52 protein-coding genes (1 of these 52 only partly in view) are annotated in these 54,473 nt (G+C 73.4%); 22 read left to right on the top strand and 30 right to left on the bottom strand.

All coding sequences use genetic code 11. From position 1 onward, the window contains the following. Positions 1-170 precede the first annotated feature (170 nt). Together paaK and OG373_RS35175 are read left to right on the top strand one after the other, a co-directional pair. Positions 171-1,472, top strand: a complete 1,302-nt coding sequence (gene paaK / locus OG373_RS35180) for a phenylacetate--CoA ligase PaaK (RefSeq protein ID WP_405442643.1) — start codon at positions 171-173, stop codon at positions 1,470-1,472. A 90-nt stretch (positions 1,473-1,562) separates the two neighbouring features. Then, the gene (locus OG373_RS35175) at positions 1,563-2,408 is read left to right on the top strand and encodes a YhjD/YihY/BrkB family envelope integrity protein (RefSeq protein ID WP_405442641.1); all 846 of its coding nucleotides are present in this window, start codon (positions 1,563-1,565) and stop codon (positions 2,406-2,408) included. A gap of 111 nt (positions 2,409-2,519) precedes the next feature. Here OG373_RS35175 and OG373_RS35170 read toward each other — a convergent pair whose 3' ends face one another. After that, entirely contained in the window at positions 2,520-4,052 is a 1,533-nt protein-coding gene (locus OG373_RS35170) for a fatty acyl-CoA synthetase (RefSeq protein ID WP_405442640.1), read from the bottom strand. Positions 4,053-4,210: 158 nt separating this feature from the next. Here OG373_RS35170 and OG373_RS35165 point away from each other — a divergent pair, with 158 nt between their 5' ends. Beyond that, positions 4,211-6,685, top strand: coding sequence for a penicillin acylase family protein (locus OG373_RS35165; protein ID WP_405442639.1), 2,475 nt, complete (start codon positions 4,211-4,213; stop codon positions 6,683-6,685). A gap of 42 nt (positions 6,686-6,727) precedes the next feature. Here the strand turns inward: OG373_RS35165 and OG373_RS35160 are convergent, their stop codons facing one another. The 3 genes from OG373_RS35160 to OG373_RS35150 all read right to left on the bottom strand — a co-directional run bounded on the left by OG373_RS35160 (position 6,728) and on the right by OG373_RS35150 (position 10,682). Then, a complete protein-coding gene (locus OG373_RS35160; protein ID WP_405442637.1) occupies positions 6,728-7,831 on the bottom strand; it encodes a calcium:proton antiporter in 1,104 nt (367 codons plus the stop codon). 146 nt (positions 7,832-7,977) lie between these two features. Next, a complete protein-coding gene (locus tag OG373_RS35155) occupies positions 7,978-9,561 on the bottom strand; it encodes an acyl-CoA synthetase (protein ID WP_405442636.1) in 1,584 nt (527 codons plus the stop codon). Positions 9,562-9,566: 5 nt separating this feature from the next. Beyond that, on the bottom strand, positions 9,567-10,682 hold the full coding sequence (locus OG373_RS35150) for a nitronate monooxygenase (protein ID WP_405442635.1): 1,116 nt from the start codon (positions 10,680-10,682) through the stop codon (positions 9,567-9,569). Between the two features lie 263 nt (positions 10,683-10,945). Between OG373_RS35150 and OG373_RS35145 the strand changes: the two genes are divergently transcribed. After that, a complete protein-coding gene (locus OG373_RS35145; protein ID WP_405442634.1) occupies positions 10,946-12,823 on the top strand; it encodes a serine hydrolase in 1,878 nt (625 codons plus the stop codon). A gap of 29 nt (positions 12,824-12,852) precedes the next feature. On the opposite strand, the gene OG373_RS35140 is transcribed toward OG373_RS35145, so the two are convergent. From OG373_RS35140 to OG373_RS35130, 3 genes are all read right to left on the bottom strand, one after another. Further along, a complete protein-coding gene (locus OG373_RS35140) occupies positions 12,853-13,227 on the bottom strand; it encodes a VOC family protein (RefSeq protein ID WP_405442632.1) in 375 nt (124 codons plus the stop codon). A gap of 54 nt (positions 13,228-13,281) precedes the next feature. Then, entirely contained in the window at positions 13,282-14,685 is a 1,404-nt protein-coding gene (locus OG373_RS35135; RefSeq protein ID WP_405442630.1) for an alpha/beta hydrolase family protein, read from the bottom strand. Positions 14,686-15,070: 385 nt separating this feature from the next. Further along, positions 15,071-15,769 (bottom strand): TetR/AcrR family transcriptional regulator, encoded by a 699-nt coding sequence (locus OG373_RS35130; protein ID WP_405442629.1) that lies wholly within the window; start codon positions 15,767-15,769, stop codon positions 15,071-15,073. 98 nt (positions 15,770-15,867) lie between these two features. Between OG373_RS35130 and OG373_RS35125 the strand changes: the two genes are divergently transcribed. Continuing rightward, entirely contained in the window at positions 15,868-17,076 is a 1,209-nt protein-coding gene (locus OG373_RS35125) for an FAD-dependent monooxygenase (protein ID WP_405442628.1), read from the top strand. Positions 17,077-17,120: 44 nt separating this feature from the next. After that, positions 17,121-17,570 (top strand): nitroreductase family deazaflavin-dependent oxidoreductase, encoded by a 450-nt coding sequence (locus OG373_RS35120; RefSeq protein WP_405442626.1) that lies wholly within the window; start codon positions 17,121-17,123, stop codon positions 17,568-17,570. A gap of 73 nt (positions 17,571-17,643) precedes the next feature. Here the strand turns inward: OG373_RS35120 and OG373_RS35115 are convergent, their stop codons facing one another. The 4 genes from OG373_RS35115 to OG373_RS35100 form a co-directional block, all read right to left on the bottom strand. Continuing rightward, a complete protein-coding gene (locus OG373_RS35115; RefSeq protein WP_405442624.1) occupies positions 17,644-18,585 on the bottom strand; it encodes an alpha/beta fold hydrolase in 942 nt (313 codons plus the stop codon). Between the two features lie 74 nt (positions 18,586-18,659). After that, on the bottom strand, positions 18,660-20,231 hold the full coding sequence (locus OG373_RS35110) for a phytoene desaturase family protein (protein ID WP_405442622.1): 1,572 nt from the start codon (positions 20,229-20,231) through the stop codon (positions 18,660-18,662). Next, positions 20,228-22,294 carry a protein kinase domain-containing protein gene (locus OG373_RS35105; protein WP_405442621.1) on the bottom strand — a complete coding sequence of 689 codons (2,067 nt, stop codon included), beginning with the start codon at positions 22,292-22,294 and terminating at the stop codon, positions 20,228-20,230. Before OG373_RS35105 ends, OG373_RS35110 begins: the two co-directional genes overlap by 4 nt. 26 nt (positions 22,295-22,320) lie before the next feature. Next, a complete protein-coding gene (locus OG373_RS35100) occupies positions 22,321-23,298 on the bottom strand; it encodes an oxygenase MpaB family protein (protein ID WP_405442619.1) in 978 nt (325 codons plus the stop codon). A gap of 92 nt (positions 23,299-23,390) precedes the next feature. Between OG373_RS35100 and OG373_RS35095 the strand changes: the two genes are divergently transcribed. From OG373_RS35095 to OG373_RS35080, 4 genes are all read left to right on the top strand, one after another. After that, positions 23,391-23,783 (top strand): molybdopterin-binding protein, encoded by a 393-nt coding sequence (locus tag OG373_RS35095; protein ID WP_397737647.1) that lies wholly within the window; start codon positions 23,391-23,393, stop codon positions 23,781-23,783. A 113-nt stretch (positions 23,784-23,896) separates the two neighbouring features. Further along, entirely contained in the window at positions 23,897-24,457 is a 561-nt protein-coding gene (locus OG373_RS35090) for a MepB family protein (protein WP_405442617.1), read from the top strand. Further along, the gene (locus OG373_RS35085; RefSeq protein ID WP_397737651.1) at positions 24,454-24,867 is read left to right on the top strand and encodes a VOC family protein; all 414 of its coding nucleotides are present in this window, start codon (positions 24,454-24,456) and stop codon (positions 24,865-24,867) included. The genes OG373_RS35090 and OG373_RS35085 overlap by 4 nt, the downstream gene beginning before the upstream one ends. Positions 24,868-24,921: 54 nt before the next feature. Next, a complete protein-coding gene (locus OG373_RS35080) occupies positions 24,922-25,833 on the top strand; it encodes an ADP-ribosylglycohydrolase family protein (protein WP_405442615.1) in 912 nt (303 codons plus the stop codon). Positions 25,834-26,052: 219 nt separating this feature from the next. Here OG373_RS35080 and OG373_RS35075 read toward each other — a convergent pair whose 3' ends face one another. From OG373_RS35075 to OG373_RS35065, 3 genes are all read right to left on the bottom strand, one after another. After that, the gene (locus OG373_RS35075) at positions 26,053-26,433 is read right to left on the bottom strand and encodes a MarR family winged helix-turn-helix transcriptional regulator (RefSeq protein WP_405442613.1); all 381 of its coding nucleotides are present in this window, start codon (positions 26,431-26,433) and stop codon (positions 26,053-26,055) included. A 285-nt stretch (positions 26,434-26,718) separates the two neighbouring features. After that, complete coding sequence (locus OG373_RS35070; protein WP_405442612.1) at positions 26,719-27,678, bottom strand: M56 family metallopeptidase; 960 nt, start codon at positions 27,676-27,678, stop codon at positions 26,719-26,721. Next, positions 27,675-28,055 (bottom strand): BlaI/MecI/CopY family transcriptional regulator, encoded by a 381-nt coding sequence (locus tag OG373_RS35065; RefSeq protein ID WP_405442610.1) that lies wholly within the window; start codon positions 28,053-28,055, stop codon positions 27,675-27,677. The genes OG373_RS35070 and OG373_RS35065 overlap by 4 nt, the downstream gene beginning before the upstream one ends. 239 nt (positions 28,056-28,294) lie before the next feature. Between OG373_RS35065 and OG373_RS35060 the strand changes: the two genes are divergently transcribed. Together OG373_RS35060 and OG373_RS35055 are read left to right on the top strand one after the other, a co-directional pair. Then, positions 28,295-28,663 (top strand): hypothetical protein, encoded by a 369-nt coding sequence (locus tag OG373_RS35060; RefSeq protein WP_405442609.1) that lies wholly within the window; start codon positions 28,295-28,297, stop codon positions 28,661-28,663. Further along, the gene (locus OG373_RS35055; protein ID WP_405442607.1) at positions 28,660-29,232 is read left to right on the top strand and encodes a TetR/AcrR family transcriptional regulator; all 573 of its coding nucleotides are present in this window, start codon (positions 28,660-28,662) and stop codon (positions 29,230-29,232) included. The genes OG373_RS35060 and OG373_RS35055 overlap by 4 nt, the downstream gene beginning before the upstream one ends. Positions 29,233-29,259: 27 nt before the next feature. On the opposite strand, the gene OG373_RS35050 is transcribed toward OG373_RS35055, so the two are convergent. Beyond that, the gene (locus tag OG373_RS35050; RefSeq protein WP_405442606.1) at positions 29,260-30,450 is read right to left on the bottom strand and encodes an acyl-CoA dehydrogenase family protein; all 1,191 of its coding nucleotides are present in this window, start codon (positions 30,448-30,450) and stop codon (positions 29,260-29,262) included. 126 nt (positions 30,451-30,576) lie between these two features. Here OG373_RS35050 and OG373_RS35045 point away from each other — a divergent pair, with 126 nt between their 5' ends. After that, on the top strand, positions 30,577-31,131 hold the full coding sequence (locus tag OG373_RS35045; RefSeq protein WP_405442605.1) for a DinB family protein: 555 nt from the start codon (positions 30,577-30,579) through the stop codon (positions 31,129-31,131). Positions 31,132-31,197: 66 nt separating this feature from the next. Further along, positions 31,198-31,884 carry a hypothetical protein gene (locus OG373_RS35040; RefSeq protein ID WP_405442603.1) on the top strand — a complete coding sequence of 229 codons (687 nt, stop codon included), beginning with the start codon at positions 31,198-31,200 and terminating at the stop codon, positions 31,882-31,884. Between the two features lie 21 nt (positions 31,885-31,905). On the opposite strand, the gene OG373_RS35035 is transcribed toward OG373_RS35040, so the two are convergent. The 3 genes from OG373_RS35035 to OG373_RS35025 are packed head-to-tail and all read right to left on the bottom strand — an operon-like array spanning position 31,906 to position 34,221. Next, positions 31,906-32,463: a hypothetical protein gene (locus tag OG373_RS35035; RefSeq protein WP_405442602.1), complete on the bottom strand. Its 558-nt coding sequence runs from the start codon at positions 32,461-32,463 to the stop codon at positions 31,906-31,908. A 22-nt stretch (positions 32,464-32,485) separates the two neighbouring features. Next, positions 32,486-33,322 carry a class II fructose-bisphosphate aldolase gene (locus OG373_RS35030; RefSeq protein WP_405442601.1) on the bottom strand — a complete coding sequence of 279 codons (837 nt, stop codon included), beginning with the start codon at positions 33,320-33,322 and terminating at the stop codon, positions 32,486-32,488. After that, positions 33,319-34,221, bottom strand: a complete 903-nt coding sequence (locus OG373_RS35025) for an SIS domain-containing protein (protein ID WP_405442600.1) — start codon at positions 34,219-34,221, stop codon at positions 33,319-33,321. Before OG373_RS35025 ends, OG373_RS35030 begins: the two co-directional genes overlap by 4 nt. 210 nt (positions 34,222-34,431) lie before the next feature. Here OG373_RS35025 and OG373_RS35020 point away from each other — a divergent pair, with 210 nt between their 5' ends. Continuing rightward, on the top strand, positions 34,432-35,211 hold the full coding sequence (locus OG373_RS35020) for a DeoR/GlpR family DNA-binding transcription regulator (RefSeq protein WP_405442599.1): 780 nt from the start codon (positions 34,432-34,434) through the stop codon (positions 35,209-35,211). 60 nt (positions 35,212-35,271) lie between these two features. Here the strand turns inward: OG373_RS35020 and OG373_RS35015 are convergent, their stop codons facing one another. From OG373_RS35015 to tdh, 4 genes are all read right to left on the bottom strand, one after another. After that, positions 35,272-35,571, bottom strand: a complete 300-nt coding sequence (locus tag OG373_RS35015; protein ID WP_405442598.1) for a hypothetical protein — start codon at positions 35,569-35,571, stop codon at positions 35,272-35,274. Between the two features lie 113 nt (positions 35,572-35,684). After that, positions 35,685-36,599, bottom strand: coding sequence for a LysR substrate-binding domain-containing protein (locus OG373_RS35010; RefSeq protein WP_405442597.1), 915 nt, complete (start codon positions 36,597-36,599; stop codon positions 35,685-35,687). A 48-nt stretch (positions 36,600-36,647) separates the two neighbouring features. Beyond that, positions 36,648-37,856, bottom strand: coding sequence for a glycine C-acetyltransferase (locus OG373_RS35005; RefSeq protein WP_397737679.1), 1,209 nt, complete (start codon positions 37,854-37,856; stop codon positions 36,648-36,650). Positions 37,857-37,978: 122 nt separating this feature from the next. Continuing rightward, on the bottom strand, positions 37,979-39,007 hold the full coding sequence (gene tdh / locus OG373_RS35000) for an L-threonine 3-dehydrogenase (protein ID WP_405442594.1): 1,029 nt from the start codon (positions 39,005-39,007) through the stop codon (positions 37,979-37,981). Between the two features lie 212 nt (positions 39,008-39,219). Here tdh and OG373_RS34995 point away from each other — a divergent pair, with 212 nt between their 5' ends. Continuing rightward, positions 39,220-40,128, top strand: coding sequence for an alpha/beta hydrolase fold domain-containing protein (locus OG373_RS34995; protein WP_405442593.1), 909 nt, complete (start codon positions 39,220-39,222; stop codon positions 40,126-40,128). 27 nt (positions 40,129-40,155) lie between these two features. Here the strand turns inward: OG373_RS34995 and OG373_RS34990 are convergent, their stop codons facing one another. Then, complete coding sequence (locus tag OG373_RS34990; protein WP_405442592.1) at positions 40,156-40,893, bottom strand: class I SAM-dependent methyltransferase; 738 nt, start codon at positions 40,891-40,893, stop codon at positions 40,156-40,158. 290 nt (positions 40,894-41,183) lie between these two features. On the opposite strand from OG373_RS34990, the gene OG373_RS34985 reads away from it, so the two are divergent. Then, complete coding sequence (locus OG373_RS34985; protein ID WP_405444312.1) at positions 41,184-43,283, top strand: SpoIIE family protein phosphatase; 2,100 nt, start codon at positions 41,184-41,186, stop codon at positions 43,281-43,283. A gap of 49 nt (positions 43,284-43,332) precedes the next feature. Here OG373_RS34985 and OG373_RS34980 read toward each other — a convergent pair whose 3' ends face one another. From OG373_RS34980 to OG373_RS34970, 3 genes are all read right to left on the bottom strand, one after another. Beyond that, positions 43,333-45,144 (bottom strand): glycoside hydrolase family 15 protein, encoded by a 1,812-nt coding sequence (locus OG373_RS34980; RefSeq protein WP_405442590.1) that lies wholly within the window; start codon positions 45,142-45,144, stop codon positions 43,333-43,335. 64 nt (positions 45,145-45,208) lie between these two features. Next, positions 45,209-47,764: a discoidin domain-containing protein gene (locus tag OG373_RS34975; protein ID WP_405442588.1), complete on the bottom strand. Its 2,556-nt coding sequence runs from the start codon at positions 47,762-47,764 to the stop codon at positions 45,209-45,211. Positions 47,765-47,944: 180 nt separating this feature from the next. Continuing rightward, positions 47,945-48,508, bottom strand: coding sequence for a DoxX family protein (locus tag OG373_RS34970; RefSeq protein ID WP_405442587.1), 564 nt, complete (start codon positions 48,506-48,508; stop codon positions 47,945-47,947). 120 nt (positions 48,509-48,628) lie between these two features. Here OG373_RS34970 and OG373_RS34965 point away from each other — a divergent pair, with 120 nt between their 5' ends. Together OG373_RS34965 and OG373_RS34960 are read left to right on the top strand one after the other, a co-directional pair. Beyond that, complete coding sequence (locus OG373_RS34965; RefSeq protein ID WP_405442586.1) at positions 48,629-49,093, top strand: MarR family winged helix-turn-helix transcriptional regulator; 465 nt, start codon at positions 48,629-48,631, stop codon at positions 49,091-49,093. Positions 49,094-49,148: 55 nt separating this feature from the next. Next, positions 49,149-49,445 (top strand): YkvA family protein, encoded by a 297-nt coding sequence (locus OG373_RS34960; protein WP_405442584.1) that lies wholly within the window; start codon positions 49,149-49,151, stop codon positions 49,443-49,445. 13 nt (positions 49,446-49,458) lie between these two features. Here OG373_RS34960 and OG373_RS34955 read toward each other — a convergent pair whose 3' ends face one another. The 3 genes from OG373_RS34955 to OG373_RS34945 form a co-directional block, all read right to left on the bottom strand. Continuing rightward, positions 49,459-49,830, bottom strand: a complete 372-nt coding sequence (locus tag OG373_RS34955) for a VOC family protein (RefSeq protein WP_405442583.1) — start codon at positions 49,828-49,830, stop codon at positions 49,459-49,461. A gap of 113 nt (positions 49,831-49,943) precedes the next feature. Beyond that, positions 49,944-50,579: an alpha-ketoglutarate-dependent dioxygenase AlkB gene (locus OG373_RS34950; RefSeq protein ID WP_405442581.1), complete on the bottom strand. Its 636-nt coding sequence runs from the start codon at positions 50,577-50,579 to the stop codon at positions 49,944-49,946. 39 nt (positions 50,580-50,618) lie between these two features. Further along, complete coding sequence (locus OG373_RS34945; protein ID WP_405442580.1) at positions 50,619-51,908, bottom strand: hypothetical protein; 1,290 nt, start codon at positions 51,906-51,908, stop codon at positions 50,619-50,621. A gap of 366 nt (positions 51,909-52,274) precedes the next feature. Here OG373_RS34945 and OG373_RS34940 point away from each other — a divergent pair, with 366 nt between their 5' ends. The 3 genes from OG373_RS34940 (at position 52,275) to OG373_RS34930 (ending at position 53,852) form a co-directional block, all read left to right on the top strand. Next, positions 52,275-52,502 (top strand): CbtB-domain containing protein, encoded by a 228-nt coding sequence (locus tag OG373_RS34940; RefSeq protein ID WP_189733983.1) that lies wholly within the window; start codon positions 52,275-52,277, stop codon positions 52,500-52,502. A 12-nt stretch (positions 52,503-52,514) separates the two neighbouring features. Then, positions 52,515-53,348: a CbtA family protein gene (locus tag OG373_RS34935; RefSeq protein ID WP_405442578.1), complete on the top strand. Its 834-nt coding sequence runs from the start codon at positions 52,515-52,517 to the stop codon at positions 53,346-53,348. Positions 53,349-53,474: 126 nt separating this feature from the next. Beyond that, complete coding sequence (locus OG373_RS34930; RefSeq protein ID WP_405442576.1) at positions 53,475-53,852, top strand: ArsR/SmtB family transcription factor; 378 nt, start codon at positions 53,475-53,477, stop codon at positions 53,850-53,852. On the opposite strand, the gene OG373_RS34925 is transcribed toward OG373_RS34930, so the two are convergent. Then, positions 53,806-54,473, bottom strand: partial view of an EamA family transporter gene (locus OG373_RS34925; protein WP_405442574.1) — the 3' portion only. It continues 292 nt past the right edge of the window; only the last 668 of its 960 coding nucleotides appear in the window; its start codon lies beyond the right edge, outside the window; it ends in the stop codon at positions 53,806-53,808. The genes OG373_RS34930 and OG373_RS34925 overlap by 47 nt on opposite strands.

Here is a 54,473-nt window from a genome sequence, read left to right as displayed (position 1 = left end):
CAGGCCAGTGTCCCATCCCGCTGATCTTGATGACCCACCGGCCATCGGGAACACCGGTGGGCGTACCGGCCGACACAAAAGGCGATCACTCGTTCGAGTCATTGCCTTCACCTGCCGGCTCCTGGCAATCTACCGAATGATCGGTCGGTTCTCTTGGTGAGGTGACGGCAATGGCGGCGTACACGGATCTCCACGACGAGGGCGAGCGGCTGGGCCGTGACGAGCTGGCAGCCCTCCAGCTCACCCGGCTGCGCGCCACCCTGCACCGTGCCTACGAGAAGGTGCCCTTCTACCGGCAGGCCTTCGACAAGGCGGGAGTGCATCCCGACGACTGCCGGTCGCTCGCCGACCTCTCCCTGTTCCCCCTGACCACCAAGGCCGACCTGCGCGACCAGTACCCCTTCGGGATGTTCGCCGTGCCGCGCTCGCAGGTGCGCCGCATCCACGCCTCCAGCGGCACCACCGGGCGGCCGACCGTCGTCGGGTACACCGACGGGGACCTCGCCATGTGGGCGGATGTCGTCGCCCGGTCGATACGCGCGGCGGGCGGACGTCCCGGCCAGATCATCCACATCGCCTACGGGTACGGGCTGTTCACGGGCGGCCTGGGCGCGCACTACGGCGCCGAGCGCCTGGGATGTACAGTCGTGCCCGCCTCGGGCGGGATGACGGACCGCCAGGTCCGGCTCATCGAGGACTTCCGGCCGGAGGTCATCATGGTGACCCCCTCCTACATGCTGACCCTCCTGGACGAGATGGAGCACCAGGGCATCGACCCGCGCGCCACCTCGCTGCGGACGGGGATCTTCGGCGCGGAGCCGTGGACCGAGGAGATGCGCCGGGAGATCGAGGAACGGCTCGGCATCGACGCGGTGGACATATACGGCCTGTCCGAGGTCATCGGGCCGGGGGTGGCACAGGAGTTCGCCGAGACCAAGGACGGCCTGCACATCTGGGAGGACCACTTCTATCCCGAGGTGGTCGATCCGCTGACCGGCGCGGTGCTCCCGGACGGCGAGCCCGGCGAGCTGGTGTTCACCTCCCTCACCAAGGAGGCCATGCCCGTCATCCGCTACCGCACGCGGGATCTGACGCGGCTGCTGCCCGGTACGGCCCGGCCGGCCTTCCGCCGGATGGAGAAGATCACGGGCCGCAGCGACGACATGATCATCCTGCGTGGGGTGAACATGTACCCGACCCAGATCGAGGAGATCCTGCTGCGGACGCCCGGCCTGGCGCCCCACTTCCAGCTGCGGCTGACCCGGGAGGGGCGGATGGACGCCCTGACGGTACGGGTGGAGGCGCGCCGTGAGGCCGGCGCCGACCGGCGGCAGGCCGCGGCCACCGCCGTGGTCCGGGCCGTCAAGGAGGGGATCGGGGTCTCCGTCCGGGTCGAGGTGGTCGACCCGGAGACGCTGGAGCGCTCGGTCGGGAAGATCAAGAGACTGGTCGACCTCCGCGGCACCGGGTAGGCCCTGTCCGGGCGGCTGAAACCACCCCTTCGGGCCCATTTCGAGGTGGCTGCCGGGAGCGGATCGGCGCGCGCGGGTAGGGCATGACGTGTGATCTCCACCCTCCGGCAGCTCCACGACCGGCTCCAGGGCTCCCAGGTGGGGCTGGCCTGGAGCCGTGGCCGGGAGATGGAGCTCATGCACCGGGCGATGGGCTTCGCGGCCCTCGGGTTCCTCACCCTGGTGCCGCTGCTGGTGGTGGTCGCGGCCGCAGCGCCCGGGAGCGGCTCGGGCTTCGGCCGGTGGCTCGGCCAGGCTCTCGGGGTGACGGAGGCCTCGCGGGTCCGGGTCGAGATGCTCTTCGGCGCGGCGGACCTGGCGCTGGAGCGGACCACCGCCTTCGGTCTGGCCGCCCTCGCGGTGTTCGGCCTGACCTTCGGGTCGGCCGTCCAGACCGGCTACGAGAAGGTCTGGGACCTGCCGACGATGCGCTGGCACACCATGTGGCGGCACGTCGTCTGGCTCGCCCTGCTGGTCTGCTACCTCGGCCTGCTGGTGGGGATCCCCGCACCCTCGAACGGCGTCATAGGCACGGTCCTCGGCGCGCTGGGCGACCTCGTCGGCACGTGCCTGTTCTTCGTCGGCTCGCAGCGGCTGCTGCTCGGCGGCCGGGTCCGCTGGCGTGCCCTGGTACCGGGAGCCGTGGCGACCAGCCTCGGGCTGCTGGGGCTGCGGATCTTCTCGCAGCTGGTGTTCTCCCCGCTCATCGCGTCCAACGCGGTGATCTACGGGCCCTTCGGCACCCTGCTCGTCGTCCAGTCCTGGCTGGTCGGCGTCGGCTTCGTGGTCTACGGCGGCGCGCTCGTCGGCCGGCTCGTGCACGAGCACCTCACCCTGCGGCGGCTCCGGCGCAGCGGGGTCTACCCTCCCGAGGACCCCGCCGCCCACCACCCGTGACCGACCGCCGGGGCTCCCCGGCCGGCGGCTCCCCGGCCGGACGTCGGCGTCGGCCCCCGGCCCCCGGCCCCCGGCGCCCGGCGCCCGGCGCCCGGCGCCCGGCGCCGGACGTCAGCGGCCGGGCGGCGCGAAGCGGTCGCGGAGTTCCCGCTTGAGGATCTTGCCGCTGGCATTGCGCGGGAGGGCGTCCACGAAGAGCACCCGCTTCGGGGCCTTGAAGTGGGCGAGCTTCTCCCGCGCATAGGCCATCAGCTCCGCCTCCGTCACCTCCCCGCGCGGTACCACCACCGCCGTGACCGCCTCGATCCAACGCTCGTCGGGCAGCCCCACCACTGCTGCCTCGGCCACGCCCGGGTGGGTGTACAGCACGTCCTCCACCTGCCGTGAGGCGACCAGCACCCCGCCCGAGTTGATGACGTCCTTCACCCGGTCCACGACCGTGAAGTACCCCTGCGCATCACGCACCGCCAGGTCTCCCGAGCGGAACCAGCCGTCGCGGAAGGCCTTCTCCGTGGCCGCCGGGTCGTTCCAGTACCCCAGGCAGAGCTGCGGCGAGCGGTAGACCACCTCGCCGGCCGTTCCGTCCGGCACGTCCTTGCCGTCCTCGTCGACGACCTTCGCCTCGACGTGGCGCACCGGCCGCCCGCAGGAGTCCATCCGCCCCTCGTGCTCCAGCGGCCCCAGGACCGTGGCGAGCGGGCCGATCTCGCTCTGGCCGAAGCAGTTGTAGAAGCCGAGCCCCGGCAGCCGCCCGCGCAGTCGTTCAAGGACCGGCACCGGCATGATCGAGGCCCCGTAGTACGCCTTCCGCAGCCCGCCCAGCTCACGCACCGCGAACTCCGGGTGGTTGGCCAGGCCGATCCACACCGTCGGCGGGGCGAAGAGGCTGTCGGCCTCCCCGGCCTCGACGAGGTCGAAGATCCGCTCCGCGACCGGCGCGTCCACGATGGTGTTCCGCGCGCCCACCGCCAGGTACGGCAGCAGGAAGACGTGCATCTGCGCCGAGTGGTAGAGCGGCAGCGAGTGCACGGGCCTGTCGTCCCCGTCCAGGTCCAGGGCCTCGATCGCGCTCTCGTACTCGTGCACGAGCGCCCGGTGGGTCATCATCGCGCCCTTGGGCAGGGCGGTGGTCCCCGAGGTGTAGAGGAGCTGTGCCAGCGCGCCCGGATCCCGGACCGCCTCGAAGGGCAGTGGCTCGGCCAGCTCCGCCAGGAAGGAGTCCGGGGCGTCGCGCAGCGCCCGTACGCGGTACCGGTCGGGGATCCGTCCGGCCAGGTCCGGGTCGGCGAGGACCAGGGCGCTCGCGGAGTTGTCCAGGATGTACGCGAGGTCCTCGCCGGTGAGGTTCTGGTTGACCGGGACGTGGGTGAGTCCGGCCCGGGCGCAGGCGAGGTAGGCGATGAGGTAGGCGTCGCAGTTGTGGGCGTAGGTGGCGACCCGGTCCCCGACGGCCAGCCCGTACCTCTCCCGCAGCACGGCGGCGCCGGTGCTGACGGCCGCGTCGAGCTCCGCGTACGTCCAGGTCCGTTCGCGGTAGCGGACGGCGGGGCGGTCGGGCACCCGCCGCGCGCTGTCGTGCACCAGTCCGTCGACCGTGTTGTCCCGCACCGCTCGCACTGCCCGCACCGCCCGGTCTGCCGTCATGGCGCGATCCTCGTCCTCCCGCGCACCCAAGGTCAATAACCGGATACCAAACGGGATGTTGACAGATGATCGGACCGCCTGCATGAGTGTGGGGGGCACGGACGCACCGCCTGTCCAGCGGGTAACCACACCCACCCACAGGCTACTTGGGAGGACTGTTGCACCTCAGTACTCGTCCGATACTCCGCCGCGTCGCCCTCGCCGGCGCCGCTCTGCTCGCCGCGACGGCCGCGATGCCGCAGGCCGCGGCGGCGACCGACGACCGGATACCGGTCGGCCGCGGCGGGCTGTCCGCCGTCATCCGGTACACCGAGAACGGCATCCCGCACATCCTCGCCCGCGACTACGCGCAGCTCGGCTTCGGCACCGGCTGGGCCCAGGCCGCCGACCAGGTCTGCGTCCTCGCGGACGGGTTCGTGACCGTCGCCGGTGAGCGTTCGCGCTGGTTCGGCGCCGACGCGGCGCCCGACTTCTCGCTCTCCTCGGCCACGAAGAACCTCTCCAGCGACCTCTACTTCAAGGGGGTACGGGAGTCCGGCACGGTGGAGAAGCTGCTGGCGACCCCCGACCCGGCCGGGCCCACCGAGGACCTCAAGGAACTGATGCGCGGCTGGGCCGCCGGGTACAACGCCTGGCTGGCCCAGAACAAGGTCACCGATCCGGCGTGCAAGGGCGCCGGCTGGGTCCGCCCGGTCACCACGGCCGATGTGGCCGCCCGCGGCTTCGCGGTCTCCGTCCTCGGCGGCCAGGGCCGCGGCGTCGACGGCATCACGGGCGCGCAGCCCCCGGGCACGGCGAGCACCACGGACGCGGCGGGCGCAACGGGCGCGACGGACGCGCCGAGTGCTGCGGCCGCCCCCGAGGGGACCGATCCGGCGGCCGCCGCCGAGGCCGCGCGCGAGTTCTTCGACACCGGCCGGTACGACATGGGTTCCAACGCGGTGGCCTTCGCCGGCTCCACCACGGCGAGCGGCCGCGGCCTGCTCCTCGGCAACCCGCACTACCCGTGGCAGGGCGGACGCCGGTTCTGGCAGTTCCAGCAGACCATCCCGGGCGAGCTGAACGTATCGGGCGCCTCCCTCCTCGGCACCGCCGTGGTCAACATCGGCTTCAACGAGAAGGTGGCCTGGAGCCACACGGTGGCCACCGGCACCCCGGTCAACCTGCACCAGCTCGTCCTGGACCCGGCCGATCCGACCGCCTACCTGGTCGACGGCAAGCCGGAGCGGATGACCCGGCGGACCGTCACCGTCCCGGTGGCGGGCGGCGACCCGGTCACCCGCACCCAGTGGTGGACCCGCTACGGGCCGGTGCTCTCCGGCCTCGGCGCGGGCCTGCCCCTGACCTGGACCGCGCAGACGGCGTACGCGCTGAACGACCCGAACGCGGCGAACCTGCGCGGCTCGGACACCGCCCTCGCGATGGGCAGGGCGCGTTCGGTGGCCGGGATCCAGGACGCGCTGAAGCGCACGCAGGGCCTGCCCTGGGTGAACACCGTGGCCGCCGACTCCGCCGGCGGCACCCTCTTCACCCAGACCCAGGTGCTCCCCCGCATCACGGACGAGCTGGCGGCCCGCTGCTCCACACCGCTGGGCCGGGCCACCTACCCGGCCTCGGGGCTGGCGGTGCTGGACGGTTCCCGCGGCGACTGCGCGATCGGCTCGGATCCGGACGCGGTGCAGCCGGGCGTCTTCGGCCCGGGGAAGGCGCCGACACTGGAGGGCGCCCCGTACGCCGAGAACTCCAACGACAGCGCCTGGCTGGCCAATGCCGACCGGCCGCTGACCGGCTACGAGCGGATCTGGGGCACGGTCGCCACCCCGCGCTCGCTGCGGACCCGCGGCGCGGTCGAGGACGTGTCCGCGATGGCCGCGAAGGGCCGGCTGACCGTGGCGGACCTGCAGAAGCAGCAGTTCGCGAACCGGGCTCCGGCCGGTGATCTCGCTGCCGCGGACGCGGCGAAGGCCTGCGCCGCCCTGCCCGGCGGAGCGGCGACGGCGAGCAACGGCAGTACGGTGGACGTCTCGGCGGCCTGCGGGGTGCTGGCGGGCTGGGACCGTACGACCGACAGCGCCAGCCGCGGCGCGCTGCTCTTCGACCGGTTCTGGCGCAGGCTGACGGCGTCGACCCCGGCCAGGGACCTGTGGCTGGTGCCGTTCTCGGCGGCCGATCCCGTACGCACCCCCCGGACGCTCAACCCGGCGGCGCCCGGCATCGGGCGGGCGCTCGCGGACGCGGTGGCGGAGTTGAAGGCGGCCGGGATCGCGCTGGACGCCCCGCTGGGTGAGCACCAGTTCGTGGTCCGGGGCGGCCGCAAGCTGCCGGTGGGCGGCGGTACGGAGGCGCTCGGTGTGTGGAACAAGATCGAGGCCCCCTGGAACGCGGCGGCGGGCGGCTACCCGGAGGTCGTACACGGCTCCAGCCACATCCAGGCGGTCGGCTGGGACGGCGGCCGCTGTCCGGTGGCGCGCACCCTGCTGACGTACAGCCAGTCCTCGAACCCGGGCTCGCCGTACTACGCCGATCAGACCCGGCTGTATTCCGAGGAGCGCTGGGTCACGGCACGTTTCTGCGAGCGGGAAATCCTCACCTCGCCGAAACTGAAGGTGGTGCCGGTCCGCGAACGGCGGTGATCACTCGCCCGCGTGCCCCTTCCCGGCCCCGGCCCGGGCCCCTCACGGGCTGACGGCCAGGAAGAGGTACGCGGCCAGCAGCACGATGTGCACGCCGCCCTGGAGGAGCGTGGCCCGCCCGGGGACGATGGTGAGGGCGCTGACCATGATGGTGAGGGTGAGCAGCACCATGTGGATCGGGCCGAGGCCGAGCAGGAGCGGGCCGGAGAGCCAGATCGAGGCGAGGGCGATCGCCGGGATGGTCAGGCCGATGCTGGCGATGGCGGATCCGTAGGCGAGGTTGAGGCTGGTCTGCACGCGGTCGCGGCGGGCTGCACGGACGGCCGCGAGGGTCTCGGGTGCCAGGACGAGCAGGGCGATGATCACACCGACGACCGCCTGGGGCAGACCTGCGGCCGCGACGGCCCGCTCGATGGTCGGGGACACCGCCTTGGCGTCGCCGACCACGGCGACGAGCGCGATCAGCAGCAGGCCGAGGCTGATGAGCGCGGCGCGGGCGGTGGGCGGCTCCGCGTGGTCCTCGCCGCCGCCGGGACCCTGCCCGGTGTCCACGGGCAGGAAGTAGCTGCGGTGACGGACCGTCTGGACGGCGACGAAGAGCCCGTACAGGGCGAGCGAGGCGACGGCGGCGAAGGCGAGCTGCGCGGTGGAGAACTCCGGGCCCGGCTTGCTGGTGGTGAAGGTCGGCAGGACCAGGCTGAGGGTGGCCAGGGTCGCGACGGTGGCGAGGGCCGCACCGGATCCCTCGGGGTTGAACACGGCGATCCGGTTGCGCAGGGCGCCGACGAGCAGGGACAGGCCGACGATGCCGTTGCACGTGATCATGACGGCGGCGAAGACCGTGTCCCGGGCCAGGGAGGCGGTCTTGTCACCGCCGTCGACCATCAGGGTGACGATGAGCGCCACCTCGATCACGGTGACCGCCACGGCGAGGACGAGGGAGCCGAAGGGTTCACCGACCCGGTGGGCGACGACCTCGGCGTGGTGGACGGCGGCGAGGACCGCGCCGGCCAGGCAGAGGGCGACGAGCGCCACCGCGAAGCCGGGTAGGTCCCTCCCCCAGCTGAGGACGAGCGCGACCAGCGCCACCACGGGGACCACCACGGTCCAGTCGGTCAGGGGAGATTTGCGCGTAGTCGTACTCATATCGGCCAAGTTGCCAGAAGTATCCCGCCAGTGCGGCGCAGGCGCGCCTCCAGGGCTCTGACGTGGCTCTTCTCACGACACCGCGCGGCGCGGCGGGCACCGGTTCCACGGACAGGGCGGCCGAACACGACCCGCCGCGGTCGGCGTCACAGCGGCCGGTCGTGGCCCTCCCAGTAGGGGTCGCGCAGCCGGCGCTTGTAGAGCTTGCCGTTCGGGTCGCGCGGCATGGTCTCGATGAAGTCGACCGTCTTGGGGCGCTTGTACCCGGCGAGCTGCCGCTCGCAGTGGTGCAGGATCTCCGCAGCCAGGGCGTCGCCCGCGACGAAGCCCTCGGCCGGTTCGACGACCGCCTTGACCTCCTCGCCCCAGTCGGCGTGCGGAATGCCGAAGGCGGCGGCGTCAGCGACGGCCGGGTGGGTGAGCAGGGCCGACTCGATCTCGGCCGGGTAGATGTTCACCCCGCCCGAGATGATCATGTCGATCTTGCGGTCGCGGAGGAAGAGGTAGCCCTCCTCGTCCATCAGCCCCAGGTCGCCGACGGTGAAGAAGTCGCCGATCCGGTTCTTCTTCGTCTTGCCCTCGTCCTTGTGGTAGCTGAAACCGCCGGTGTTCATCTTCAGGTAGACGGTGCCCAGTTCCCCGGCGGGCAGCCGGTTGCCGTCGTCGTCGAAGATGGCGAGTTCGCTGATCGGCCACGCCCTGCCGACGGTTCCCGGCTTCTTCAGCCAGTCCTCGGCGGTCGCGAAGGCGCCGCCGCCCTCGCTGGCCGCGTAGTACTCCTCCACACAGCGGCCCCACCACTCGATCATGGCCCGTTTGACGTGGTCCGGGCAGGGCGCGGCGCCGTGGATGGCGTGCCGCATCGAGGAGACGTCGTACGCGTCCTTCGTCTCCTGCGGGAGGGCGAGGAGCCGGTGGAACTGGGTCGGCACCATGTGGGTGTGCGTGCAGGCGTGGCCGTCGATCAGGCGCAGCATCTCCTGTGGCGTCCACTTGTCCATCAGGACGAGCGGGTGCCCGATGTGCAGGGCGGCGCCCGCGAATTGGAGGACGGCCGTGTGGTAGAGCGGCGAGCAGACCAGGTGGACGTTGCCGTCGAACGGCCGGATGCCGAAGATGCCGAGGAAGCCGCCCAGGTACGTCTCCTCCGGGAGCTTGCCGGGCAGGGGGCGGCGGATGCCGCGCGGCCGTCCGGTGGTGCCGGAGGTGTAGTTCATGACCCAGCCCAGGGTGCGGCCCTCGGGGGCGGTCGCGGGCTGTCCGTCGAGGAGCGCCGCGTACGGCCGGAAGCCCGCGACCGGTCCGACGGCGTACCGGTGGCTCGCGGGCAGGGCGGCCTCGTCGGCCGCGGCGGTGGCGGCGTCGGCGAAGCGCTCGTGGGCGATGAGGACCTTGGCCCCGGAGTCGGAGACGATCCAGGCGATCTCGGGGCCGACGAGGTGGTGGTTGACGGGGACGAGGTAGAAGCCCGCCTGGGAGGCGGCCAGGTAGGCGGTGAGGAACTCGACGCCGTTGGGGAGGACGACGGCGAAGACGTCGCCCTTCTCCAGTCCGGCGGCGCGCAGGCCGTGGACGAGGCGGTTGACGTCGGCGTGCAGTCGGCCGGCGCTCCATTCCTCGCCCTCGGGGGTCACCAGCACGGTGCACCCGGGGTCGGCGGCGGCCTGTGCCCAGAAGCCGTTGGGCGGCTGCTGATCGGTGGCGGGGGTCGTGGACGTGGTGGCGGTCATGTCGGTCACGCCTCTCGGACTCGGCCGGCGATGCGGTTGATGCGGTCGATCGCCCTCTCGAACCCGCCGGTGAGGTCGTCGAAGACGGCCTGGACGCTGCGTTCCTCGGTCATCCGGCCGACGATCTGGCCGACGGGGGTGCCGAGCAGGGGCTGGATCTCGTACTTCTGGATCCGGGAGACGGCCTCGGCGACCAGCAGGCCCTGGAGCGGCATGGGGAGCGCGCCCGGGCCATCGGGGTCGTCCCAGGCGTCGGTCCACTCGGTGCGCAGCTGGCGGGCGGGCTTGCCGGTGAGGGCCCGCGAGCGGACGGTATCGCCGGATCCCGCGGCGAGCAGTTTCTCGGTGAGGGCGCGCGAGTGCAGGTCGGCCTCGGTGGTGGTGAGCCAGAGCGAGCCGAGCCAGGCGCCCTGGGCGCCGAGGGCGAGGCCGGCGGCGATCTGCTCGCCGCTGCCGATGCCGCCGGCGGCGAGGACCGGGAGGGGGGCGACGGCCTCGACGATCTCGGGGACCAGGACCATGGTGGCGATGTCGCCGGTGTGGCCGCCGGCCTCGTAGCCCTGGGCGACGACGATGTCGATGCCGGCTTCGGCGTGGCGGCGGGCGTGCTTGGCGCTGCCGGCGAGGGCGGCGACGAGCACGTCGTGATCGTGGGCGCGTGCGATGACATCGGCGGGCGGGGAACCGAGGGCGTTCGCCAGGAGTTTGATGGGGTAGTCGAAGGCGACGTCGAGCTGGCGCCGGGCGACCTGCTCCATCCAGCCGGTGATCCGCCAGCCGGAGGCCTCGCCCTCGGCGAGCTCGGGCACGTGGTGCTTGGCGAGGGTGTCGCGGACGAAGTCCCGGTGCCCGGCCGGGATCATCGCCTCGATGTCGGCTTCGCCGATGCCGTCGACGGCCTTCTTGGCGGGCATGACGACGTCGAGGCCGTAGGGCTTGCCGTCGGTGTGCGCCTGCATCCAGTCGAGGTCGCGGGCCAGCTCGTCGGGGGCGGTGTAACGGACCGCACCGAGTACGCCGAAACCGCCGGCGCGGGTGATGGCAGCGGCGACCGCCGGGAAGGGCGTGAAGCCGAAGATGGCGTGCTCGACTCCCAGTTTCTTGCTCAGCTCCGTCTCCATGGGCGGCAGAATGCCGCAGCCCGGCAGTCGAGGGAAGAGATTTTCTGATGCAGTGTCAGATTCTTTACGGGCCGGTCGGTGCGGACGGTGCCCGACGGGCGGGCACATACCCACTAGCGTGCGGATCGCCTGCGGCGCGCACGGCGGATCAGACGGACCCGGGGCCTGTTCGCCCGCGGTGCGCTCGACGGTTCCGGAGCCCGGACGCCGGGCGGCGCCCCGGGCGGTGACACCGCAGGTGGACAGCGGACAGGAGGGCGGACATGACAGTAGGCACGGGGGCTTTCGGCGTGACCGGCACAGAAACGCGGCCCGCACAGGCCGCAACGGGCGGGCCCGGGGCAGCCGGTGGCGGGCTGACGCGGCGGCGGCTCGGGGCGCGGCTGCTCGCGCTCGGCGGGGTCCTCGTCCTGCACGCGGCGCTTCCGGGCTCCGCAGGGGCCGCGGGCGCCGCGGGCAGCCCGGCCGAGCGGCGCGCGCTCCAGGGGCTGCGGCTGCGGTACGGGTCGGCGCGCCAGGCCGGCCTGCTGGAGAGGCACCTGGAGGGGGTGGCGGACGAGGCCCGGCGGTTTCTGGGACCCTCCCCCGAACACCCCTACTACGCGGGGGCGGTGGTCCTCGCCGGCCGGGGCCGCACCATCGCCCTGCACCGCGCCATGGGCCACGCCGTCCGGTACGCGGACTACGACGGGCGGACCGACCGGGTCCGGGAGTTCCCGGAGGCAGAACGGATCGCGATGGCCGAGGACACCGTCTTCGACCTGGCTTCGCTGACCAAGCTGTTCACCTCCATCCTGGCCGTCCAGCAGATCGAGCGCGGACGCCTGGAACTGGAGGCCCCGGTGTGCCGGTACATGCCCGAGTTCACCGGGGGCGGCAAGGAGGTCATCACGGTCCGTCAGCTGCTCACGCACACCTCGGGATTGCGTTCCTGGGCGCCCTTCTACCAGGAGTCCACACGCGAGGGGCAGCTGAGGCTGCTGTGGTCGGTGCGGCCGCAGGAGACCCCCGGGACCGTCTACCGGTATTCCGATCTCAACCTCATCTCGCTGCAGCTACTGCTGGAACGGATCACCGCTCGCACTCTGGACACCCTGCTCCGCGACGAGATCACCGCTCCGCTCGGGATGCACCGCACTCGGTACAACCCACCGCTCTCCTGGCGCCGGGTCACCGCCGCCACCGAAGTGCAGCGCCCGCCCTGGTCCGGTCTGGACCGCGGGCTGGTGTGGGGTGAGGTCCACGACGAGAACGCGTACGCGCTCGGCGGTGTCGCGGGCCATGCCGGGGTCTTCGGCACCGCCTGGGACCTGGCCGTCCTCGCCCGCGCCCTCCTCGACGGCGGGGTCTACGCGGGCCGGCGCATCCTGCGCCCCGCCTCCGTCGAGCTGCTCTTCACCGACTACAACACGGCCTTCCCCGGCGACGACCACGGCCTCGGCTTCGAGCTCTACCAGCACTGGTACATGGGGGCCATGGCCACCCCGCACTCCGCCGGGCACACCGGCTTCACCGGCACCTCGCTCGTCCTCGACCCCTCCACCGACTCGTTCCTGATCCTGCTCGGCAACTCCGTCCACCCCGTGCGCACCTGGCGGGCCGGCAGCGCGCCGCGGGTCGCCGTCGGCAACCGTTTCGCCCGCGCCGTCCCGGTCCGCACCCGGCACGGCGGCGCGGCCTGGTTCTCCGGCATCCGGCCGGGCGCCTCGGGCACCCTCACGCTGCCGCCGCTCCGCCCGGCCACGGCGGCAGCCCGGCTGCGCTGCGCCGTGTGGTGGGACACCGTGCCCGGAGAGGGCGCCCTGCACCTGGAGGCCTCCGCCGACGGGGAGCACTGGGAGCCGCTGCCCTTCAGTACGGTGCGGTCCACCGGCGGCGCCCCCGAGCAGTGGCCGCGGGGCTCCGTGAGCGGCTGGTCGGGCCGTGTCTGGCACCGCCTCGAAGCCCCCCTCACGGCCGCGTGGACGGGCCGCGAGGTACGGCTGCGGCTGCGCCACACCGCGACCGGCCGCTACGTGGGCCGCGGGGTCTACGTGGACGTCGTACGCGTGGCCGAACCGGGCCGGCTGCTCTTCGCCGAGGACCGCCCCGCCGATGCCGACCGTATCGAGGCCATCGGCTGGACCCGGTCGGCGGACTGACCGGCCCACCGACCCACCGCGCCGGCGGCTCAGTGCCGGACGAGGCAGAACGGGTGCCCCGCCGGGTCCGCGTAGACCCGCCAGCCGCGCCCGTCCGAGCCGTCGAGCAGCGTCCCGCCGGCCGCCAGTACTTCCTCCTGCGCGCGGTCCAGGTCCGGGACGCCGAGGTCCAGGTGGAACTGCTGCGGGCGGGTGGGGTCGGGCCGGCGCGGAGGCAGGTGGTCCGGCGCGCGTTGGAAGGCGAGGACGAGGCCCGAGGGCGTGTGGAGCGTCGCCCAGCTCTCGTCGACGGCCCAGCGCCGGTCCTGCTGGTTGACGTTCCCGCCCAGCAGGGACCGGTAGAACTCGGCGAGGGACTGCGGCTCGGGGCAGTCCAGGACCACGCATTGCAGTTCAGCGATCATGACCGGATCCTAGGCTGGGTGCTGCCGGGGCCGCGGTGCTCCCGGGACCGTCCGTCAGCGGACCCCGAGCGTCTTCCGGAGCCAGTCGAAGACGACCTCGCAGTGCAGCTGCGGGGCCATCGGGGAACAGTGCAACTGCGCGCCCTGGGCCGCCGTCAGCCTGACGTAGTCCTTGGGCGAGGTGAGGGCGTCGTACATGCGGCGCGGCTGGCCGGGGTAGAACTGCTCGCCCTCGTAGTCCAGCACGAGGGTGGGGGCCTTGATCCGGCCGACGACGTCGGTGATGGACAGCGCCCGGATCCGGGTGGCGGGGGTGTAGAAGTCGGTGAACAGCTTGCCCTGCCGCGCTTCGAGCATGGCCGGGACGGAGAACGGCTCGAAGCGCTTCTTCATCACGTCGGCCGCGTCCGGAGGCAGTTCGGGGACGACCTCCTTGTTCCAGATGTCGTTCGTCTCCTGCTTGTCGGGGGTGAGGATCTGCCGGATCTCGGGCGGGAAGCCCAGCCACGGATCCACGCAGCCCGGCATGGCCACCAGCGCCGCGATGCGGGTCTCGAAGGCCGCCGCCCTCGGGGCGAGGTCCCCCGCCATGCTCAGACCCGTCAGGGCGATCCTGCCGGAGTCCACGTCGGGGCGGGCCGACAGCCAGTCGACGAGGGGTGTGACGACCTTCTCCCAGGTGGGCGTGAACACCACCTGATCCACGAAGAGCAGCTGCCCCTGGCCCGGCCCGTCGTAGACGAGCGCGTTCCAGCCCCGGTCCAGCGCGGCAGGAACCCCGTAGGTCCACATGTCCACGTTCTGGCCGTCGCTCCCGTTCGTCAGGATCACCGTCGGGCGGGGGGTGTCGGAGGTGTCGGGGCGGAAGAACCACACCGGCAGCGGTGTGGTTCCGTAGGGCACGTTCGCCTTCACCGGGGCGGGCTCGCACAGGTCGCAGAAGGCGTCCCAGGCTCCGCGCCCCGCCCTGTAGAGCTGTTCCTCGCTGCCGGGGTCGTCCGAACCGAGGACGAAGAAGAGCGCCTGGCCGTAGTACTGGGCGGCGCGCAGCGCCCGGAACCGCTTGCTCCGGCCGTCGGCCGGCGCACCCGGAGGCGCCTTCAGCAGCTGGTCGCCGAGCGTGCGGAAGGTCTTCGTGTACGTCTGGGCGGTCAGACCGGAGCCGTTGATCGTGTTCACGGCCGTGAGGACCTCGCCGACCTCGGCGGCGCCGGCGCCCGAGGCGCCGAGCGCGAGGAGTCCGTTGAAGTTGTACGCCGGGTCCTTGAACAGCGTCATCACGCCCGGGGTGAGACCGCCGGCGGCCGCGGTGGGTGTGGCGGCGCCGCTGGTCGCTGCTGCCGGAGCGCCGGAGGCGCCGCCGCGCGCGCAACCCGCCGCGAGGACTGAGCCCGCCCCGGCGGTGAGCAGGGCGCGGCGAGTGGGGCCGGAGTGCCGATCACCAGATATGCGGTTCATGCCTCCGGAACGTAGCGCCGACGCGGCGCGCCGGCCTCCCGTCCCGTCCCGCGCGCTCAGCGCCGGGCACGCGCCCCCGCTCCGGCCGTCGCCCGAACCGGCAGGTGGGGGGCCGGTGCCCCGGCCGGGGCGGTGCGGCCTTCCGGCCGCCGCCGGTCTTGCGCCGTCCGGGGGACGCCGGCCCAGGTTTTCGGGCCCCGACCGGCCAGGGGGGGAAAGGCCGATCGGGGCGGGCCCGGGCCGACCGGGGGGGGTGGCCGGCCTGGGCGTCTGCGGGTGAGCACGCGCAACCGAAAGCCGCCCGTACCCACATATAGAACAACAGCGAACGACCCGGGGAAGTTCCCCGTGCGACGCCGGAGGCCGGACAGCCACCGCTGCGGGGTCAGGCCTCGGCGAGGACCGCGTCGATCATCCGCCGGGTGATGGAAGTCAGTTCGGCCAGGTCAGGGGCCGGGCGGGAGCGGGCGAGGGCGCCGGCCAGCCGGTCGTAGAGGAGCCCGTCGGTCCAGGCGACCAGCAGTTCGGCGGCCTCCGCGGGCCGCTCCGCCCCGAGTGCGGCGAGGATGCCCGCGGCGCGGGCCCGGGCTCCCTGGCCCGCGCGGTGGAAGTCCGCCTCCAGGTCGGGGTTGCGGGCCGCTTCGAGGCTGAGTTCGAAGCGGGCCAGCTGGCGCTCGCGCCCCACGGTGAGCCAGCGGTGCAGCAGCCCGGCCAGCGCGGCCGCGGCGGTCTCCCGGTCCACCACCGGGGACGCGGGCGGGCTCGCACCGCCGAGTTCCCCGCCGAGGTCCCCGCCCAGGTCCCCGCCCAGGTCCCCGCCCAGGTCCCCGCCCAGGTCCCCGCCGAGGTCCCCGCCGAGGTCCCCGCCGAGATCGCCGACGTCGCCGAGGTCCAGCTCGGCCAGCCGCGCGTAGCAGGCCCCGATCAGAGCCGTCCTCGTACGGAAGTAGTACGAGGTGCTCCCGGTCGGCAGCCCCGCCGCGCCGTCGACCGCCCGGTGGGTCAGGCCGCGCAGCCCGGCGCCGGCCACGAGGTCGATCGCGGTGTCGGCGATCAGCGTTCTGCGATCCGCGGTGGTGGACATCCACTCACTCTACAACTGTAGAGTGAGTGTCGTCGGACTCTACAGCTGTAGAGGCTCCGGCGATCGACTGTGGAAGAAGCGGCAGAGGAGGACTCGTCATGTCGGCAGTTCAGCGTCACGCGGTCGTGGCGGGCGCGGGGATCGGCGGACTCACGGCGGCCCTGGCCCTGCACCGCCGGGGCTGGCGGGTCACCGTGTGCGAGCGGGCGGCCGGGCCGAGCGCCGTCGGCGCCGGGATCGTGCTCGCCCCCAACGCCCTGCGCGCCTTCGCCGCCATCGGCTTCGACACCACCCGCGCGGCGGGCCGTACCGTCCCCGCCGCGATGGGCCTGCGCCGCCCGGACGGCCGCTGGCTCAACCGCGCCGACGGCGACGCGCTGGCCGCCCGTTACGGCGGTCCGCCGCTCGCCCTGCACCGCTCGGCGCTCGCCGACGCCCTGACCGCCGCCCTCCCCGCCGGATCCGTCCGCTACGGCGCCGCCGTCACCTCGGTGGACGACGCCGACGGCGCCCCGGTGGTCCGCACCGACGCCGGCGACCTCGCGGGCGCCGACCTCGTCGTGGCCGCCGACGGCATCCACAGCCCGCTGCGCCGCCAGTACTTCCCGGACCACCCCGGCCTCCACCACAGCGGGGAGACCGCCTGGCGCACGGTCCTGCCCGCCGACGCGAGCCGCGTCGGCACGGCGACCGCCGAGACCTGGGGCCGCGGCGAGCGCTTCGGCGTCGTCCCGCTCGCCGACGGCCGGATCTACCTCTACGCCACCGCCGTCGCCCCCGCCGGGCACCGCCCCACCGATCTCCGCGGCGAACTCCTGCGCCGCTTCGGCACCTGGCACGACCCGATCCCCGCCCTGCTGGAACGGATCGACCCGGGGGCCGTGCTCCAGCACGACCTCTACGACCTGGCCGCCCCGCTCCCCCGCTTCCACCACGGGCGCCTGGCCTGGCTCGGCGACGCCGCCCACGCCATGACCCCCAACCTCGGGCAGGGCGGCTGCCAGGCCGTCGAGGACGCCGCGGTCCTCGGCCACCTGCTGGCCGGCGCCGGCCCGGCGGACGTCCCGGCCGCGCTCGCCGCCTACAGCGCGGCCCGGTGCGCGCGCACCGATGCCATCCGCGTCCGCGCCCGCCGGGCGGGGCGGATCGCCGCCCTCACCCACCCCCTCGCCGTGGCCGTCCGCGACCTCGCCGTCCGGGCCACCCCGGCCGGCGCCTCGTACCGGGCGATGGATGCGCTGTTCGACGGATTCGCGCTCCCGGACGGAATGCACACCGTGCCCGCGGGCGTTGGGACTCGTTGGTGAGGTTCGTTGACTGTTCAATTCAATGCGAAGGCAGGCAGATCCCCATGACGACCGGCATCGACTGGGACAACCCGACCGACCCCAGGGAGGGCACCTGGCAGTTGGACCACGTGAAGCTGTACGTGGGCTCGGGCGGCTCCGAGGGCCAGTACTGGAACGGCACCCAGACCCTCCTGCTCACCACCCTCGGCCGGGTGTCGGGCAAGCCGGTCAGGACCCCGCTCATCTACGGCGAGGCCGACGGCAGTTACCTGGTGGTCGCGTCCAAGGGCGGTGACCCCACGCACCCGCTCTGGTACCGGAACCTGTCCGAGCACCCCACGGTCCGCATCCAGGTCGGCCCGAAGGTCATGCAGGGCACGGCCCGTACCGCCACTCCCGAGGAGCGCGCCGCGTACTGGCCGGTGATGGTCAAGCACTGGCCCGCGTACGACGAGTACCAGGCCAAGACGGACCGCGAGATCCCGATCGTCGTCATCGAGCCGGTCGCATAGGCCCTGCCGTCCGGGCCGGGTCGCACAACGCCGCACCCGGGCGGGGCCCTTCCCCGCCCGGCGCTCCGTCACCTCAGCGGCACATTCCTGCCACCTGCTCCAGCTCGTTCCCCCATACGGCCACGTCCCTCGGGCCGATGTGCGGCGCGGCCAGGGACCGTACGCGGAAGGGGTTGTGCGGCGTCGTCCCGTCCGCCTCGCGGATCATCAGGTCCTGCAGCGCCGGCGGGATGGAGCGGTCCTCGGTGAAGCGAAGGAACGTACGCGGCACCCGCCCCCACTTCTCCGGCAGCCCCCGGGCGTCGGCGGACCCGATCGCCGCGGACTCGTCGGGCTCCAGGGTGTTGAGCAGCGCCCGCACCTCGGCGTCCGGCAGGTCGCCGCCGAGCGCCTCCTTCGCCGCCACGAAGAAGGCGGGGTCGGCCGAGCGCCAGTTGACCCGGTTGACGCCGAGCTCCGGCGGGGTCTGCACGGCGGTCAGCCGGAACAGCGAGCTGGTGGCCGCCTCGGGGGTCGTCATCAGCTGCGTCACCGAGGCGTGCCGGGTCGGGCAGAAGGCCGACGCGTACACCAGGTGGGGGATGAGCTCGGGCACCTGGTTGGCGACCGCGTTCACCGTCACCCCGCCGAGGCTCTGGCCGGCCAGGATCACGGGGCCGTTGCGGTGCACGGCGCGCACGACGCCGACGACGTGCGCCGCGAAGTCCTCCAGTGTCACGCGGGCGATCGGCGAGGGCTCGGTGCGCAGCCGCTCCGGGTCCTGGGGGACCCGGTAGGAGAGCGGGAAGTACGCACCCGTCCCGTGCCCGGGCAGGTCCACCGCGACGGCCCGGTGCCCGCGCATGCCGAGCTCGCGCAGGACGGGCGACCATCCGTAGGAGTTGCTCCCGGCGCCGTGGACGAGGACGAAGGTGGGCGCGCCACGCCGCTGTCCGTCGGCGCGCGCCCTGTCATTCGCAGCGCCGCCACCAGTTAAGTTAGGCGTGAGTAGGACTCTAGGCCTGGGTCCCCACATCCCCGGCTGATTTCAGCCATCCGTGCCGCCGGACCGCGCAGCGCCGACGGGCGACAAGATCCGGAAGAGACGGCCTAGTGTCCGAGGACGGACATCGCCGCGTTGTGGCCGGGGACGCCGCTGACCCCGCCGCCGCGGACCGCGCCCGCCCCGCACAGCAGTACGTTGCGGTGGGCGGTTTCCACGCCCCAGCGGCCGCTGCCCCCGTCGGCGTACGGCCAGGACAGGTCTCGGTGGAAGATGTGGCCGCCCGGCAGCCGTAGTTCGCGCTCCAGGTCCAGGGGGGTCTTCGCCTCGATGCACGGGCGGCCGTCCGCGTCGAAGGCGAGGCAGTCGGTGAGCGGTTCGGCCAGGTGCGCGTCGAGCTGCGCGAGGGTGGCCGTCAGCAGGACCTCGCGGGCCTGCTGGTTGTCGTGCGCGAACAGCCGGGCCGGGGCGTGCAGGCCGAAGAGCGTGAGCGACTGGTAGCCCTGTTCCACCAGCTCCGGCCCGAGGATCGTCGGGTCGGTCAGCGAGTGGCAGTAGATCTCCGAGGGCGGTACGGAGGGCAGTTCGCCGGAGGCGGCCTCCGCGTGGGCCCGGGCCAGTTCGGCATAGCCCTCGGCGATGTGGAAGGTGCCGCCGAAGGCCTCGCGCGGGTCCACGCCGGTGTCCCGGAGCCGGGGCAGTCGGCGCAGCAGCATGTTGACCTTGAGCTGGGCGCCCTCGGGGGCCGCGCCCGGGCCCTCGGGCCGGCTCTCGCCGAGGAGTTCGGCCAGGGCCTGCGGCGAGGCGTTCACGAGCACGGTCCGCCCGACGACGCGGCCCTCCCCCGTCGCCGTGCGGAACACCACCTCGGCCGGGGCGGTGCCGTCCGTGTCGATCCGCAGCACCTCGTGCCCGGTGGCGATCTGCGCCCCCGCCGCCCGGGCTGCGGCCGCGAGCGCGTCCGTCAGGGCGCCCATCCCGCCGACCGGCACGTCCCAGTCCCCGGTGCCGCCGCCGATGACGTGGTAGAGGAAGCAGCGGTTCTGCGCGAGGGAGGGGTCGTGCGCGTCGGCGAACGTGCCGATGAGCCCGTCCGTGAGGACCACCCCGCGGACCAGGTCGTCGGCGAAGTACCGCTCCACGGCCTGCCCGAGGGGTTCCTCGAAGAGCATCCGCCACGCGGCCTCGTCGTCGATCCGGGCCCGCAGCTCCGCCCGTGTGGGCAGGGGCTCGGTCAGGGTCGGGAAGACCTTCCCCGCGACCCGCCCCGTGGTCCCGTAGAAGTCGCGCCAGCTCTCGTACTCCCGCTCCGAACCGGTCAGCCGCGCGAAGGACTCCCGGGTGCGCTGCTCACCACCGCCGACGAGCAGCCCGCCGGGCCGCCCGCCGCGTTCCGTGGGCGTGTACGAGGAGATCGTGCGCCGGCGTACGGCGAACTTCAGATCGAGGTCGCGCACGATCTTCGCCGGGAGCAGGGAGACGAGGTACGAGTAGCGCGAGAGCCTGGCGTCGACGCCCACGAAGGGGCGGCTGGAGATCGCCGCCCCGCCCGTGGCGGCGAGCCGCTCCAGGACCAGCACCGAGCGGCCCGCCCGGGCCAGGTACGCGGCGGCCACCAGGCCGTTGTGCCCACCGCCCACGATCACGTCGTCGTACACGTCCCGCCCGAAGGTCGTCATGGCTCTTGGTAGCACACCTGGCCGAGCCGCTCCAGACAGTGGGCCTCGTCGGCGTGGGCGAGGACCGTGTCGGGATGGTCGTCGCCGAGGGCCCGTTCGCGAATGCCGGAGAGGTCCCGGTAGAGGGGCAGCGCCTCGTCCCAGCGGCCCAGCCGGCCCAGTCCTCCGGCCAGTTCCCGGCGGCTGACCAGGGTGTCCGGATGTTCGGGGCCGAGCACCTCGGCGCGCAGGGCGCCCACCTGGCGGGCCTCGGCCACCGCTTCCTCCCAGCGCTCCAGCCGGCCCAGGTTGACGCCGAGGACGTGCCGGGCGCGGAGCGTCTCGGGGTCGGTGACCCCGTAGGCGCGGGTGCGGTCGCGGACCAGGGCCCGGAACAGGTCGAGCGCCCGGGCGCTGTTCCCGGTGCGGCCGAGCGCAATGCCGACCTCGTAGCGGGCGGCCAGGGTGTCGGGGTGGTCGCGGCCGAGCACCCGCTCCCGTACGAGGGCGACCTCGTGGAAGGCCGCCAGGGCCTCCTGCCAGCGCTCCAGGCGGCCGAGTGCGTACGCCGCCTCGTACCGGGTCAGCAGGGTGTCCGCGTGCTCGGCGCCCAGGACGGCCGCCCGGTCGGCGGCGACCGCGGCGGCGGTGGCGTGGGCGTCCGCGAACCGGCCCAGCGCGCCCAGCGAGCAGGCCAGGTTGTGCCGGCAGCGCAGGGTGTCGGGGTGGAGCGCGCCCATGGTGCGCTCGCGGGCGACGAGCACCGCGCGGTAGACGTCGTGCGCCTCCTGGTGACGGCCGAGCCGGCCCAGTTCGTACGCCGTCTCCTGGCGCGCGGCGAGGGTGTCGGCGTGGTCCGCGCCGAGTACCCGGGCACGTCCCTCGGCCACGGCCGCGTACCCGGCGAGCGCCTCCTCGGGGCGGCCGGCGCGGCTGAGGGCGTACGCCCGGGCGTGACCGGCGGCGAGCGCGTCGGGGCCGCTGCCGCGGGGGCCGGCGGGGCACGGGAAACCGTACGCCGCGGTCAGCCGGGGGTCCTCGGCGGGCGCGGGGCGCACGATGGTGGCGCCGGGACGGCCCGCGGGGCGCGCGGCCGTCCAGGCGCCGGTGAGCACGGCCCATTCGCCGCTGGCGGGCCGGGCGTCGATCCCGGCCTTGCGTCCGGCGGTCATCCCGCGGGCCCAGGCCGGGAGCGGGGCCTGGGCGCCGGGCAGCCCGCCCGGCCCGACCCGTGCCTCGACGAGCCGGCGGTGCACGTGGCGGGCGTCGCCCGGCCGGTCCTCGGGGCGCTTGGCAAGCAGGTCCAGGACCACCTGATCGAAGTAGCCGGGAAGCTCGGGGCGGTGCTCGCGCAGCGGCACGGGCGTGTTGTCGCGGTGGCCGACCAGCACCGACCAGGAGTCGCCGAGGTCGAAGGGCGGGGCGCCGGTGGCGATCTCGTAGAGCACGCAGCCGAGGGAGTAGAGGTCGCTGCGGTGGTCGACCTCGCCGCCCGCGATCTGCTCGGGCGACATGTAGTGCGGGGTGCCCATGGCCATGCCGCCGCCGGTGAGCTTGGCGGTGAAGCCGATGTCGTGGGCGAGGCGGGCGATGCCGAAGTCGCAGATCTTCACGGTGCCGTCGGTGAGCCGCATGATGTTGGCGGGCTTGAGGTCGCGGTGGACGACGCCCTGGTCGTGGGTGTAGCCGAGGGCGGCGGCCATCTGCTCGGCGATGTCGACGACGACGTCCACGGGGAGCGGCCGGGTGTCGTTGTCCTCCAGGAGCTGGCTGAGGTTGCGGCCTTCGAGGAGTTCCATGACGAGGTAGAGGGGGCCGCCCGCGGCGCTGTCGTCGCCGAAGTCGTGGACGACGGTGACCCCGCGGTGCTGGAGGGACGCGGCCACGCGGGCCTCGCGCCGGAACCGCTCGCGGAGCACCTGCGTGAAGTGGGCGTCCTGCTCGGCGCCGATCGGCTTGAGGCACTTCACGGCGACCTGCCGGCCCAGCGATTCGTCGCGGGCGCGCCACACCTCGCCCATTCCGCCGCGCCCGATCAGATCGAGCGACCGGTACCGGCCCTGGATCAGTCTGGACTCCGCCATGTCTTGAAGCCGCCCCCGTTGTCGTGCTACGCCCTCCCCGGCCGGTCCAGTATGGCCGCTGATGTACGCAGTGTGTACGGCGAGGGGCGACTCCCGGGGCCCATGCGACGCATCGCTTTCAAGATGTGACCTGGAGGCAGCTGCCAGCGTAGACCTGCGGGAATGCTGCGCAGCACGAGGCCGGTGAGGCGCAGGCGCCGGGTGACGCTGCGCGGGTCCGGTGCGGGGCGACCGTACATACGGTGCGCCCAGCCGGGGAGGGAACCGTATGCCAGACCCGCGACGTGCGGCCACAGCAGGTTTCGGCCACATACGAGGAGGGGGTGGACGGGCGGGCCGCGCAGGAAGTCGTCCACGGCGAGGGCGTCGGGGCCGGCGGCGAGTTCGGGGCGGATCCGGTCGAAGTAGGCGGCGAGTCCGGCGGTGTCGGCGGGTACGCCGGCCGGGTCGAGTCCGACCAGGCGGGCGTTCACCCGGTTCTCGTCGACGTAGCGGTCGGCCTGGGCGGGGGTGAGGGGGAGGCCGGATCGGCGCAGGACGTGCAGGAAGCTGTCGATCTGCGCGCAGTGGATCCACAGCAGCAGCGCGGGGTCGTCGACGGGGAAGCGGTCGCCGGTGTCCGGGTCGGTGGCGGACAGTTTGCGGTGGATCGTCCGGACGCGGAGGCCGGCGCGTTCGGCGGCCTCGGTGGTGCCGTAGGTGAGGGTGCCGACGAAGTCGGCGGTGCGCAGCAGGCGCCCCCAGGCGTCGCCGCCGCCGTTGCCGTGCCGGTCGAAAGCGGCCGAATTCTCCATGACCCCGCGGACGGCGTGCGGGTGGAGGGCCTGGAGGTAGAGCGCCCGGATCCCGGCGATCCACATCATCGGGTCGCCGTGGCAATGCCAGGTGACGGAGGACGGGCCGTAGAGGCCGGGGTCGGCCCCGCCGCGTGGACGCGGGCCGGTCGGCTCGGTCGGGCCGGTCGGGCCGGTCGGGCCGGTCGGGCCGGTTGCGGTGTTCCCCATCCGTACCTCCACTGCGTGCCTCCACGTCGCGGGCGCCCGGCGGGCTCCAGCCTACCGATCCGGGGCCGCCGCGGCGGGCATAGAGTTGCGGCGTGCAGCTCTACACGATCGGCGAAGCCGCTCAACTCCTCCGCGTCAGCACCGACACCGCCCGCCGCTGGGCGGACGCGGGCCGCTTCCCGACCCTGCGGGACGGCACCCGGCGGATGGTCGAGGGCGTGCATCTGGCCGCCTTCTGCGTGGCGCTCGCCCAGGAGGCGACCGAGGGTGACGGCGAGTCCGCCACCTCGGTCCGCAACGCCCTGCCCGGGATCGTGACGGCGGTGCGGCTCGGCGAGGTCGCCGCCCAGGTCGAGATCCAGTCCGGCCCGCACCGGGTGGTCTCCCTGCTGACCCGCGAGGCGGTCGAGGAACTCGGGCTCGCGGTGGGCGTCCGGGCCGTCGCCCGCGTGAAGTCCACCAGTGTCCACATCGACCTCGACTGAACGCACGAAGCGGCCCGGCCGCCCGGACCGGCCCGCAGTCCCGCTCCCGGGCCGGGTCATGGTCCGGTCATGGCCGGGTCATGGCCCGGTCCCGGCCATGACAGGGTGAGGGCATGACGACGAAGCACCGCCCGCCGACATCCCCTTCTCACCCCGCACCGTGGACGGACACCGTCACGGTCCACGCGGACCTCGCAGCGGCGAAGGCGCTCGTCTACGACCCCTGCGGGTTCACCTGCTCGCAGCCGGTCCCCGAAGCCGAGAGCGCGGACTACGCCGCCCACACCTTCACCGTGGACGGCCGCTCCGTCCGGTTCCGCGCGGCGCGGACGACGCCCACCAAGGTCGGCCAGTTCGTCACCGTCTGGAAGCGGTCCCCGGGCGGTCCCATCCAGCCCTTCGACGCCGCGGACCCCGTGGACCTCTTCGTCATCGGCACCCGCGACGGTGACCACTTCGGGCAGTTCGTCCTCCCGATGGAGGCGCTGCGCCGGCACGGCGTGGTGTCGACGGACGGTTCCGGCGGGAAGCGCGCCTTCCGCGTCTACCCGCCGTGGGTGACCACCACCAACCGCCAGGCGGGCAGCGCCCAGGCGTGGCAGCTCGACCACTTCCTGCACCTGCCCCAGGACGGTCCGGTGGACCTCGACCGCGCCCGGGAGCTCTACGGATGAGCCGGCCGGTCAGCGGCACACTGCACCACGTCGAACTCTGGGTGCCGGATCTCGACCGCGCGATCGCCTCCCTCGGCTGGCTCCTGGAGGCGCTGGGCCACTCCCCGTTCCAGCACTGGGAGAACGGCCGCAGCTGGCGGCTCGGACCGACGTACCTGGTCGTCGAACAGTCCCCGGCCCTCACCGCGGACCGGCACGACCGCTGCCGGCCGGGCCTGAACCACCTGGCCTTCCACGTCGAGGACCCCGCCGCGGTCGAGCGCCTGTCCGGGGAGGCGACCCGGCACGGCTGGCGCCTGATGTTCCCCGACCGCCACCCGTACGCCGGCGGTCCCCGGCACTGCGCCGCCTACCTCGAGAACGAGGACGGCTTCGAGGTCGAACTCGTCGCGCTGCCGTCCCCCGGCTGACCTCCACACCGAAATGGCAGTGCCGGGGCGCCGGCGCCTTGTGATACTGCTCCGATGATCGATCTGCCTGCCGCCGCACTGGACTCGCTGTCCGGACTCGCCTTCGGTGATGCCTTCGGCGACCGCTGGTTCGGCATCCTGCGCCGCGAGGGCCCGGCAGCCCTGGAGGCGCGGATCCCGCCCCCGGAGCCGCTGTGGCGGTGGAGCGACGACACCGCTCAGGCGCTCGTCCTCGTTCGGGAACTCGCCGAGGGCGGCGGCGCCGTGGACCAGGACCGTCTCGCCCTGCGCCTCGCCGAGGCCTACGCCGAGGACACGCACCGCGGCTACGGCGCCTCGATGCACGACGTGCTCCGCCGGATCGGCGCGGGCGAACCCTGGCGGGAGGTGGTCGCCGGACAGTTCGGCGGCCAGGGCTCCTGGGGCAACGGCGCGGCCATGCGCGTCGCCCCGCTCGGCGCCTGGCACGCCGCCGACCTCGATGCCGTGGCCGAGCAGGCGGCCGGGCAGAGCGCGGTCTCGCACCACCACCCGGAGGCCGTCTCCGGGGCGGTGGCTGTCGCCCTCGCCGCGGCGCTGGCCACCCGCAGCCGGGGCGGGCCCGCCCCGGCACGGCCGGACTTCCTCCGTGCCGTCGCCGAACGACTCCCCGTCGGCGACGTCCGCTCCGGGGTACGGATCGCGGCGCGGATGCCGGACCACACCTCCGTCCGGCACGCCGCGGAGGTCCTGGGCTCCGGCTACCGGATGTCCGGGCCCGACACCGTCCCCTACGCCCTCTGGTGCGCGGCGGGCCACCTCGACGACCTGCACGAGGGCCTGTGGTCCACCGTCGGCGGGCGCGGCGACATCGACACCACGTGCGCCATCGCGGGCGGGGTCATCGCCGCCCGCACGGGCGTCGCCGCACTCCCGCCCGCCTGGCACGCAGCCCGCGAACCGCTGCCCCCGGCGATGTCGCAGTGACGCACCCCGTTCTCGGCCGGCCTGGGCCGTCTCCTTCGGATCTTGTCGGCCGAGCCCGCGGCGTCCGGCGCCATGGGGTTTCCCCAGGCCCGCAGGGCCGAGGGGAAGCATCGCAAGGCGGAGGGTCGTCCTGGTACTGGACGTACCGGGGCGGGCCCGACAACGCGGCGAGGTGCGGTGCCGGGCGCCGCGGGCCCGGCAGGATCCGAAAGAGACGGCCTAGGCCGAACGCACCGCGGTGACCCGGGTGGCCGTCGCGCACACCCGCCGAAGCAGGTAGTGCAGCTGGCTGCGCTCACCCTTCGTGAGGGACGCCAGCAGGACGTCCTGCACCGACTGCATGTCGTCCTGCATCGTCGTCAGTGCCTCCGTACCGGTGGGGGTGAGCGTCACCACCTCGTGGCGCCCGCCGATGTTGACGACGATGTCCTGCACCAAACCCTGCGCCGCGAGATCGCGGATCACCCGCGAGACGTCTGCCGCCGGCACGTCCATCTGCGCGGCGAGATCGCGCCGGGCGTGCGGCCCCCATTCGGCCAGCGTCCTGAGAACCGACCGGTGCAAGGGGCTCAGCCCGCCCGCACTCAGACGCTCGGTCATCAACGCGTCCACAGCCCTGCCCGCCGCCGCCAGGAGATGCACGGTCTGCTCGGAGGGACTCGACGACCCGCTCCCCCTGTCGTACACGTCGCGTCCAATCGCCTGGGAGGGGGATGCCACTTCCGCCCCAGGAGCCACGGACAACGTCGCGCACGGCATGCCGAGAGCCCGGCACGGAGCGCGTCGGCTCCGGAACCACCCGGCACGCCGGGCCTGGAGGGGGCAGGTGAAATAAACCTGGGCTCAGCCTACTTACACCCGGCGGATTGGTCTACATCGACGTCGTCACTTGGCGGCCCGGTCGCCCAGAAGGTCCCGGGCGGCAAGCTCCACGTACTCGTGGAGTCCGTACGACAGCACCGGACCCAGCAGGGCGGAGACCGTCACCGCCATCGCCAGTCCGGCCACGGCCGCCTGCGTCCTGCGCCCCTCAGGCCGGACCGGGACCGGCTGCAGCAGGGCCTCGACCCGCTGCGGGACCGGCCCGGTACTCACCGACAGCAAGGGGCCACGACCCTTGCCCGCCTTCTCGGCGGAGGCAGCGGCCAGCGCCGCGCGCGCGATCGCGGTCGCGGCCAGCCGCCGGTCACCCACCGACGAGGCCGCCGACTCGTCCGCCCACCGCTCCAGATGGAAGTCCAGCGCCGGGCGCAGGGGCCGCAGGGCGGGGTGCACCGCGGCGGCCAGGTAGGCGGTGACCGACCACAGATGGTGGCGGCCCGTCAGGTGGGCCCGCTCGTGGCCGAGCAGCACCTCGCGCTCCGCCGGGCCCAGGGTCTTGAGCATGCCCGTCGTCACCACGACCCGACCGCCGCGCTTGCGCCGTCCCGGCAGCGCGAAGGCCTGCGGCTCGGAATCCGGTACGACCAGCAGATCGCCATCGGGCACCGCGTCGCCGGTGGACGCCCAGGCGCGGGCGAGCAGCGAGCGGCGCTCGTACCAGCGGCGGACCAGCAGCACCGTCTGGAAGGCCAGCGCCGCACCGGCGACCGCGGCCACCGGCACGGTGGCCGGCCATTCGACGGCCGCCTGCGCCGGCGGAATCTGCTCCAGGAAGGCGAGGAACGGCACATGGAACAGGCCGATGAGCGCTGCGACGGTGCCACCGGCCAGCAGAAGAGCGGCTCCGGTGAGCGCAGCGCACGCTTCTCTCGGCGGCAGAAGCGCGGCGAGTCGGCGGGTGGCGGGCACGGCGGCCCAGGGAAGCGCCAGGGTCAGCATGACCACGGCCAGCACCAGGGTCATTCGCCTTCCCCGGACTCCAGCAGCAGGCGCCTCAGTGCTTCCTCGTCGTCTCCGGACAGCGAGGAGACGAACCGCTTCAGTACCAGGTCGCGCTGCGGCTCCCGCTCCAGCTCGCGGCGCATGCGCCCGGCCGCCAGCCCGGCGGCGTCGTCCGCCGCGGCGTAGGCGAAGCCCCGGCCCTCGCGACTGCGCACGACGGTCCCCTTCTCGTAGAGGCGGGTGAGGATCGTCGTCACCGTCGTCCTGGCCAGGTCCCGGCCGAGCGCGGCGTTGATCTGCTGCGGCGTCAACGACCCCTCGGCCGCCCACAGAACCTCCAGCACATCCGCGACGAGTTCCCCGTGCGGGCGCCTCGCCTCCCCGCCGCCCTCCACCATTGCGCTCCCGCCCCGCCGCCGCCCCGGGCCGATGCACCCGGCTCTTGAAAAATAGGTTTGCCTTATCTAACTGTACGGGGGCCTGGCTCGAGATCCGCATGCCTGCACAGCAGCCGAGGGGACCGGACTCCTCCACTCACCTGCGGCCGTCGTCTACAGTCACATAGCCCGACTACACGAATGTAGTCGGGCTATGAGGTCACCGCCCGGTCCGCCCACTTACAGGGGAGCCGCCCACCATGGCCCTCCCGAGCCGCCCGCCGCACCGCCGCGACTGCCGGCGCCTCGTGATGACGACCCTCGCCGCCCGAGCCCCTCACCGTGCGGCGTGGCCGGCCGCCATCCTGTTCGCTCTGCTCACCACGCCGATCGCGGCCCGTCTCGGCACTCCCCACGCCTGGGAGCAGACCGTTCACCGGTGGGCGGTGGACCTCCGCTCGCCGGCCGTCGCGACCGTGTTCCGCGCCATCACCTACGCCCTCACCCGGCTGATGGCAGCCGACGCGCCGATCCGCGCGAGCCGCGTGCAACCCGCGCACCCGCAGACACGCACCTCCACACGCGGGACCGGCGAACACCGGCCCCTGACACCCCTGGACGGGAGATGACCAAGCACCCCACTCACGCGCTGATCGTGGCCGCAGCGCTGCCGCTCGTCGTCAAGCACGGCGCCTCGGTCACCACGTCGATGATCGCCCGAGCCGCAGGGATCACGTCATCGGCGGTGTTCGGGGCGTTCCCCGACAAGGGGTCCCTGCTCGACGCCTGCGCAGCCGAGGCCGTCCGGCCCGACGAGGCGGTCGCTGCCCTCACCCGGATCTCGCTGAGCCAGCCACTCGAAACCCGTCTGGCAGCGGCCGCCGCAGTTCTGCACAGCTACACGGTCCGCGTGCACCTCGTCGCCGACACGCTGCCGCGGGCCCACTCCTGGCCGCCTGACGAGCCGACGAAGAACACCGGCCGCCACGCACGATCCGAAGCCGACCTCGCGTCGCTCCGGGAGGCACTCACGGCCCTGTTCGAACCGGAACGCGACCATCTCCGGCTGCCCCCGGAACACCTCGCCGGGGTCTTCCAGTCGATGGTCCTGGCCGCCGCCCTCGCCGGCCCCGCCCCCATGCCGCCCACCGAGGACCTGGTGTCGCTCCTCCTGTGGGGCGCACTCTCCGGACCCTGACAGATCCGGAATCCGCGTGACGCACCCTCAGCGGCGTACGCGGGGCATGCCCAGGCCGATCCAGGAGATGATCTCGCGCTGGATCTCGTTGTTGCCCCCGCCGAAGGTGAAGATCACGGCGCTGCGGTAGCCGCGTTCGAGTTCGCCGTGGAGGACCGCGCCCGCGGAGCCGTCCTTGAGGGAGCCCGCCGCGCCGACGATCTCCATCAGCCAGGCGTAGGCGTCGCGGCGGGCCTCCGAGCCGTACACCTTGACCGCCGAGGCGTCCTGCGGTGTGAGGGTGCCGGCCTGGACGGCGCCCACCATCTGCCAGTTGAGGAGCTTCATCGCGTCGAGCCGGGCGTGGGTGCGCGCGAGGCGGCCGCGGACCCAGGAGAGGTCGATGACCCGGCGCCCGTCGGCGAGTTTCGTCGCCGCGGCCCAGCGCTGGACGTCGTGGAGGGCCCGGATGGCCATGGTGCCGTGCGCGGCCAGGGTGACCCGTTCGTGGTTGAGCTGGTTGGTGATCAGGCGCCAGCCCTTGTTCTCCTGGCCGACGCGGCGGTTCGCCGGTACGCGGATGTTCTCGTAGTAGCTGGCGGTGGTGTCGTGCGAGGCGAGGGTGTTGATGAGGGTGCAGGAGTAGCCGGGGTCCGAGGTCGGGACGAGGAGCATGGTGATGCCCTTGTGGGCAGGCGCGCCCGGGTCGGTGCGCACGGCGAGCCAGACCCAGTCGGCTGTGTCCCCGTTGGTCGTCCAGATCTTCTGCCCGTTGACGACGTAGGTGCCGGTCTCCTCGTCGCCCTCGCGGACGGCCTTGCACCGGAGCGCGGCGAGGTCGGTACCGGCGTCGGGCTCGCTGTAACCGATGGCGAAGTCGATCTCCCCGGCGAGGATCTTCGGCAGGAAGTACGCCTTCTGCTCGTCGGTGCCGAACTGCATGATGGTCGGCCCGACCGTGTTGAGCGCCATCAGGGGCAGCGGGACGACGGCCTGTGCGGCCTCGTCGAAGAAGATGAACTGGTCCATCGGGGTCATCCCGCGACCGCCGTACTCCTTGGGCCAGCCCACCCCGAGCCAGCCGTCGGCGCCGAGCCTGCGGATGGTGTCGCGGTAGAAACGCTTCTGGGCGGCCGGGTCCTCGTAGCGGGCGTAGACGTCCTGCGGCACGAGCTCGGCGAAGTAGGCGCGCAGCTCGGTGCGCAACTGCTGCTGCTCAGGCGTGTATTCGAGGTGCACGGCCCCTCCGGGAGTCTCGCGGTCCAGCCGGTCGCTGTAGTGGCGGCGGTCAGAGTAGAACCTGTTACAAGAATTCGGAAGGACCCGCGAGCCGGCTGTTCGGGCCCGCCGTTCATACTCTCGACCATGACGAGCCCACGCAGCAGAGCGGAATTCTTCGTCGAACCCGAGCGGGACGGCCGCTTCAGCAGCCCCGCGACCGGGGACGAACGGCGGATGCTGGCCGCCTTCCTGGCGGACCACCGCGTCACCCTTCAGCTCAAGTGCGTCGGACTGGCGGAGGAGTTGGCCCTGCGGTCGGTGGAACCGTCCACGCTCTCCCTGCTCGGACTGGTCCGGCACCTGGCCGACGTGGAGCGCCGCTGGTTCCGGCAGGTCCTGGCGGGCGAGGACGCGCCGCCGCGTTTCTCCTCGCCGGACGACCCCGACGGGGATTTCGACGGAGCCCTGTCCGCCGATCCCGCGGCGGTCGAGGCGGCCTGGGAGGCCTGGCGCGCCGAGGTGGCCTTCGCCGAACGGTTCGTCGCCGAGGCACCCGACCTGGACGTCGAGGCCGTCGACGCCTGGCGCGGGAAGGTGTCGCTGCGCTGGGTGCTGATCCACATGGTCGAGGAGTACGCGCGGCACAACGGGCACGCCGACCTGCTGCGCGAACGCATCGACGGGGCCATCGGCATCTGAGCCCCGCCCGCCTCAACTCCGCTAAACGCCGGTGTGGTTGGGCCGGCTGCCGCACAATGGGCGGATATGGAAATCGACGCATGGCGCCGCGAGGACCCCGAGTTCACGCGGGCGGTGACGCAGATCCACGAGCCGGGCGCGCTGCCCGTCGACGCCGGGGTCCCGGCCCGGCACGCGTACTGGGAGCTGCTTCCGGGGGACGTACGGGCACGGCTGCTGGAGAAGGCCGGTCGCTGCCTGACCTGGTGGGCCGGGCCGAATTCCGACGGGCGCCCCTCCGCGGTGGTCGTCGGGGACCGCGGGCTCTGCCGGGTCGGCGAGGTGCAGCAGGGCGAGGTGGCCGAGTTCCGCGGGCAGCGGGCCCGCGTCGAGCCGGGTTCGCTGAGCAGCCGGACCTTCGACGGGCGGCCCGCGCCGGACGGCCGGGCCGCCGCTCCGGGCCTGCCGGGGGCTCCGGTGCTGCGGCTGGACCTGGTACCGGAGGCGCAGGGCGTGCTCGGCCATTTCCCGCTGCCCGTACAGGACTTCCTGCAGCGCCCCTTCCTCGGCGGGGACGCCCGCGTCACCGCGGACTGGTACTACGACGAGACCGTCGAACCCGGGCGGACCACCTGGTTCGTCGTCCTCGTGCTGTCCACCGACCGCGACCTGGCGCTCGCGGAGGGCACCCGGACCCTGGACCGGAGCGCCCGCCCGGACCGGGCCGAGTGGCACGGGATCCAGTGCCACCGGGCCCGACTCACACCACGCTGATCCCCCGGCGACGCCCGACCGTCAGGTGTAGAGGTACATGATGTCGAACTGGACGAGGTCGCGGGCCGTGTCGAAGAGGTACCGGCCCGAGGGACTACCCTCCCGTCCCGTTTCGTTCGCGTAGGCGTCGAAGCCCGGGCTGTGCTGCCAGGCCGCGGCGGGAACGTACTGCTTCAGCGCGTCGGGCAGCTCGGGCAGCGCGGACGGCGCGGCGGGCGCGGCGGGCGCGAAGGCGTGCTCTGGCCGGCCGGTGATCGCGGCCGCGCCGCCGGCCGACAGGTGGGCGACGCCGACCAGGCGGACCCGGGAGTCGGGGCCCGGGATGCTCCGGTCGCCGCCGCCGGACTGGTCGATGTCGTAGCCCAACCAGTGCGCGTCGGTCAGCTCGCCGAGGATCAGTCGGAGCCGCCGGTTCAGCGGCTCCGTGTCGGTACGGACCTCGGCCTCGGACGGCCGGGTCCGCCCCGGCCACAGGAGATACGTCAGGCCCGCGCCCGCCGTCAGCAGCGGGAGGCCGGCGATCAGCAGGAACCGGCGGCGGTCCGTGTGGCCCTGCTGGTGCACCGGCTCCACGCTCATGATCGCCGCCTCCCGTCGTCCGTCAGTTCAGGGCGCCGATCATAGCCGCGGCCGTCACCGTCATCGCCGTACGGGCGGCCGTCAGGTACGGCCGCGGGTCCGCCGGGGTCAGGTGGGTGCGGATGGCTTCGGTCATGGCCACATTGAGCGCGGTGCCGATGTTGACCTTGCGGATGCCGCCCGCGACGGCCGCCGCGAGTTCGGCGTCCGGCAGGCCGGAGGAGCCGTGCAGGACGAGCGGCACGTCCACGGTCTTGGCCAGCCGGGCCAGCAGCACGTGGTCCAGGGCCGCGGTCCGGCTGGTCATCGCGTGGCTGCTGCCGATGGCGACGGCGAGGGCGTCGACCCCGGAGTCGGCGACGAACCGCCGGGCCTCGTCGGGGTCGGTACGGGCGCCGGGCGCGTGCGGATCCAGCGGCGCGGCTCCGTTCTTGCCGCCGACCTCGCCCAGCTCGGCCTCGATCCACAGCCCGTTCGCGTGCGCCCAGTCGGCGGCGGAGCGCGTGGCCTCCAGGTTCTCGGCGTACGGGAGCTGCGCGGCGTCGTACATCACCGAGCTGTACCCCGCGTCACAGGCCCGCCGGAGGAGTTCGGGGCTCTTGACGTGGTCGAGGTGCAGGCCGACCGGGACCGCGGCGGCCTCCGCGCAGGCGACGGCCGCCCGGGAGATGGGCAGCAGCTGACCGCCGCGGAACTTCACGGCGTTCTCGCTGAGTTGGAGGATGACCGGCAGGCCGGCCGCCTCGGCCCCGGCGACCACGGCTTCGGCGTGCTCCAGGGTGATGATGTTGAAGGCGGCGACGGCCCGGCCGGCCGTGGCCGCCTCCAGGACGAGGTCTCCCGCGGCGACGAGGCTCATCGGACCGCCTCCTCGCCGGTGGTGAGGACCACCGAGCGGGTGAGGTTGCGCGGCGCGTCCGGATCCAGCTGCCGGTGGGCGGCGACCGCGAGGGCGAGGCGGTGGACGCGGACCAGTTCGGCGAGCGGGTCGAGTCGCCCGGGCACCCACTGGGCACCGGTGGCGCGCACCTGTTCGGCGAGCCCGTCGGGAGCCTCGTCGAGCGACCAGGTGACGGTGCCGGGTGCGGCGACGCTGATCGGCCCGTGCCGGTACTCCATCGCCGGGTAGGACTCGGCCCAGGACAGCGAGGCCTCGCGCATCTTCAGCGCGGCCTCGTCGGCCAGCCCGACGCTCCAGCCGCGCCCGAGGAAGGTGAACTGCCCGCGGCCGGCGACCGCGTCGGGGAGCGGCTCGACGAGGGCGGTGCGGGCGTCGGCGACCACGGCGGCGGTGTGCAGCCCGACGTGGGCGCGCAGCAGGGTGAGGGCGGTGGTCGCGAACCGGGTCTGCACGACGGACTGTTCGTCGGCGAAGTCGAGGACGACGAGCTCGTCCGCGGCCGTCATCACCGGGGTCGCCGGATCGCCGACGACCGCGGTCGTGGGCACACCCGCGTCCCGCAGCCCGGCCAGCAGGTCCAGTACCTCGGTGGTGGTGCCGGACCGGGTCAGGGCGACGACCCGGTCGTAGCGCCGGTGGCGCGGGAACTCCGAGGCGGGGAAGGCGTCGGTCTCGCCCTGTCCGGCCTCCTCGCGCAGCACGGCGGCCGCCCGGGCCATGTAGTACGAGGTTCCGCACCCGACGATCGCGGTGCGCTCCCCCGACTGCGGGAGGACCGCCCGCCGGGCCGGGGCCAGTTCGGCGGCCCGCTCCCAGCATGCGGGCTGCGTGCCCAACTCGTACGCGACGTGACTCATACAGGCTCCCTCGTGCGACAGACGGGTCTGGATGGTGAATACGTGACTGCGTGACCGTGTGAATGCGTTTTCCTGCAAGGTAGCGGCCTGTTTCACGCAACTTCAAGCATCAACGGGTCGATCGGCTGAGTTAGTGTCGCCGGGTGGGCCGGTGGCGGCCGTCGAAAACGCCGTGGAACGAATGTCGCAGAACACCGAAGGGGGCGGCCGATGACCCGCAAGGAGCGCTGGCAGACGCTGCTGGACCTGCTCGTGGAGCGGGGCGAGCTGGAGGTGGAACCCGCCGCCGAGGCCCTCGGCGTGTCCGCCGCGACCATCCGCCGCGACCTCGACCAGCTCGCCGAACAGCAGCTGCTGGTCCGCACGCGCGGCGGAGCGGTGCTGCACGGGGTCTCGTACGAACTCCCGCTGCGTTATCGCACCTCGCGCCGCGCCGCCGAGAAGCGCCGGATCAGCGAGGCGGTGGCGGCCCTGATCGCGCCGGGCGAGGTGATCGGCCTGACGGGCGGCACGACGACCACCGAAGTGGCGCGGGCCCTGGCGGGACGCCCGGACCTGGCCCAGGGCTCCCCCGCGCTCACCGTGGTGACCAACGCCCTCAACATCGCGGGCGAGCTGGTGATCCGTCCGCAGTTCAAGATCGTCCTGACCGGTGGCGTGGCCCGCCCCCAGTCCTACGAGCTGACGGGCCCGCTCGCCGAACAGGTCCTCGGGCAGCTCGCGGTGGACACGGCGGTGCTGGGCGTGGACGGCTTCGACCCCACGGACGGCGCGGCCACCCGCCACGAGGACGAGGCTTCGGTCAACCGCCTGCTGTGCGAACGCGCCCGCCGGGTCGTCATCGCGGCCGACTCCAGCAAACTGGGCGTCCGGGCCTTCGCCCGTATCTGCGCGACCTCACAGGTGGACATTCTGGTGACGGACACGGGCCTGACTCCGGCGGTGGCCGGGGCGTTCGGGGCGCGAGGAGTGGAAGTGGTACGGGTGTGAGGGCCCACAGGGCCGGCGCGGCGCGGCGGGAGCCTCGGCCGGCCCCCTCTGCCGACCCCCTCAGCCGGTCCCCTTGCCAGCGGCCTGCGCCCGGCGCCGCAGGAGCCCCCTGATCAGCTGCGCGGTCAGGATCGGCCCCTGCACGGCCAGGCCGCAGAGAGCGACGACGATCTGCCCGAAGGCCAGTCCGGTGAGCAGCACCGCCCCGGCAAAGCCGTCGGCCAGATCGAGCCGGGCGTCGGTCCGTTCGGCCCCGCCCTCCCCGCTCCGGGCCTTGGCCCAGGAGGAGCGGAGAGAACCCGCGAGCTGCAACGCGGCGAGGGCCAGCAGGGCGAGGGTGCCCCAGAGAGGTATCTGCACGGGCAGAAGCTATCCCGGCGGGTCGGGCGGCGGCCGGACCGGCCCCCCGCTTCGACCGTCCGTGCTCCCGCCGGCGTGCCCCTCGAGGCCGCGCCACGCGACCCGCCGGCACCTCAGTGCGTAGGCAGGCGTTCCGACTCGCGGACCAGGGCGGCCAGGACCGGGGCGATCAGCGGGTGGGTCTCGGCGCCGCGGCGGGTGGCGGCGAAGACGCGCCGGGTGGCCGCCGGGCCCGTGACCGGGCGGACCTGGACCTCCTTGAGGTCCATGCCCCGCAGGGCCGACCGCGGTACGAGGGCCACTCCGGCCCCCGCGCCCACCAGGGCCGTCACCGCGCGGAAGTCGTCCGAGGAGTGCACGAACCGGGGCGCGAAGCCCGCCAGTTCGCAGGCGAGCAGGGTCACGTCGTGGCACGGGTTGCCGGGGTACTGGCCCACCCAGTCCGCGTCGGAGAGGTTCGCCAGCGCCACGGCGGGCAGGTCGGCCAGCGGATGCCCCGAGGGCAGGACCGCGTCGAAGGGTTCCGCGTACAGCGGGAGCACGGAGAGCCGCGCGTCGTCGGCGCCCGGGCCGCCCCGGTACTCGACCGCCAGCGCGAGGTCCGCCTCGCCGTCCAGCAGCAGCGGCAGGCTCTGGTCTCCCTCCGCGTCACGGACCCGCAGCCGGATGCCCGGCTGTTCGAGGGCGAGCCGGGCGATGGCCGGGGCCAGTACCTCCGCGATGCCCGTCGCGAAGGCGGCGACGGTGACCTCACCCGCCGAACCGCCCGCGTACGCCGCGAGTTCCGCCTCCGCGCGCTCCAGCTGCGCGAGCACCTCGTGGGCGTGGCCGAGCAGGATCTCACCGGCCGCGGTGAGCCGTACGCCGCGCCCGCTGCGCGTGAGCAGCACGTGGCCCGTCTCCTGTTCCAGCGCCGCGAGCTGCTGGGAGACGGCGGACGGGGTGAGGTACAGGGCTGCGGCCGCGGCGGTCACCGTACGGTGGTCCGCCACGGCCCGCAGGATGCGCAGCCGGCGGGGGTCGATCACCCCACCATTGTCTCAGGGCGCACAGGTCCCTCAGACCTCTCGCCCCCCTCAGACCCCGGCGGCCTCGAGGGCGGCGCGGGCGTCGATGAAGGCGGCCACCGCGCGCTCGACGTCGGCCGTCGAGTGGGCCGCGGAGAGCTGGACGCGAATGCGCGCCGCGCCCATCGGGACGACCGGGTAGGAGAAGCCGATCACGTACACGCCGCGCTCCAGGAGCAGCTCCGCCATCCTGGCCGCCTCCGCCGCGTCGCCGATCATGACCGGGGCGATGGCGTGGTCGCCGGGCAGGACCTCGAAGCCGGCCTCGGTCATCTTCGTACGGAAGAGCGCGGTGTTGGCGGCGAGGTGCTCCCGCAGGTCACCGGCCGACTCCAGCAGGTCGAGGACCTTGAGGGAGGCCGCCGCGATGACCGGGGCGAGGGAGTTGGAGAAGAGGTACGGGCGCGAGCGCTGGCGCAGCAGTTCCACGATCTCGGCGCGGGCGGCGACGTAGCCGCCGGAGGCGCCGCCGAGGGCCTTGCCGAGGGTGCCGGTGATGATGTCGACGCGGTCCATGACGCCGTGCAGCTCGGGGGTGCCCCGGCCGCCGGGGCCGACGAAGCCGACGGCGTGCGAGTCGTCGACCATGACCATGGCGTCGTAGCGCTCGGCCAGGTCGCAGATCTCCGCGAGCGGGGCGACGTAGCCGTCCATGGAGAACACGCCGTCGGTGACGATCAGCTTGCGCCGGGCGCCGCCCTCGGTGGCTTCCTTCAGGCGGGCTTCGAGCTCGGCCAGGTCGCGGTTGGCGTAGCGGAAGCGGCGGGCCTTGGAGAGGCGGATGCCGTCGATGATCGAGGCGTGGTTGAGGGCGTCGGAGATGACCGCGTCCTCGGCGCCGAGCAGGGTCTCGAAGACACCGCCGTTGGCGTCGAAGCAGGAGGAGTAGAGGATCGTGTCCTCCTGGCCGAGGAAGGCCGAGAGCCGCGCCTCCAGCTCCTTGTGCACCTCCTGGGTACCGCAGATGAACCGGACGGAGGCCATTCCGTAGCCCCAGCGGTCCAGGGCTTCCTTCGCGGCGGCGACGACCTCGGGGTGGTCGGCCAGGCCCAGGTAGTTGTTCGCGCAGAAGTTGAGCACCTCACCGGCAGCGCCGCCCGAGGTGACGGCGACGGCCGCGTTCTGCGGGGTGCCGATGACGCGCTCGGGCTTGTGCAGGCCGGCGGCGCGGATCTCGTCGAGGGTGGAGCGCAGGTCCTCGCGGACGGTGTCGAACATGTGCGGTTCTCCTTGTGCGGCGGCGGAGGGCGACGAGGGAGGGGGCCGGACCCCGCGGAGGGGGGAGGGTGTGCGGGGCCCGGCCCGGAGGGAGATGGTTCGGTGGGTGGCGGGAGGGGCGGTTACGCCGTCCAGTCCAGGATGATCTTGCCGCTGCGGGCGGTCGACGCCTCGTCGAAGGCGGCCTCGAAGTCACGGTGCGAGTAGCGGCCGGTGATGACCGGGCTGAGGTCGAGCCCGCCCTCCAGCAGCACGGTCATCGCGTACCAGGTCTCGAACATCTCGCGGCCGTAGATGCCCTTGATCGTGATCATCGAGGTGACGACCTTCGCCCAGTCCACCGGGAACTCCTGCGCGGGCAGGCCCAGCATGGCGATCCGACCGCCGTGCGTCATGTTGTCGATCATGTCGCGCATGGCCTCGGCGCGGCCGGACATCTCCAGGCCGACGTCGAAGCCCTCGCGCAGGCCGAGCTTGGTCTGCGCCTCGGCGATCGAGGACTCGGCGACATTGACGGCGAGGGTGGCGCCCGCCTTGCGGGCGATCTCCAGCCGCTCGGGGCTGACGTCGGTGATGACCACGTTGCGCGCGCCGGCGTGCCTGGCCACGGCCGCCGCCATGATCCCGATCGGGCCGGCGCCGGTGATCAGCACGTCCTCGCCGACCATGGGGAAGGACAGGGCCGTGTGCACGGCGTTGCCGAAGGGGTCGAAGATCGCGGCGACATCCAGGTCGACGGCGGTGCGGTGCACCCACACGTTCTGGGCGGGCAGGACCACGTACTCGGCGAAGGCGCCGTCGCGGCCGACCCCGAGGCCGATCGTGCTGCGGCACAGGTGGCGGCGGCCGGCCAGGCAGTTGCGGCACTTGCCGCACACCAGGTGGCCCTCGCCGCTGACCAGCGCGCCGATCTCGATGTCCTGGACGTCCGCGCCCAGCGCCGCGACCTCGCCGACGAACTCGTGGCCGAGGACGAGGGGGGTCTTGACCGCGCCCTGCGCCCAGCCGTCCCAGGCCCGGATGTGCAGGTCGGTCCCGCAGATGCCGGTGCGCAGCACCTTGATCAGCACGTCGCCGGGGCCGTACTCGGGCTCGGGGACGTCCATGAGCCACAGGCCGGGTTCTGCCTTGTGCTTGACGAGTGCCTTCATGGGGTGGCTCCAGGCATGCGGAAGGGGACGCCGCGGGCGGATGGACCCTAACGGCGGCGGTGACGTGCACCAATCTGCCGATCGGCGCGGTGATCAGTCCATCGAGACTTTCTTAAGCGGGTCGACAGCGCAGCTTCACGCCTATGCTCCTCCCGTAATGGGGAAGGGGCTCGCGCCGGCGACGGCGCGGGGAAAAAGGGGAGGTGAGGGGCGTGCCGAGTCTGCGCAGCAGGGCGCTGTCGGCGGCGCTGATCGCGGCGGGACGGCGAAGACGGTTCGCGAGCGCCGAGGCGGTCCGGGCCCGGGTGGCGCAATCCGCCCGCCGGCCGGCCTCCCATCTGCCGCCGCGGTCGCTGGGGCGGGTCGCGGACATCTCGCGGACCTTCGTCGGGGCCTGGCCGGTGTACGACGTCTCCCCGGTCGGGGCGGAGCCCTCGGCCCACGTGCTGTACGTGCACGGCGGCGGCTACATCCACGAGCTGGTGCGCCCGCACTGGGCGCTGATCCGGACCCTGGTCACCCGCGCCCGGGCGCGGGTCGTCGTACCCGCGTACATCCTCGCCCCGCGCGGTACCGCCGACCGGACCGTGCCGGTCGCCGCCGACCTGCTGAGCGGCCTGATCGCGAGCGGTGGCTCCGCCGGGACGGTGCTCATCGGGGACTCGGCGGGGGCCGGGCTGGCGCTGGCGGCCGCGCAGCGGCTGCGTGACCGCACCGGGGACCAGCCGTCCCGGATCGTACTGATCTCGCCCTGGCTGGACGTGACCATGAGCCATCCGGACCAGGCGGCCATCGAGGCGGCCGATCCGCTGCTGGCGCGCCCGGGCCTGCTGGAGGCCGGGCGGCTGTACGCCGGGACCCTGGCCGCCGACGACCCCCGGGTGAGCCCGCTGCACGGGGGCTTCGCCGGGCTGGCGCCGATGACGGTGTTCACCGGGACCCGGGACGTGCTGACCACGGACAGCCGGGAGCTGCTGCGCCGGGCCCGCGCCGACGGGGCCGAGGTGGAGTTCCACGAGGAGGCGGGGCTGCCGCACGGGTACCCGCTGCTGCCCGTGCCCGAGGGCCGGGCGGCGCGCGAGCGGATCGTCGAGCTGATCAGGGCGACGGCGGCGCTGTGAGGGCACGGCGGTAGCTGCCGGGGCCGGCTACGCCGTGCAGGTCATCAGGGAGCTGATCGGCCAGGCACGGTACGCCGTCCAGTACGCCTCGTCCCGTACGGCGTCGGCGGGCGGGGTCCGGTTCGGCTGCCAGCCGACGGTGACGAAGCCCGCGTCGACGGCGGCCTCGGCGAGGTCGGCGTGGGCCCATTCGCGGATCTCGAAGGGCACCGGCGGCTCGGTCAGGAAGTGCGCCTTGAGCAGCGGCGCGTCGCCGTCCGGGACCCGGTCGAGGATCCGCACCCCGTACGGGGACCAGTCCACGCCCGGGTACGCCCCCGCGTTGGGCACGATGGCGAGCAGCCGCCCGCCCGCGCGCAGGTTGGCGCGGACGGACCGGAACATCGCGTGCAGGGACCTGCGGTCGGGCGCGTAGCTGAAGACGTACGCGGCGGTCGCGAGGTCGAAGGGGCCGAGGTGGGGCAGGCCGGTGGCGTCGGCGACGTGGTACTCGACGTCCGGCCGGTCCTTCGTCGCCTCGTGCTCGCGGGCCTGGCGGATCATCTCCTCCGAGACGTCGACGCCGACGGTCCGCCGGGCTCCACCGCGGGCCAGCAGCCGGGTGTTGTATCCGTATCCGCAGGCCAGGTCGAGGGCGTCGAGTCCGCGCACCCCGCCGAGGGCGTCGAGGGCTCCGTGCAGCGTGTAAATGTCGGCCGCGGAGAAGGCCGCCGTGCTGGTGGACTCCGCGTAGCGCTCGCCGATGGTGTCGTACTGGAACCGCATGCTCTGCCTTCCGGGGGCCTGCCGGGGGTGGGACGCCTGCGTATCGTGCCCCGCGGCGCGTCCGGGGGGCGGTCCGCACACCCGTGCGTCCCCCGGACGAGGGAAACGGTCGGCCGATCGGCCGGGGCCGAGCCCCGGATACCGCGGGACCGGCCGGGATGCAGGGGTCGGCGCCGAGGGCGCATCCTGGCTGTGTGATGGCGAGAGCGGACAGCGCCGGCGCCGCGCCCGACACCACGGATGCCCCTGATGCGACGGCCCGGGTGCTCGCACGGGCCGCCGTGAACGCGATGGAGGCCGTCGGTGGGTACGCGGCCGGCGTCTACCTGCGCTCCCCCACCACCGGGCTGCTCCTGATGGCCGTGTTCGCCGGGCTGCCGCTCCGGCTGTTCCGGCCCTGGTGGCGGATGCAGGTGAACCGCCCGTTCCCGGTCGCCGAGGCCTACCGCTCCGGGCAGGCCGTGCTCCTGCACGACGCCGAGTCCACCATGAGCCGCTTCCCGCAGCTGATGGCCGGGCTGCCGTTCCCCTTCGCCTCGCTGTACGAGCCGGTGACCGACGGGACCGAACGGTTCGGCGTCCTGGTGGTGCTGCGCGAGGCGACCCCGGGCATCCCGGTCGGGACCGCGGACCGTGAGCGGCTGCGGCTGGCCGCGGAGCGACTGGCCGCCGACCTCGCCGCGCTCACGGCGGCCGGGGCGCCGGTGGTGTGGCAGGGCGACCCGGTGGACGGGCCGGCGCCGCCGCCCGAGACCGGGGCCGAGGGAGCACGCAGGGCCGCCGACCGCCTCGCGCAGGCGGTCCTCTCCCTGGACCGGCAGGGCCGGATCGGCTACGTGAACACGGCGGCGGAACACCTGCTCGGCATCGGCGGGCCGCAGCTGCAGGGGAAGCTGCTGTGGCAGGCGCTGCCGTGGCTCGGGCATCCGGCCTACGAGGACCACTTCCGGGCCGGCTTCATGTCCGGGGAGCCGGTGCACTTCGCCGCCCGGCGCGGTCGGCACGCCCCCGGGCAGTGGTTCTCGGTGGACCTGTACCCGTCGGTCGACGGCGTGACCCTGACGCTGGGCACCTCCGCGAAACCCGCCTACGCGCCGACGTCCCGGGCCGGCCGGGACGCGGACGCCGACCCGGCCCCGGCCGCGGACGCGGAGGTGGACGCGGACCTCGACGCGTCCGCGGACAAGGCCTCGGCGCTGTACCGGCCGGTGGCCCTCGCCATCGCGCTGACGGAGGCCGTCACGGCCCGGCAGGTGTCGGCGGTGGTCACCGAGGAGCTGCTGCCGGCCTTCGGCGGCCGCCAACTGGCGATCTACCTGCTCGACGAGCGGCATCTGTACCTGGCCTGGGAGACCGGATTTCCGCTGGGCTTCCTCAACCGGTTCGACGGTGTCTCGCTCGACGTCCGGCTGCCGGGGGTCGAGACACTGACCACCGGCCGCCCGATGTTCTTCGAGTCGATGCAGCACCTGGCCGCCGCCTATCCGGGCATTCCGCTGGACGCCGATGTCGGCGCCCGGGCCTTCCTGCCGCTGATCGCCTCCGGCCGGCCGGTCGGCTCGTGCATCCTCGGCTTCGACGCGCCCCGCGGCTTCAGCCCGGAGGAGCGTACGGCGCTCACCGCGCTCGCCGGGCTGATCGCGCAGGCCCTGGCGCGGGCCCGGCGTTACGACAGCGAAGCGGCGCTCGCCCGGGGTCTGCAGTCGGCCCTGCTGCCGCACCGGCTGCCGGTGCGCGAGCACGTGGCCACGGTCGGCCGCTACCTCCCCGGCACCCAGGGCATGGACGTCGGCGGCGACTGGTACGACGTCGTCGAGACGGGCACGGGCCTGCTGGCCCTGGTCATCGGGGACGTCCAGGGCCACGGGGTGGCGGCCGCGGCGACCATGGGTCAGCTGCGCAGCGCGGTACGGGCCTTCGCACTCAGCGGCAGCACGCCGGAGCAGGTGGTCAGCGGCACCAACCAGCTGCTCATCGACCTGGATCCGGGCCAGTTCGCCAGCTGCTGCTACATGCTGCTCGACCCGGCGTCGGGCTCGGTGATGGCCGCCCGGGCCGGGCACCCGCAGCCGCTGCTGCGCCACCCGGACGGCCGGACCGAGGTACTGGACCTGGCCGGCGGGGTGGTGCTCGGCATCGACCCGGAGGCCTCGTACCCGGTCACGGAGCTGCGGCTGACGACGGACTCGGTGCTCGCCCTCTACACGGACGGGCTGGTGGAGAAGCCGGGCATCGACATCGACATCGGCGTGGAGCGGTTGCGGGCGGCACTGGCCGCGGCCCGGCCCGGCCCGCTGACCGAGACCGCCGACCGGCTGATCAGCGAGGCGGGCAACACCGCCGACCGGCCGGACGACATCGCCCTGCTGCTGGCCTCCCGTACGGACTAGGCCGTCTCCTCGGGATCCTGCGGGCCCGGCAGGATCCGGAAGAGGCGGCCTAGCGGCGGCCGGTGTCGGTGTCGGTGTCGGGGCGGGCCAGGGCGATCGCGGTGTTCACCAGGCCGACGTGGCTGAACGCCTGCGGGAAGTTGCCGAGTTGGCGCCCGGCGAGGGGGTCGTACTCCTCGGCGAGCAGGCCCACGTCGTTGCGCACCGCCAGCAGGCGCTCGAACAGGGCGCGGGCCTCCTCCCGCCGGCCCGTCATGTGCAGGGCGTCGGTCAGCCAGAACGAGCAGGCCAGGAAGGCGCCTTCGTCGCCGGGCAGGCCGTCGACGGTGGAGCCCGCGGTACTGTAGCGGCGGACCAGGCCGCTGCTGCCGAGCTCGGCGCGCACCGCGTCGACCGTCCCGATGACCCGCGGGTCGTCGGGCGGCAGGAAGCCGACCCGCGGGATGAGCAGGGTCGCCGCGTCGAGCTCCTCGGAGCCGTAGTACTGGGTGAAGGTGCCCCGCTCGGGGTCGTAGCCCTTGGCGCACACCTCGCGGTGCACCTCGTCGCGCATGGCGCGCCAGCGGTCGACCTCGCCGGGGATGGAGGGGTCGCTCTCCATCGTCCGTACGGCCCGGTCGGCCGCGACCCAGGCCATGACCTTGGAGTGGACGAAGTGGCGGCGGGGGCCGCGGACCTCCCACAGCCCCTCGTCGGGCCGGCGCCAGTTGCGTTCCAGGAAGTCGAGGAGCGCGAGCTGGATCCGCCAGGCGTGGCGCTCGGCGGGCAGCCCGGCGGACCTGGCCAGGTGGAGGGAGTCGATGACCTCCCCGTAGACGTCCAGCTGGAGCTGGTCCACGGCCGCGTTCCCGACGCGGACCGGGGCGGAGGCGGCATAGCCGTGCAGCCACGGCAGTTCGACCTCGGGGATCCGCCGCTCGCCGGCGATCCCGTACATGATCTGGAGGTCGGCGGGGTCGCCCGCGACCGCGCGCAGCAGCCATTCGCGCCAGGCCCGGGCCTCGTCGAGGAAGCCGGTGGACAGGAGCGAGCCGAGGGTGAGGGTGGAGTCCCGCAGCCAGCAGTAGCGGTAGTCCCAGTTGCGGACTCCGCCGAGTTCCTCGGGCAGGGAGGTGGTGGCCGCGGCGACGATGCCGCCGGTCGGGGCGTAGGTGAGCGCCTTGAGGGTGATCAGGGAGCGGGTGACCGCTTCCTCGTACGGGCCCTCGTAGCGGCATTGGGATGTCCACTCCCGCCAGTCGGCGAGGCTCTGCTCCAGCGCGGAGAAGGGGTCGCAGGGCTCGGGGTGCGGGCGGTGCGAGGGGTGCCAGGTCAGGACGAAGGCGACGCGCCGGCCGGCGGTGACCGGGAACTGGGAGAGGGTGCTGTTGTCCTCGCCCCAGGTGCGGACGGGGGGTTCGCTGCGGAACCAGACGGAGTCGGGCCCGGCGATGGCCACCCGGTCGCCGTTGCTGCGGCGCACCCAGGGGACGACGTGGCCGTAGTCGAAGCGCAGGCGCAGGGTGCTGCGCATCCTGACCGTGCCGCTGATGCCCTCGACGACGCGGATGACGTCGGGGGCGGCGCCCTCGCGCTGGGGCATGAAGTCGGTGACCTTGGCGGTGCCGGTTTCGGTCTCCCAGTACGATTCCAGGATCAGTGAGCCGTCGACGTAGGCGCGGCGGGTGCAGGGTTCGCCGGGGGCGGCGTCGAGGGGTGCGATGCGCCAGTGGCCGTTCTCCTCGTCACCGAGGAGCTTGGCGAAGCAGGCGGCCGAGTCGAATCGCGGCAGGCACAGCCAGTCGATGGACCCGTCGCGGCCGACCAGCGCGCTGGTCATCAGGTCGCCGATGAGTGCGTAGTCTTCGATGGGTTGTGTCATTTGTGCGCTATTCCCCTGAATGTCCGGGGCCAATCAGCTCAGGCCCCGGACACCGCTCACAGGGTCAGGAGATGGTGACGAACCGGCCGATGCTCGGCACCCCCTGGGCGTCGAGGGCGAAGAGCAGGTAGGTCCCCGGCAGGACCACGCCGGTGTCGGCCGGTACGGACACCGTGTACGAGCCGCCTCCCGCTGCCGTGGAGACCACGGGTACCCGGCGCTGGTCGTTGTCGGTCGAGTGGGTCGCGGCAGCGGCCCGCATCAGGACGAAGGACGCCACCGGACTGTCGGTGCTCACGGTGAGCGAGGCGCCGGGGGTGGCCCTGGGCGGCACGCCCGCGGTGATGGCGGGACGCGGCTTCGGTGATCCGTCCGCGTTGAGCAGGTACGGCGGGGTGAAGATCGCCCCGTCGGCGTGGTTGGTCGCGCAGTCGCCGCACAGTCCGCCGCCGCCGGAGAAGATCCGCCCGTCGGGCAGCAGGTTGGCCACGCTGTGGTAGTTGCGCGGGACGGCCATGCTGGCGAGTGGGGTGAAGCGGCCGGTCGCGGGGTCCCACAGCTCGGGGGTCAGGACGGAGGTGGCGTCGCTGAACGGCACCGGATAGGCCTGGCCACCGAAGACGGCCACCTTGCCGTCGGGCAGGACCACGCTGTTGCTGAAGGCTCGGGCGTGCTCCATGTCGCCCGTCCGGGCGGCCTGGACCTGGCTGCCGTCGATACCCACCGTGTAGGCGCGCTGGGTGGCGGGGGTCTTCTCGTAGGCGGGCGAGCCGCCGAGGGTGAGCAGCTTGCCGATGTCGTAGGCGACGGCGTTGCCGGTCATCGCGTCCTGGCTGTCGGCCCGGCTACCGGCGGAGGTGATGCTTCCGCGGCCGCTGGTGGTGATCCAGTTCATCTGCTTGCTCGGGCCCAGTTGCAGCACCTTGCCGCCCGAAGTGGCGTGCAGCCACATGTGGTTGTCGGCCCGGTAGGGTCCGGCCGGGTCGGCCGTCAGCGCCGGGGCGGCCAGGACACCGGGCAGGCTGCGCCAGGTGCGGGTGTCCGGCGACCAGACCTCGCCGGCCTTGTCGGTGCCCGCGGTTCCGCTCCAGGATCCGCCCAGGACGAAGGCCTCGCCGGTGGAGAGCAGGGTCATGGCCTGGTAACCGCGGGCGATGTTCATGCTCGTGGTGGCGGACCAGTCGTCGGTGGCGGGGTCGTAGATGCTCGCCTTCTCCGCGTTGCTGCCGCCGGTGACCAGCACCCGGCCGTCGGCGAGCATGGCGATGCCCGGGCAGAACATGTCGTGTCCGGTGTTGTCGATGCGGCGCTGGGTGACCTTGCCCGTCTTCAGGTCCAGGATCGCGGTCTGGGTGTAGCCGCTGCTGCCGCCGAAGCGGTCGACGGCGTACGCGGACCAGGCCAGCAGCTTGTCACCGGGCAGGGCGGCGGTGGCCACCGGCACCAGGGGGAAGCCGGTGACCCGGCCCCAGGAACCGTGCACGGCCGGGCTGGCCGGCCCGCTCAGGCGTATCTCACCGGCCGAGGTCCAGGGGCCGCGGCCGCCGGCCTCGCTCGTCACGGTCAGCCGTATGTAGCGGGCGGTCTCGGTGCGCAGGAAGGTGGCGGTCTTGACGGAGTCGTCGTCCCGCCAGGTACCCGCGGCCACCGGCGCCCCGAAGGTGGATCCGTCGGTGCTGGTGGCGATGGAGTAGGCGCCCGCGCGCCCGTTGGGCCCGTCGGGGCGGGGGTGGTAGACGAGGGCGGAGACCGCCGCCGTGCGGTGCATGTCGATCGTGATGCTGTGCGGCAGCGGGGCAGGGGTGCCCGTCCACTTGCTGTGCCAGATGGTGTTGTCGTTGCCGTCGAGCACGTTGGCGGCACGGCCGTTCTCGCTGCCGGTCTCCTCGTCGCTCGCCGAGGCCGTCCAGCCGGACCGGGACAGGTCGACGGTGGCCGCCGGGGTACCGGGGTCGCCCAGCAGGTCGATCTCGGCGGCGGAGGACCAGGGTCCGCGGCCGCCGGCCTCGGTGAGCGCGGTCAGCCGGACGAACCGGGCCCCCTGCGGAGCGAACCCGAGGGTCTTGGCGCCCGCGTCGTCCGCGAGCGTGCCGGTGGCCACCGGGCTCGCCCAGTTCTGCCCGTCGGCGCTGAGGCTGATGCTGTACTCACCCACGCGCCCGTTGGGGCTGTTGGTGCGGGGCCGGTAGACGAGCGCGGAGACGACCGCCGTGCGGTGCATGTCGATCGTGATGCTGTGCGGCAGCGGGGCAGGGGTGCCCGTCCACTTGCTGTGCCAGATGGTGTTGACGTTGCCGTCGAGCACGTTGGCCGCGCGGCCGTTCTCGCCGGCGGTCTCCTCGTCGCTCGCGGTGGCCGTCCACCCGGCCCGGTCGAGCACCGGAGCCGTCGGCTCCATCGCGTTCGCCGGCGCGATGCCGTGGTGCGGCGACTGGGTCGCCGTCTGCTGCTCGACGGGTACGGGCGCGGGTCGGGGCGCCGGCGCGCGGCCGGCCGCAGCCGTGCTCGTGACCCCGAGCCACGGGATCAGGCCGATCAGCAGCGAACCGAGGCCGAAGGCTATGAGCAGGTGGGAACGGCGTAACGCGCGGTGAAGGGCGAGGAAGCGCCTGGACTGCAATCTGACCTCCCGGGGCGGGCTGATGTGCCCCGTAGAACATAGGTCAGCGTCATGACAACTCGCCTGTAGTCAAAGAGAGTTGGCGCAAATCAATATGGCCGGTACGGCCTCGGCGTGCGACAGCCGGGATTCGCCGAGGGGGCGCGGACCTCGGCCCGCGCCCCCTCCGAAAGAGACGGCCTAGTCGCGGACGAGGAGCAGCGCGGCGGCGAGGATCACGCCGAGGGCGACGGCGAGGGCGCCGTGCGCGAGGCGGTGGCTGCGCACCACGGGCAGGAAGCGGTCGACGGCGTACCGTCCGGGGCCGGTGAGGGCGAGGGCGGCGGCGCCCGCGGTCAGCAGCAGCTCGTACTCGATGCCCTTGGGGGCGAAGAAGGCGCCGGCTCCGTGGACGGCGATCGCGTTGATCAGGGTGCCGACGATCGCGGCGCCGGCGAGCGGGGTGAGCAGCCCGAGGACGAGGCCGAGCCCGCCGAGGGTCTCGGTGAGGCCGGCGAGGACGGCCATGGCATCGCCCGCGGGATATCCGCTGGCGGTGAAGAACTGGCCGGTGCCGCTGACGCCGCCGCCCCCGAACCAGCCGAAGAGCTTCTGCGAGCCGTGCGCGGCCATGGTCAGACCGAGCACGACACGCAGGAGCAGCAGGCCGGTGTCGTGGCCCGGAGTGGAGAGGGCGGCGGGCCGGGGGCCTGCGGCCGGGGCGGCGGCCTGCGGCTTCGTCGCGGTGACGGAGGGGCTGGTCATCGGGGGTCCTTCCGGTCGGGCGGCCCGTGGGGAGGCAGGGAGGAGTTGTTCAAATTCGAACCGCTGAGCCCCGACCCTAACCATTGATTCAAATTGGAACAACCCGTGTAGTCTGGCGCCATGGCTGAACCGAGATGGCTGGACGACCGCGAGATGCGGGCCTGGAGCGGATTCCTCGCCGCGTCGGCCCTGGTGAACCGCCGCCTCGACCAACAGCTCAAGGACGACGCCGGGCTCTCCCACCCCCAGTACGAGATCCTCGTGAGGCTCGCCGCGGCGCCCGGGCGCGAGCTGCGCATGACCGAGCTGGCCAACGGCCTGATCAACTCCAAGAGCGGGCTGACCTACCAGGTCACGCAGATGGAGAAGGCCGGGCTGGTCCGCCGCCGCAGCTGCCCCTCCGACGTCCGCGGCGTCTTCGCCGTCCTCACCGACGCCGGCAGCGCCAAACTGGAGGAGGCCGCGCCCGGGCACGTGGCGACGGTGCGGGAGATCCTCGTCGACGTCCTGACCCCCGGGCAGCTCGACGCGCTCGCCGACGGGCTGGGCGAGGTCGGCCGCCGGCTGCGCGGAGACGGCGCCTGAACGGATCCGGGCACGAACCGGGTATCACGGACCGAAATCGGGGTATAGGGCCGCCATGGACGGAAAGGTCTGGCTCACCCTGGGCGTGATCATCGCGGTAGGCCTCGCGATCGCCGCGGCCGTGCTGCTCGTACGGGTCTTCGCGGCCCGGCGACTGCTGCTCGACTCGGGAATCCCGCTGCGCGACAAGGCGCTGTTCTGGGTCGCCGTCGCCTACACCGTCTCGCCGGTGGACCTGATTCCGGACCCGGTGTACCTGGACGACATCGGCGTCCTGCTGCTGGCGCTGCGGTCGCTGCACGCGGCGGCCGGAGCCGTTCGCCCCACGAAGGAGCCCGGCGCCACCGCCTGAGCGACCGCCCGGGTCAGACGTGCTGGTCGAAGAGGACCGGATTGCCGTCCGGGTCGAGGACGAGGAAGCTGCCCGGGCCCGCGCCCGACTCGTCGACCTCCGTCAGGAACTCCACACCCCGCGTCTTCAGCTGCCGCTGCACGTCACGGATGTCGGTGAAGGAGTCGAGCGCGGTCGCACTGCTGTCCCACCCCGGATTGAAGGTCAGCATGTTCCTCTCGAACATGCCGACGAACAGCCCGATGACGACATCGGCGTTCTTGAGGATCAGCCAGCCCTGCTCGGGGTTCCCGCCGAACACGGCGAACCCGAGCTTCTCGTAGAACGCCCGGGAGGCATCGAGGTCGCGCACGGTGAGGCTCACGGAGAAGGCGCCGAGATCCATGCGCACCAGCCTGGACGCCCCCGGGCGGCGCCGCAACCGCGACCGCGGGACGCGACCGCGGGAGGCGGCCGCCAGCGGCGGAGGACGGAAGGCGCAAGGCGCAAGGCGCCAGGTCAGCGGACGCCGCGGGGCCGGAACTGGATACTGATGCGGGGGCCGACGGCCCGGGTCGACTTGGGCACGGCGTGCTCCATGGTCCGCTGGCAGGAACCGCCCATGACGACGAGGTCGCCGTGCCCCAGGGGCAGCCGCAGCAGGGTGGCGCCGCCGTCGCGGGGGCGGAAGGCGAGATCCCGCGGATCGCCGACGGAGACGATGGCCACCATGGTGTCCTCGGTCGACGAGCGGCCGGTCCGGTCCCCGTGCCAGGCGACGCTGTCCCGGCCGTCGCGGTACAGGCACAGGCCGGCGGTGGTGAAGGGCTCACCGAGTTCGGCGGCGTAGTGACCGGTCAGTGCCTCGCGGGCGCCCATGAGCGCGTCATGGGGCAGCGGCTCGCCCTCGCCGTAGAAGGCGAGCAGCCGGGGCACCTCCACCTCGCGCTCGTACATCTGCCGCCGCTCGGCGCGCCAGGGCACATCGGCGGCCAGCCGCTCGAAGAGCGCGTCGGCGCCGCTCAGCCAGCCGGGCAGTTGGTCGACCCAGGCCCCGGCGCCGAGCCGGGTACGCCGCAGGCCGGCGAGGGGGCCGAGCCGGATCTCGTCGCCCTGGTCGAAGAGGGAACCCTGAAGGCCCTGGACTGCGTGCATGGCCCCAGCGTAACCCCGCTAACCGAACATGTGCACGAATTACGCGGCGGTACGTGGACCGGTTCGCGGGCCCGCCGCACCCGACCCCGGCCCCGTACGGCGGGAGGGCCTGCAGAGCAGGGTGACGGCCACGGACACCCCGGCGGCGACGGCGATCGCGGCGCCCGGGGCGAGGTACTGGGCCAGGCCGCCGACGAGCGCGGCGCCGAGGCCCTGCCAGGTCGTCCGGCCGGCCGACTCGACCCCCTGGACCTGGCCGCGGATCGGGGCGGGGGTCTGTTCGAGGAGCTGCTCCTGGAGGGGCAGGGTGGCCGCGAAGCCGGCACTCGCGAGGAACACCGCGACCGCCAGGACCGGGACGGGCGGGTGGAGCGCGAACAGCAGGAAGGGGGCGGCCAGCAGCAGCCGCAGGGCGAAGGCGTACCGGCGCCGCCGGTCTGCGGTGAGCAGCCGGCCGACGGTCAGGTCCCCGAGAAGCATGCCCGCCGATCCGGCGGCCAGGAAGGTGCCCGCGTGGCCGGGGTCGTAGGAGAGGAAGAGGGCCTCGCAGCCGACGATCAGACCGTTGGGGACCCACAGGTTCAGCAGCAGCATCCGGCGGCCCGGGTGGGAGAACAGCTCGGCGTTCGTGGCCCAGGTCCGGCGCAGCCCGGGGCGGCGGGTGAGCCGGATCGAGTGCTCGCGGACGGTGGCCGCCACCACGGCCACCCCGAGGCCGGTCAGCGCCGCCGCCGTCACGAAGACCCCCTGCGGGCTCAGGTGGCGCAGCAGTACGGCGCCGAGGGCGAAACCGACGATCGCGGTGCCGCCCGAGGTGATGTTCATCAGCGAACGGGCGGGCGCGTAGGCGGAGGTGGGTACGACCTCGGCGAGCAGCCCCAGCCGGGTGCCGGTGCCGAGGGACTGGAAGAAGCCGAGCGTCAGGAGCAGGGCGAACCGGACCGCGAGCGGCAGCGCCGGGATCGCCTGGGCGGCGACACCGGCCAGCGAGGCGAGTTGGAGCAGGACGAGGGTCCGGCGGGGCCGTTTCCCGTCGGCGACCGACATCAGCGTCAGCGCGCCGAGCACCGTCGCGAAGGTGGCGCCGTACATGCTCACGGCCGTGAGGAACGGGGAACGGGTCTGCTGGTTGACCAGTGTGCCGAGTGCGAAGCCGGACAAAGTGCTCGCGGCGACGGTGAGGGTGAAGCTGATGTACAGACCACTGAACTCCCTGTTGCGGAGCAGGTCTCGGTAGCCGGTGGCGGCCGGTGCGGAGGGCGTGACGGGAGCTGTGACGGGAGGCGTGAAGGGAGGAGTGGTGGGGTCGGTGAACCGGTGTGAAGGCATGAAAAAAGCCTCCGGACACATGCACGGGGGCACGCACGCCGAAGGCCAACGCGGTCATTCTAGCAGCGCTGCCGTCCAGTTGGTGGACACTTCGAGTCCACCGGATACCGCCGAATCCGTATTACCGCAGCGTAGGCGTGTGATCAGAGACTCACGGTCTTGGCCGCAGGCCCGGCGCACGGTAGCGTCACGGCGACATTTCCACATAGCGACGACGGCGAGACGGAAGCCCGGTGTGAATCCGGCATGGTCGCGCCACTGTGTGCTGCGGCGGCACCCCCGGGGTGGCGGCGCGGCGAGTCAGACCCGAGGACCGTCGTCCTGCACCACCGTATGGGACGCGTTGTTCCCCGAGGAGGTTCCATCATGGCCGAGGCTCTCGCTTCCGCTGCCGTATCCACCCCCGCCGGCTCCCTGTCGGCTCCGCTGCCCGTGCGCGCGGTGCTGCCCTGGGCGCTCTTCGTCGGCCTTCTGATGCTCGTCGCCCTGTACTTCGTCGGCGCCGAACAGGGCGCCACGGCCGTGTTCGCCGGTGAGGGCGTGCACGAGTGGGTGCACGACGGTCGTCATCTGCTCGGCTTCCCCTGCCACTGAGAGGCCGTGCACATGTATGCCTCTACTGTCAGAGGACTGCTGGTCCGCGGCATGCTCGCGGGCCTGATAGCCGGGCTGTTCGCCTTCGCCGTCGCCTATGTGGTGGGTGAGCCCCCGGTACGGGGTTCCATCGCCGTGGAGGAGGCGCAGGCCGCCAAGGACGCCGCGGGCGCCCCGAGCGCTCACGCCGGGCACGGCGGTGACGCCGCGTCGGGCGAGGCCGCGGAGGAGGAAGAGCTGGTCAGCCGACCGGTTCAGTCGACGGCCGGCCTGGCCACCGGCGTCCTCGTCTACGGGGTCGCGCTGGGCGGCATCGCCTCGCTGGCGTTCTCGTTCGCCCTCGGGCGGGTGGGCGGGTTCAGCCCGCGGGCCACTGCGGCGCTCACCGCGGCGGGCGCCTTCGCCACGGTCTACCTGGTGCCGTTCCTGAAGTACCCGGCCACCCCGCCGGCGGTCGGCAACCCGGACACGATCGGTCAGCGCACCACGCTGTTCTTCCTGATGATCCTGCTCAGCGTGCTGCTCGGCGTCGGCGCGATCATCCTCGGACGACGGCTGGCACCGCGCCTGGGCAACTGGAACGCGACGCTGGCCGCGAGCGGCGGCTTCGTCGTCGCCACCGCCCTGGCGTTCGTGTTCCTGCCGGACAACAGCGACGCGGTCCAGCCCGGTTTCCCCGCCGCCCTGCTGTGGGAGTTCCGGGTCGCCTCGCTGGCCGTCCAGCTGGTGCTGTGGACGGTGTTCGCCATCGTCTTCGGTGTCCTCGCCCAGCGACTCCTCGCCGCGCGCACCGACGGCGCGGAAGCTGCGGCTCCGGCTCAGCAGGAGGCGCCCGCGCTCGGCTGACGCCGACCGCCACGCCGGTGCGAGGGCCCCGCCGACCCCCTGCGGGGAGGCGGGGCCCTCGCATGTGCGCGCACCGGTGTACGGAGGCCGCCCGGCGCGGACTCCGTACCGCCTTACGATGTGGGCATGAGTGCAGGCACGCGTCCGGCAGGTGCGCAGGGTGCGCAGGCGGAACAGCACCGGGCCGACCGGGGTGATCGGGGCGACCGGCTGGAGGTCGCCGCGTCCGTACTCGCCCTGCTCGCCGACCGCACCCGTCTGTCGCTCGTGGAGCGCCTCGGCCGGGGCGAGGCCGACGTCACCACCCTCACCGAGGCCTGCGGAGCCGCCCGCCCCTCCGTCAGCCAGCACCTCGCCAAGCTCCGCCTGGCCGGGCTGGTCACCACCCGCAAGGACGGGCGCCGGGTCGTCTACGCCCTGGGGCACGGGCATTTGAGGCGGCTGGTGGACGAGGCGCTCAACGTCGCCGACCACGAACTCCGTTCCCTCCCGCCGCACGACTGACGGCGGCGGGCGGAGCCGGGCGGACGGCCGGGCGGCCGCGCGCGGGCAGTTGTCCCGCGACGATCGCCGCGAGCGCGAGCCCGAAGCCCACGAGTTGGACCGGGCCGAGTGTCTGGCCGAGCAGGACTGCCCCGAGCAGCGCGGCGACCAGGGGCGAGAGCAGCCCGAGCACCGCGGCGGAGGTCACGGGCAGGGTGGCGACGCCCTGGAACCACAGCACGAAGGTGGCCAGGCCGCAGACCAGGCCGAGCCAGAGGTAGCCGAGGGCCTCGGCCGGGCCGATCGCGGGCGGCGCTCCTTCGGCGAGGAACGTGACGGGGACGAGGAACAGACCGCCCGCCGTGAGCTGCCAGCCCGCGAACGCGGTGGGTCCGACCCCGGCGGGACGTCCCCAGCGCTTGGTGAGCGCGACCCCGAACGCCAGCGTGGCCGCGGCGGCCAGACCCGCCACGATGCCGACGGCGTCGAACGCCGCGTCCGGGCCGATCACCACCAGGCCGATGCCCGCGACGCCGACCACGCCCCAGGCGAGGCGCCGGGCGGACGGGCGCTCGCGGAGTACGGGCACGGCCAGGAGCGCGACCATGAGGGGCATGGCCGCCGTCAACGTGGCCGCCACAC

Origin of the sequence: Streptomyces avidinii (genome assembly GCF_045161815.1) — a bacterium.
GTDB classification, from domain to species: Bacteria; Actinomycetota; Actinomycetes; order Streptomycetales; family Streptomycetaceae; genus Streptomyces; species Streptomyces avidinii.
This window is presented reverse-complemented; position numbering and strand designations above follow the sequence as displayed.

Excerpts from the sequence above, each read along its gene's own strand:
- paaK (WP_405442643.1), top strand. The coding sequence starts at position 171 with ATGGCGGCGTACACGGATCTCCACGACGAGGGCGAGCGGCTGGGCCGT.
- OG373_RS35170 (WP_405442640.1), bottom strand. The coding sequence starts at position 4,052 with ATGACGGCAGACCGGGCGGTGCGGGCAGTGCGAGCGGTGCGGGACAAC.
- OG373_RS35160 (WP_405442637.1), bottom strand. The coding sequence starts at position 7,831 with ATGAGTACGACTACGCGCAAATCTCCCCTGACCGACTGGACCGTGGTG.
- OG373_RS35155 (WP_405442636.1), bottom strand. The coding sequence starts at position 9,561 with ATGACCGCCACCACGTCCACGACCCCCGCCACCGATCAGCAGCCGCCC.
- OG373_RS35150 (WP_405442635.1), bottom strand. The coding sequence starts at position 10,682 with ATGGAGACGGAGCTGAGCAAGAAACTGGGAGTCGAGCACGCCATCTTC.
- OG373_RS35145 (WP_405442634.1), top strand. The coding sequence starts at position 10,946 with ATGACAGTAGGCACGGGGGCTTTCGGCGTGACCGGCACAGAAACGCGG.
- OG373_RS35140 (WP_405442632.1), bottom strand. The coding sequence starts at position 13,227 with ATGATCGCTGAACTGCAATGCGTGGTCCTGGACTGCCCCGAGCCGCAG.
- OG373_RS35135 (WP_405442630.1), bottom strand. The coding sequence starts at position 14,685 with ATGAACCGCATATCTGGTGATCGGCACTCCGGCCCCACTCGCCGCGCC.
- OG373_RS35130 (WP_405442629.1), bottom strand. The coding sequence starts at position 15,769 with ATGTCCACCACCGCGGATCGCAGAACGCTGATCGCCGACACCGCGATC.
- OG373_RS35125 (WP_405442628.1), top strand. The coding sequence starts at position 15,868 with ATGTCGGCAGTTCAGCGTCACGCGGTCGTGGCGGGCGCGGGGATCGGC.
- OG373_RS35120 (WP_405442626.1), top strand. The coding sequence starts at position 17,121 with ATGACGACCGGCATCGACTGGGACAACCCGACCGACCCCAGGGAGGGC.
- OG373_RS35115 (WP_405442624.1), bottom strand. The coding sequence starts at position 18,585 with ATGTGGGGACCCAGGCCTAGAGTCCTACTCACGCCTAACTTAACTGGT.
- OG373_RS35110 (WP_405442622.1), bottom strand. The coding sequence starts at position 20,231 with ATGACGACCTTCGGGCGGGACGTGTACGACGACGTGATCGTGGGCGGT.
- OG373_RS35105 (WP_405442621.1), bottom strand. The coding sequence starts at position 22,294 with ATGGCGGAGTCCAGACTGATCCAGGGCCGGTACCGGTCGCTCGATCTG.
- OG373_RS35100 (WP_405442619.1), bottom strand. The coding sequence starts at position 23,298 with ATGGGGAACACCGCAACCGGCCCGACCGGCCCGACCGGCCCGACCGGC.
- OG373_RS35090 (WP_405442617.1), top strand. The coding sequence starts at position 23,897 with ATGACGACGAAGCACCGCCCGCCGACATCCCCTTCTCACCCCGCACCG.
- OG373_RS35085 (WP_397737651.1), top strand. The coding sequence starts at position 24,454 with ATGAGCCGGCCGGTCAGCGGCACACTGCACCACGTCGAACTCTGGGTG.
- OG373_RS35080 (WP_405442615.1), top strand. The coding sequence starts at position 24,922 with ATGATCGATCTGCCTGCCGCCGCACTGGACTCGCTGTCCGGACTCGCC.
- OG373_RS35075 (WP_405442613.1), bottom strand. The coding sequence starts at position 26,433 with ATGACCGAGCGTCTGAGTGCGGGCGGGCTGAGCCCCTTGCACCGGTCG.
- OG373_RS35070 (WP_405442612.1), bottom strand. The coding sequence starts at position 27,678 with ATGACCCTGGTGCTGGCCGTGGTCATGCTGACCCTGGCGCTTCCCTGG.
- OG373_RS35065 (WP_405442610.1), bottom strand. The coding sequence starts at position 28,055 with ATGGTGGAGGGCGGCGGGGAGGCGAGGCGCCCGCACGGGGAACTCGTC.
- OG373_RS35060 (WP_405442609.1), top strand. The coding sequence starts at position 28,295 with ATGGCCCTCCCGAGCCGCCCGCCGCACCGCCGCGACTGCCGGCGCCTC.
- OG373_RS35055 (WP_405442607.1), top strand. The coding sequence starts at position 28,660 with ATGACCAAGCACCCCACTCACGCGCTGATCGTGGCCGCAGCGCTGCCG.
- OG373_RS35045 (WP_405442605.1), top strand. The coding sequence starts at position 30,577 with ATGACGAGCCCACGCAGCAGAGCGGAATTCTTCGTCGAACCCGAGCGG.
- OG373_RS35040 (WP_405442603.1), top strand. The coding sequence starts at position 31,198 with ATGGAAATCGACGCATGGCGCCGCGAGGACCCCGAGTTCACGCGGGCG.
- OG373_RS35035 (WP_405442602.1), bottom strand. The coding sequence starts at position 32,463 with ATGAGCGTGGAGCCGGTGCACCAGCAGGGCCACACGGACCGCCGCCGG.
- OG373_RS35030 (WP_405442601.1), bottom strand. The coding sequence starts at position 33,322 with ATGAGCCTCGTCGCCGCGGGAGACCTCGTCCTGGAGGCGGCCACGGCC.
- OG373_RS35025 (WP_405442600.1), bottom strand. The coding sequence starts at position 34,221 with ATGAGTCACGTCGCGTACGAGTTGGGCACGCAGCCCGCATGCTGGGAG.
- OG373_RS35020 (WP_405442599.1), top strand. The coding sequence starts at position 34,432 with ATGACCCGCAAGGAGCGCTGGCAGACGCTGCTGGACCTGCTCGTGGAG.
- OG373_RS35005 (WP_397737679.1), bottom strand. The coding sequence starts at position 37,856 with ATGTTCGACACCGTCCGCGAGGACCTGCGCTCCACCCTCGACGAGATC.
- tdh (WP_405442594.1), bottom strand. The coding sequence starts at position 39,007 with ATGAAGGCACTCGTCAAGCACAAGGCAGAACCCGGCCTGTGGCTCATG.
- OG373_RS34990 (WP_405442592.1), bottom strand. The coding sequence starts at position 40,893 with ATGCGGTTCCAGTACGACACCATCGGCGAGCGCTACGCGGAGTCCACC.
- OG373_RS34985 (WP_405444312.1), top strand. The coding sequence starts at position 41,184 with ATGGAGGCCGTCGGTGGGTACGCGGCCGGCGTCTACCTGCGCTCCCCC.
- OG373_RS34980 (WP_405442590.1), bottom strand. The coding sequence starts at position 45,144 with ATGACACAACCCATCGAAGACTACGCACTCATCGGCGACCTGATGACC.
- OG373_RS34970 (WP_405442587.1), bottom strand. The coding sequence starts at position 48,508 with ATGACCAGCCCCTCCGTCACCGCGACGAAGCCGCAGGCCGCCGCCCCG.
- OG373_RS34965 (WP_405442586.1), top strand. The coding sequence starts at position 48,629 with ATGGCTGAACCGAGATGGCTGGACGACCGCGAGATGCGGGCCTGGAGC.
- OG373_RS34960 (WP_405442584.1), top strand. The coding sequence starts at position 49,149 with ATGGACGGAAAGGTCTGGCTCACCCTGGGCGTGATCATCGCGGTAGGC.
- OG373_RS34955 (WP_405442583.1), bottom strand. The coding sequence starts at position 49,830 with ATGGATCTCGGCGCCTTCTCCGTGAGCCTCACCGTGCGCGACCTCGAT.
- OG373_RS34950 (WP_405442581.1), bottom strand. The coding sequence starts at position 50,579 with ATGCACGCAGTCCAGGGCCTTCAGGGTTCCCTCTTCGACCAGGGCGAC.
- OG373_RS34945 (WP_405442580.1), bottom strand. The coding sequence starts at position 51,908 with ATGCCTTCACACCGGTTCACCGACCCCACCACTCCTCCCTTCACGCCT.
- OG373_RS34940 (WP_189733983.1), top strand. The coding sequence starts at position 52,275 with ATGGCCGAGGCTCTCGCTTCCGCTGCCGTATCCACCCCCGCCGGCTCC.
- OG373_RS34935 (WP_405442578.1), top strand. The coding sequence starts at position 52,515 with ATGTATGCCTCTACTGTCAGAGGACTGCTGGTCCGCGGCATGCTCGCG.
- OG373_RS34930 (WP_405442576.1), top strand. The coding sequence starts at position 53,475 with ATGAGTGCAGGCACGCGTCCGGCAGGTGCGCAGGGTGCGCAGGCGGAA.